The sequence below is a fragment of the Halomonas sp. IOP_6 genome (assembly GCF_021151565.1).
GTDB classification, from domain to species: Bacteria; Pseudomonadota; Gammaproteobacteria; order Pseudomonadales; family Halomonadaceae; genus Vreelandella; species Vreelandella alkaliphila.
Map to the genome: position 1 here is coordinate 114,250 of NZ_JAIRBO010000004.1, position 57,080 is coordinate 171,329.

55 protein-coding genes and 1 pseudogene (1 of these 56 running past the window's edge) are annotated in these 57,080 nt (G+C 52.8%); 29 read left to right on the forward strand and 27 right to left on the reverse strand.

Features of this window, described 5'->3' with window-relative positions:
• The 6 genes from K7H08_RS08910 to K7H08_RS08935 all read right to left on the reverse strand — a co-directional run.
• Positions 1-1,206, reverse strand: partial view of a restriction endonuclease subunit S gene (locus K7H08_RS08910; protein ID WP_231657727.1) — the 5' portion only. The gene continues 156 nt to the left of window position 1, outside the view; only the first 1,206 of its 1,362 coding nucleotides appear in the window; it begins with the start codon at positions 1,204-1,206; its stop codon lies off the left edge, out of view.
• A complete protein-coding gene (locus tag K7H08_RS08915) occupies positions 1,199-2,245 on the reverse strand; it encodes a PDDEXK nuclease domain-containing protein (protein ID WP_231657728.1) in 1,047 nt (348 codons plus the stop codon). The genes K7H08_RS08910 and K7H08_RS08915 overlap by 8 nt, the downstream gene beginning before the upstream one ends.
• Positions 2,242-4,656 carry a type I restriction-modification system subunit M gene (locus K7H08_RS08920; protein WP_231657729.1) on the reverse strand — a complete coding sequence of 805 codons (2,415 nt, stop codon included), beginning with the start codon at positions 4,654-4,656 and terminating at the stop codon, positions 2,242-2,244. Before K7H08_RS08920 ends, K7H08_RS08915 begins: the two co-directional genes overlap by 4 nt.
• 232 nt (positions 4,657-4,888) lie before the next feature.
• Positions 4,889-6,175 carry a type II toxin-antitoxin system HipA family toxin gene (locus K7H08_RS08925; RefSeq protein WP_231657730.1) on the reverse strand — a complete coding sequence of 429 codons (1,287 nt, stop codon included), beginning with the start codon at positions 6,173-6,175 and terminating at the stop codon, positions 4,889-4,891.
• Positions 6,165-6,458 (reverse strand): helix-turn-helix domain-containing protein, encoded by a 294-nt coding sequence (locus tag K7H08_RS08930; RefSeq protein ID WP_231657731.1) that lies wholly within the window; start codon positions 6,456-6,458, stop codon positions 6,165-6,167. The genes K7H08_RS08925 and K7H08_RS08930 overlap by 11 nt, the downstream gene beginning before the upstream one ends.
• 188 nt (positions 6,459-6,646) lie before the next feature.
• Positions 6,647-6,820, reverse strand: a complete 174-nt coding sequence (locus K7H08_RS08935; protein WP_217181843.1) for an AsnC family transcriptional regulator — start codon at positions 6,818-6,820, stop codon at positions 6,647-6,649.
• Positions 6,821-6,968: 148 nt separating this feature from the next.
• Here K7H08_RS08935 and K7H08_RS08940 point away from each other — a divergent pair.
• Positions 6,969-7,259, forward strand: a pseudogene (locus K7H08_RS08940) (alcohol dehydrogenase catalytic domain-containing protein); the annotation flags it as partial.
• Between the two features lie 468 nt (positions 7,260-7,727).
• The gene (aqpZ, locus tag K7H08_RS08945; protein WP_231657732.1) at positions 7,728-8,477 is read left to right on the forward strand and encodes an aquaporin Z; all 750 of its coding nucleotides are present in this window, start codon (positions 7,728-7,730) and stop codon (positions 8,475-8,477) included.
• On the opposite strand, the gene K7H08_RS08950 is transcribed toward aqpZ, so the two are convergent.
• The gene (locus K7H08_RS08950) at positions 8,474-9,085 is read right to left on the reverse strand and encodes a DNA-3-methyladenine glycosylase family protein (protein ID WP_120386021.1); all 612 of its coding nucleotides are present in this window, start codon (positions 9,083-9,085) and stop codon (positions 8,474-8,476) included. The two genes, aqpZ and K7H08_RS08950, sit on opposite strands and share 4 nt — an antisense overlap.
• A gap of 375 nt (positions 9,086-9,460) precedes the next feature.
• Between K7H08_RS08950 and K7H08_RS08955 the strand changes: the two genes are divergently transcribed.
• Entirely contained in the window at positions 9,461-10,660 is a 1,200-nt protein-coding gene (locus tag K7H08_RS08955; protein ID WP_231657733.1) for an MFS transporter, read from the forward strand.
• A gap of 7 nt (positions 10,661-10,667) precedes the next feature.
• On the opposite strand, the gene K7H08_RS08960 is transcribed toward K7H08_RS08955, so the two are convergent.
• Entirely contained in the window at positions 10,668-11,363 is a 696-nt protein-coding gene (locus K7H08_RS08960) for an extensin-like domain-containing protein (protein WP_198348755.1), read from the reverse strand.
• A gap of 188 nt (positions 11,364-11,551) precedes the next feature.
• On the opposite strand from K7H08_RS08960, the gene gmk reads away from it, so the two are divergent.
• From gmk to K7H08_RS08980, 4 genes are all read left to right on the forward strand, one after another.
• Positions 11,552-12,184, forward strand: a complete 633-nt coding sequence (gene gmk, locus K7H08_RS08965) for a guanylate kinase (RefSeq protein WP_095603387.1) — start codon at positions 11,552-11,554, stop codon at positions 12,182-12,184.
• Between the two features lie 89 nt (positions 12,185-12,273).
• On the forward strand, positions 12,274-12,534 hold the full coding sequence (rpoZ, locus tag K7H08_RS08970; RefSeq protein ID WP_038479742.1) for a DNA-directed RNA polymerase subunit omega: 261 nt from the start codon (positions 12,274-12,276) through the stop codon (positions 12,532-12,534).
• Between the two features lie 44 nt (positions 12,535-12,578).
• Positions 12,579-14,711: a RelA/SpoT family protein gene (locus tag K7H08_RS08975; RefSeq protein ID WP_095603388.1), complete on the forward strand. Its 2,133-nt coding sequence runs from the start codon at positions 12,579-12,581 to the stop codon at positions 14,709-14,711.
• Positions 14,712-14,848: 137 nt separating this feature from the next.
• Complete coding sequence (locus K7H08_RS08980; RefSeq protein ID WP_009723285.1) at positions 14,849-15,238, forward strand: RidA family protein; 390 nt, start codon at positions 14,849-14,851, stop codon at positions 15,236-15,238.
• 129 nt (positions 15,239-15,367) lie between these two features.
• On the opposite strand, the gene K7H08_RS08985 is transcribed toward K7H08_RS08980, so the two are convergent.
• A complete protein-coding gene (locus tag K7H08_RS08985) occupies positions 15,368-16,249 on the reverse strand; it encodes an SDR family oxidoreductase (protein ID WP_038479736.1) in 882 nt (293 codons plus the stop codon).
• A gap of 149 nt (positions 16,250-16,398) precedes the next feature.
• On the opposite strand from K7H08_RS08985, the gene K7H08_RS08990 reads away from it, so the two are divergent.
• Both K7H08_RS08990 and recG read left to right on the forward strand, forming a co-directional pair.
• Positions 16,399-17,334, forward strand: a complete 936-nt coding sequence (locus tag K7H08_RS08990) for a hydrogen peroxide-inducible genes activator (RefSeq protein WP_095603769.1) — start codon at positions 16,399-16,401, stop codon at positions 17,332-17,334.
• Positions 17,331-19,409, forward strand: coding sequence for an ATP-dependent DNA helicase RecG (gene recG, locus K7H08_RS08995; RefSeq protein WP_038479733.1), 2,079 nt, complete (start codon positions 17,331-17,333; stop codon positions 19,407-19,409). The genes K7H08_RS08990 and recG overlap by 4 nt, the downstream gene beginning before the upstream one ends.
• A gap of 15 nt (positions 19,410-19,424) precedes the next feature.
• Here the strand turns inward: recG and yccS are convergent, their stop codons facing one another.
• The 4 genes from yccS to K7H08_RS09015 form a co-directional block, all read right to left on the reverse strand.
• Positions 19,425-21,656, reverse strand: coding sequence for a YccS family putative transporter (gene yccS / locus K7H08_RS09000; protein WP_231657734.1), 2,232 nt, complete (start codon positions 21,654-21,656; stop codon positions 19,425-19,427).
• Positions 21,657-21,899: 243 nt separating this feature from the next.
• The gene (locus K7H08_RS09005; RefSeq protein WP_009723280.1) at positions 21,900-22,256 is read right to left on the reverse strand and encodes a hypothetical protein; all 357 of its coding nucleotides are present in this window, start codon (positions 22,254-22,256) and stop codon (positions 21,900-21,902) included.
• Positions 22,256-22,528: an HU family DNA-binding protein gene (locus tag K7H08_RS09010; protein WP_009723279.1), complete on the reverse strand. Its 273-nt coding sequence runs from the start codon at positions 22,526-22,528 to the stop codon at positions 22,256-22,258. Before K7H08_RS09010 ends, K7H08_RS09005 begins: the two co-directional genes overlap by 1 nt.
• Before the next feature lie 104 nt (positions 22,529-22,632).
• A complete protein-coding gene (locus K7H08_RS09015; protein WP_231657735.1) occupies positions 22,633-23,823 on the reverse strand; it encodes an NAD(P)/FAD-dependent oxidoreductase in 1,191 nt (396 codons plus the stop codon).
• 87 nt (positions 23,824-23,910) lie between these two features.
• On the opposite strand from K7H08_RS09015, the gene K7H08_RS09020 reads away from it, so the two are divergent.
• The 6 genes from K7H08_RS09020 to K7H08_RS09045 all read left to right on the forward strand — a co-directional run bounded on the left by K7H08_RS09020 (position 23,911) and on the right by K7H08_RS09045 (position 28,853).
• Positions 23,911-24,492 carry a chorismate--pyruvate lyase family protein gene (locus K7H08_RS09020; RefSeq protein ID WP_231657736.1) on the forward strand — a complete coding sequence of 194 codons (582 nt, stop codon included), beginning with the start codon at positions 23,911-23,913 and terminating at the stop codon, positions 24,490-24,492.
• Positions 24,493-24,526: 34 nt separating this feature from the next.
• Positions 24,527-25,417 (forward strand): 4-hydroxybenzoate octaprenyltransferase, encoded by an 891-nt coding sequence (gene ubiA, locus K7H08_RS09025; RefSeq protein ID WP_038479706.1) that lies wholly within the window; start codon positions 24,527-24,529, stop codon positions 25,415-25,417.
• 122 nt (positions 25,418-25,539) lie between these two features.
• Entirely contained in the window at positions 25,540-26,229 is a 690-nt protein-coding gene (phoB, locus tag K7H08_RS09030; protein WP_009723274.1) for a phosphate regulon transcriptional regulator PhoB, read from the forward strand.
• 2 nt (positions 26,230-26,231) lie between these two features.
• Entirely contained in the window at positions 26,232-27,548 is a 1,317-nt protein-coding gene (phoR, locus tag K7H08_RS09035; RefSeq protein ID WP_038479701.1) for a phosphate regulon sensor histidine kinase PhoR, read from the forward strand.
• A 281-nt stretch (positions 27,549-27,829) separates the two neighbouring features.
• On the forward strand, positions 27,830-28,132 hold the full coding sequence (locus tag K7H08_RS09040; RefSeq protein WP_038479698.1) for a hypothetical protein: 303 nt from the start codon (positions 27,830-27,832) through the stop codon (positions 28,130-28,132).
• Positions 28,133-28,526: 394 nt separating this feature from the next.
• Positions 28,527-28,853, forward strand: a complete 327-nt coding sequence (locus K7H08_RS09045) for a hypothetical protein (RefSeq protein WP_038479694.1) — start codon at positions 28,527-28,529, stop codon at positions 28,851-28,853.
• Between the two features lie 98 nt (positions 28,854-28,951).
• Here K7H08_RS09045 and K7H08_RS09050 read toward each other — a convergent pair whose 3' ends face one another.
• The 7 genes from K7H08_RS09050 to K7H08_RS09080 form a co-directional block, all read right to left on the reverse strand.
• Positions 28,952-29,431, reverse strand: coding sequence for a copper chaperone PCu(A)C (locus tag K7H08_RS09050; protein WP_095603395.1), 480 nt, complete (start codon positions 29,429-29,431; stop codon positions 28,952-28,954).
• Positions 29,432-29,556: 125 nt separating this feature from the next.
• Positions 29,557-30,291 carry a sulfate transporter CysZ gene (gene cysZ / locus K7H08_RS09055; protein ID WP_038479688.1) on the reverse strand — a complete coding sequence of 245 codons (735 nt, stop codon included), beginning with the start codon at positions 30,289-30,291 and terminating at the stop codon, positions 29,557-29,559.
• A 68-nt stretch (positions 30,292-30,359) separates the two neighbouring features.
• On the reverse strand, positions 30,360-31,085 hold the full coding sequence (gene phoU / locus K7H08_RS09060) for a phosphate signaling complex protein PhoU (RefSeq protein ID WP_231657737.1): 726 nt from the start codon (positions 31,083-31,085) through the stop codon (positions 30,360-30,362).
• A gap of 30 nt (positions 31,086-31,115) precedes the next feature.
• Positions 31,116-31,931 (reverse strand): phosphate ABC transporter ATP-binding protein PstB, encoded by an 816-nt coding sequence (pstB, locus tag K7H08_RS09065; RefSeq protein ID WP_038479682.1) that lies wholly within the window; start codon positions 31,929-31,931, stop codon positions 31,116-31,118.
• Positions 31,925-33,349, reverse strand: a complete 1,425-nt coding sequence (gene pstA, locus K7H08_RS09070) for a phosphate ABC transporter permease PstA (RefSeq protein WP_038479680.1) — start codon at positions 33,347-33,349, stop codon at positions 31,925-31,927. Before pstA ends, pstB begins: the two co-directional genes overlap by 7 nt.
• Entirely contained in the window at positions 33,349-34,467 is a 1,119-nt protein-coding gene (locus tag K7H08_RS09075; protein ID WP_198348759.1) for an ABC transporter permease subunit, read from the reverse strand. The genes pstA and K7H08_RS09075 overlap by 1 nt, the downstream gene beginning before the upstream one ends.
• Before the next feature lie 96 nt (positions 34,468-34,563).
• A complete protein-coding gene (locus K7H08_RS09080; RefSeq protein WP_038479676.1) occupies positions 34,564-35,517 on the reverse strand; it encodes a PstS family phosphate ABC transporter substrate-binding protein in 954 nt (317 codons plus the stop codon).
• An 84-nt stretch (positions 35,518-35,601) separates the two neighbouring features.
• Here K7H08_RS09080 and K7H08_RS09085 point away from each other — a divergent pair, with 84 nt between their 5' ends.
• On the forward strand, positions 35,602-36,015 hold the full coding sequence (locus tag K7H08_RS09085; RefSeq protein ID WP_038479674.1) for an acyl-CoA thioesterase: 414 nt from the start codon (positions 35,602-35,604) through the stop codon (positions 36,013-36,015).
• Positions 36,016-36,094: 79 nt separating this feature from the next.
• Here the strand turns inward: K7H08_RS09085 and K7H08_RS09090 are convergent, their stop codons facing one another.
• The 3 genes from K7H08_RS09090 to hexR all read right to left on the reverse strand — a co-directional run bounded on the left by K7H08_RS09090 (position 36,095) and on the right by hexR (position 40,454).
• Positions 36,095-37,183, reverse strand: a complete 1,089-nt coding sequence (locus K7H08_RS09090; protein ID WP_038479672.1) for a TRAP transporter substrate-binding protein — start codon at positions 37,181-37,183, stop codon at positions 36,095-36,097.
• Positions 37,184-37,319: 136 nt separating this feature from the next.
• Positions 37,320-39,518 carry a DNA helicase II gene (gene uvrD, locus K7H08_RS09095; RefSeq protein WP_095603398.1) on the reverse strand — a complete coding sequence of 733 codons (2,199 nt, stop codon included), beginning with the start codon at positions 39,516-39,518 and terminating at the stop codon, positions 37,320-37,322.
• A gap of 81 nt (positions 39,519-39,599) precedes the next feature.
• The gene (hexR, locus tag K7H08_RS09100; protein ID WP_038479662.1) at positions 39,600-40,454 is read right to left on the reverse strand and encodes a transcriptional regulator HexR; all 855 of its coding nucleotides are present in this window, start codon (positions 40,452-40,454) and stop codon (positions 39,600-39,602) included.
• A 280-nt stretch (positions 40,455-40,734) separates the two neighbouring features.
• On the opposite strand from hexR, the gene K7H08_RS09105 reads away from it, so the two are divergent.
• Entirely contained in the window at positions 40,735-40,947 is a 213-nt protein-coding gene (locus K7H08_RS09105; RefSeq protein WP_038479659.1) for a PA3496 family putative envelope integrity protein, read from the forward strand.
• Between the two features lie 100 nt (positions 40,948-41,047).
• On the opposite strand, the gene K7H08_RS09110 is transcribed toward K7H08_RS09105, so the two are convergent.
• The gene (locus K7H08_RS09110) at positions 41,048-42,391 is read right to left on the reverse strand and encodes a sodium-dependent transporter (RefSeq protein ID WP_095603399.1); all 1,344 of its coding nucleotides are present in this window, start codon (positions 42,389-42,391) and stop codon (positions 41,048-41,050) included.
• A gap of 153 nt (positions 42,392-42,544) precedes the next feature.
• A complete protein-coding gene (locus tag K7H08_RS09115) occupies positions 42,545-43,399 on the reverse strand; it encodes a DUF72 domain-containing protein (protein WP_231657738.1) in 855 nt (284 codons plus the stop codon).
• Positions 43,400-43,733: 334 nt separating this feature from the next.
• Between K7H08_RS09115 and antA the strand changes: the two genes are divergently transcribed.
• The 11 genes from antA (at position 43,734) to kynA (ending at position 53,171) form a co-directional block, all read left to right on the forward strand.
• Positions 43,734-45,122 (forward strand): anthranilate 1,2-dioxygenase large subunit, encoded by a 1,389-nt coding sequence (gene antA / locus K7H08_RS09120; protein ID WP_038479651.1) that lies wholly within the window; start codon positions 43,734-43,736, stop codon positions 45,120-45,122.
• A gap of 3 nt (positions 45,123-45,125) precedes the next feature.
• Positions 45,126-45,611: an anthranilate 1,2-dioxygenase small subunit gene (gene antB / locus K7H08_RS09125; RefSeq protein ID WP_095603402.1), complete on the forward strand. Its 486-nt coding sequence runs from the start codon at positions 45,126-45,128 to the stop codon at positions 45,609-45,611.
• Positions 45,612-45,630: 19 nt separating this feature from the next.
• Positions 45,631-46,647, forward strand: a complete 1,017-nt coding sequence (gene antC / locus K7H08_RS09130) for an anthranilate 1,2-dioxygenase electron transfer component AntC (protein WP_231657739.1) — start codon at positions 45,631-45,633, stop codon at positions 46,645-46,647.
• Positions 46,648-46,654: 7 nt separating this feature from the next.
• Positions 46,655-47,794 (forward strand): muconate/chloromuconate family cycloisomerase, encoded by a 1,140-nt coding sequence (locus tag K7H08_RS09135; protein WP_038479645.1) that lies wholly within the window; start codon positions 46,655-46,657, stop codon positions 47,792-47,794.
• Between the two features lie 28 nt (positions 47,795-47,822).
• The gene (gene catC / locus K7H08_RS09140; RefSeq protein ID WP_089040225.1) at positions 47,823-48,113 is read left to right on the forward strand and encodes a muconolactone Delta-isomerase; all 291 of its coding nucleotides are present in this window, start codon (positions 47,823-47,825) and stop codon (positions 48,111-48,113) included.
• 65 nt (positions 48,114-48,178) lie between these two features.
• Positions 48,179-49,153, forward strand: coding sequence for a catechol 1,2-dioxygenase (gene catA, locus K7H08_RS09145; RefSeq protein ID WP_038479640.1), 975 nt, complete (start codon positions 48,179-48,181; stop codon positions 49,151-49,153).
• 42 nt (positions 49,154-49,195) lie between these two features.
• Positions 49,196-50,179 carry a TRAP transporter substrate-binding protein gene (locus K7H08_RS09150; protein WP_051626399.1) on the forward strand — a complete coding sequence of 328 codons (984 nt, stop codon included), beginning with the start codon at positions 49,196-49,198 and terminating at the stop codon, positions 50,177-50,179.
• 10 nt (positions 50,180-50,189) lie between these two features.
• Complete coding sequence (locus K7H08_RS09155; protein WP_231657885.1) at positions 50,190-50,756, forward strand: TRAP transporter small permease; 567 nt, start codon at positions 50,190-50,192, stop codon at positions 50,754-50,756.
• Positions 50,753-52,012 (forward strand): TRAP transporter large permease, encoded by a 1,260-nt coding sequence (locus K7H08_RS09160; protein WP_038479634.1) that lies wholly within the window; start codon positions 50,753-50,755, stop codon positions 52,010-52,012. Before K7H08_RS09155 ends, K7H08_RS09160 begins: the two co-directional genes overlap by 4 nt.
• 39 nt (positions 52,013-52,051) lie before the next feature.
• Entirely contained in the window at positions 52,052-52,213 is a 162-nt protein-coding gene (locus K7H08_RS09165) for a hypothetical protein (RefSeq protein ID WP_231657740.1), read from the forward strand.
• A 97-nt stretch (positions 52,214-52,310) separates the two neighbouring features.
• Positions 52,311-53,171 (forward strand): tryptophan 2,3-dioxygenase, encoded by an 861-nt coding sequence (gene kynA / locus K7H08_RS09170; protein WP_038479631.1) that lies wholly within the window; start codon positions 52,311-52,313, stop codon positions 53,169-53,171.
• A 181-nt stretch (positions 53,172-53,352) separates the two neighbouring features.
• On the opposite strand, the gene K7H08_RS09175 is transcribed toward kynA, so the two are convergent.
• Together K7H08_RS09175 and K7H08_RS09180 are read right to left on the reverse strand one after the other, a co-directional pair.
• Entirely contained in the window at positions 53,353-54,336 is a 984-nt protein-coding gene (locus K7H08_RS09175; RefSeq protein WP_038479627.1) for an AraC family transcriptional regulator, read from the reverse strand.
• Between the two features lie 204 nt (positions 54,337-54,540).
• A complete protein-coding gene (locus K7H08_RS09180) occupies positions 54,541-55,560 on the reverse strand; it encodes an AraC family transcriptional regulator (RefSeq protein WP_231657741.1) in 1,020 nt (339 codons plus the stop codon).
• 173 nt (positions 55,561-55,733) lie between these two features.
• Between K7H08_RS09180 and K7H08_RS09185 the strand changes: the two genes are divergently transcribed.
• The gene (locus K7H08_RS09185; RefSeq protein WP_231657742.1) at positions 55,734-57,011 is read left to right on the forward strand and encodes a dienelactone hydrolase family protein; all 1,278 of its coding nucleotides are present in this window, start codon (positions 55,734-55,736) and stop codon (positions 57,009-57,011) included.
• Positions 57,012-57,080: the final 69 nt, after the last annotated feature.

Consider the following 57,080-nt stretch of genomic DNA (forward strand, 5'->3'; position numbering starts at 1 on the left):
ATTATCTGGTATTGCAACATAAGTTCCGTTTATCAGGTCGGTGTTGAGGTTCATCTGCGAGCCTGTTTGCCCTTGTTTTCCCCACTCATCTTCCAGCTCTTTAAGAATGTAATACATTAGATCTTGATTTACAGATAATCCGTTGAATACAACAAAACCATCATGAATACATAGATCTTTCTTCGTAATTATAGGCTTGCCGACAGTTGCACAAATACTCATTACTAAGTTGTTTTTAGATACAAATCTACTATTAGCAATGCCCAGTTCGGAGAGGCTTTGAGTTGTTTCAGTTAAATATTTATTGGTTTTTGAAACATCAGAGATGCGCAACCAACCTACGGACGAATTTCGGTTAAACCAAACTGGGCTATCAATGGGTCTCGGCGAAGCACCTCGTTGTATTCTAGCTAGTTCACTCATTTTTATAGCATCCCAGTCCTCTGGAATCTCCCCTAGCTCGCTTTGCTTATAGCCTTTTGGCGTACCATCTTCATGTAACGCAAATTGAGGCAAGCGAGAGCGGCCGGTGAGCAGTTGCTGCATGGTGGCGGTTTTGATGGCCTGTTTTTTGGCGACCAGCTTTTCCAGCTCGCTGGTGAGTGCATCGACATCAGAGAGAGCATTGGCGATGGCGGTTTGTTCTTGTTTAGGTGGAAATGGGAAAAGAAAATCTACAGCATCGATAATATTAAACTGTTTCTGTGCGGTTCCGTACTGTACCCCCTCGATTCTGGATTTACCAATACTGGAGTTCATAAGAAAGCATAGCCACTGCGAGTTAAATTTATCTCCTTGTCTAACAATCATCATTGAAGCACAGTTGGACTGATCCAGCTCAGGGGGTATTACCGACGTCACACCAGGATCGCCTACTCTCACAGTCACCAAGTCTCCTTGGTAGAGCCTGGAGGCTGGTAATTTTGCATTGCTCTCCGTTGTTATTCTATTTGCAGTAGTCCAATTAATCCTATTTTCATAAATATGAGATCCGACCAACATTGGTATAGTGCCACGATTTGAATAATAGGAAGATGGGTTAATAACCAACCCAACACTTTGAGAAGGTGATATCTCTTTAAGTTTTTTAACTTCCCATTCTTCTGGAATAACACCAACTTCTGTTTGCTTATACCCTATTGGTAAGGTGCTATCAGCCGCTTCAACCAGATACGTTGCACCCATTTCTGTTACCTGATCACTCATCGCCTAGCTCCTGCTGCTGGAGTTTTTCCATTGCTTGCGCGCGCTCGCGCTCCAGCTCGCGTTTGAGTTCATCCTCAGAGGGTAAATAGGGCAGGTACTTTGCCGCAAACAGCTGCTTCTGCTCGGCCAGCACCGAGTACTTCACCACGGCTTCGCTTTTTTCGCTGCACAGCACCAGGCCGATGGTGGGGTTGTCGTCGCTGCCTTTACGCTGCTCATCGTATAAACGCACGTAGGTATCCATCTGGCCGATATCCTGATGCTTAAGCTTGCCAAGTTTTAGATCCACCAGCAAAAAGCACTTCAGTTTGAAGTTGTAGAATACCAAGTCAATGTAGAAATCTTCGTCGTCAAAGCGGATGCGCTGCTGTCGCTCCACAAACGCAAAGCCTTTGCCCAGTTCCAACAGAAACTGCTGCAGGTTGCTGATAATGGCCTGTTCTAACTGGCTTTCCTGGTAGGTTTTATCCTGTAGGTTAAGGAAATCCAGAATGTAGGGGTCGCGCAGATAGTCCTTGGCGGTTTCCGCTAGTGGCTGGGTGTTGTCTTTCGCTTCCTGTTCTACCAAGGCTTTGTTCTGGCTGGCCAGCAGGCGCTCGTAATAGAGGGTGCTAATCTGGCGCTCTAGGGCGCGAACACTCCAGCTGTGCTGTTCCGCCTCTTGTTGATACCACGCCCGAGCACTCGGGTTGTCTACCTTGGACAGCAGATTGTAATGCGACCAGCTCAATTCGAGAGACACTGTCTCCCGAATTGGAAAGGCTTGATAAAAGCGGCGCATATTACGCAAGTTGGTGACATCAAAGCCTTTACCCAGCCGCTCGGTAAGCTGGTGCGAAAGCTGTTGGAGCTGCTGTTTACCGTATTCGGCCCGGCTGCTGCCTTGCTGCTCATGCTCGACAATCAGGCGACCTATTTCCCAGTAGCTTTGTACCATGGCCGTATTCACAGCTTGTCGTACCTGCCCGCGTGCTTGCTCTATCTGCTGGGCAATCGCGCTTACCAGGCTATGCAATGCTGTTGGGTTCTGCTCCGTCATAGGCTTAGTCCCATGGCGCGTAAATGCTGCGCTACTTTGTCACTTAACTGCTCTACCGACTGGGTGATGGCGGGGAGCGGCTCGGCGTAGCGCTCCTCTAGCTCTTTCACGCGGTTGGCAAGCTGCTGGGTCACGCGCTCAATCTCTGCTTCAATCTGGCGTTGCAGGGTAGTCAGCCATTTATCTTCGACGACAAGCGTTTTGATCTCGGCTTCGCTAAGCGTTGGGTAGTGCTTGAACACTGCAATATCCAGCGCTTCTTGGGCATCTTTGAGTGCTTTCTTAGCATTAGCTTCGGCATCAAAGTGCTTTTTAGCCTGCTTGAGCACTGCCTTTTCATCGGGGTCGGTGGCAAGCTTTAGGCGCGCTGTAACCGTGGCCTTAGTGACCTTGTCTTTCTCGTTCACCGCATCATTCAGCAGGCCATCTTCCCCGCTATTTTCCTCAATATAGCTTTCCAGCGCTTGTGTGGCGCTGTCTACCCCGGTTTGTAGTGCATCAATACGGGCCTGTTCGTCAGCAAAGTAACGCGCAACGATCAGCGCGGGTGGAATAAGCTCGGCCTTGTATTTGGTTTTATTGATGATGAGGTCGGGCGTTTCTTTTAGCTTTTCGCCTTTTTTTACTACCAGTTTGCGCATGACGCTACCGGCTGACCAGCCATCTTGTATCAGCACATAGACATCGTCCTGCATCTCTTCTGCCCAGTAGTCCATTAGAATCTGGTAGATGTCATATTTACTCAACAAAGGCTGGCCGGTGTAGCTTTCCAGCAGGTCTTCGCTAATGGTGTGAATCAGCTCTTTAGGTTTATCGCCAATGCTTATTTGCTTCAGGGCCGCACGTTCACGCCAGCGTGAAAAGGGCTGCAGGCTTTGGCGGGCAAACGCGGTAAATTCCGGGTGGTTGAGTATGCTGCTTTTTACCTCGGCAGCGGCCACCAGCGAACGGCAATAGCCGGGGCGTTCATCGGTAAACAGCGTGGCGCGCATGGCGGGAAATACCTGCCAGTAGTCGTTTAGTGCATCCACATCACGCGTGGGGATACCGCCCTGCAAGTGGGCGCTGAGATCGTGCAGGTCTTCCGGCTCACTTGAATCGATGTAACGCGGAATATTGAGGTTGTAGTCGTTAGCGGCGATTTCAGCTAAAGGCACCATGCGGCTGTAGCGCGGGAGTACCAGCTGTTTGTTGAAAACATCGACGACTTTGTGGATATCCTGGCTGCGCAGGCGGTTTTTGTTGCCCTCTTTCATAAAGCCTTTGCTGGCATCGATCATAAAGATACCGCTGCGCGCGTGGCTGTTCTCTTTATCAATCACAATAATGCAGGCGGGTATGCCGGTGCCATAAAACAGGTTGGCGGGCAGGCCAATAATGCCTTTGATGTAGCCCTGCTTGATGAGGTTTTCACGAATGCGGGCTTCGGCATTGCCCCTAAATAGCACGCCGTGGGGCAGAATGACCGCGCCTTTGCCGGTACTTTTCAGGCTTTTCAGTATGTGCAGTAGAAAGGTGTAGTCGCCGTTTTTTTCCGGCGGTATGCCCCAGGTAAAACGGCCAAATTCGTCTTCGTTGGGGTTGAGGCCGCTCGTCCAGTTTTTGTTGGAGAACGGTGGATTGGCCACGGCGAAATCGAAAGTTTTCAACTGGCCGTTGGCGTCCTTCCACTGAGGGGCGCTCAGCGTGTTGTCTTGCCAGATTTTGGCCGTGGCGGTGTTGTGCAGGATCATGTTCATACGCGCGAGGGCGCTTGTCGCGTTGTCCATTTCCTGGCCGAAAATCGACAGGCCACGCGGTGCCTCATCACTGACTTTAAGCAGTAGTGAGCCCGAACCGCATGTCGGATCGTACACCGTGGCGTCCTGCGGTGTGCTTGGGCTAATGCCGATCACTTTTGCCAGAATGCGCGAGACTTCCGACGGCGTATAGAACTGGCCTTTGGATTTGCCGGATTCGGTGGCGAAGTGGCGCATCAGGTATTCGTAGGCATCACCCAAAAGGTCATCGCCATCGGCGCGATTGGCGGAGAGGTTCAGCCCTTCAAAGATGCCGATCAGCTTGGTGAGGCGATCCACCATCTCTTTGCCTTTACCCAGCCGGTCTTCATCATTGAAGTCGGCCACATCAATCACGCCCTTCAGTTCGTTCTGCTCGGCCAGTGCGCTGATGATTTTGTTGATACGCTCGCCAATTTCCTTATCGCCTTTCAGCGCGACCATATCGTCAAAGCTGGCCCCTTGTGGCACCACAATCATGCCGTAGGGATCACCTTTATACTTATCTGAAACGTACTTCATAAACAACAGGGTCAGCACATAGTCTTTGTACTGGCTGGCATCCATACCGCCGCGCAGTTCATCACAGCTTGCCCAAAGGGATGAGTAGAGCTCGTTCTTCTTAATGGCCATTTGGGATCCTTACATTACGGTCGTGTCGGCGCCAAGCGAGCCGCCACACACTTAAAATGTCGTGTACTTTGCAATCAAACAGCACATAAAGCTATTGGGGTGCTTCAGTATCAGCTTGGTGCTTCGAAAATTGGTGCTGGTTATAACTTTTTGGGCGAGCGATAACGCTTGTATGCGGAGTGTATTCCTCGCCATTGATCTTCTTTAAGGAGCCATCTGCAAACAGTCATCGTTAACTGAGTAAAAGCCCCTTGTTCTCCTGCCACGCTTGATTCAATCGCTGGGTGATCAGCTCAATCGTGCTGGCTTTCACACCAAGGTCTTTGGCCACGGTTGGGAAAGTGCTCATAACGTCTATAATTTCCTGAACGTACGGCTGAGCCTGTTTCCAGTTGGCAAAGCCTGCATGTCTAGCTAGCTGCTGAATGGCTTTTAGAGGCGGCTGCTTACCGTAGCCTGTGTAAGCAGTCGCGTGTTCTGCATAGGGGTGAGGGCTAAACGTTACGTCATAGAAAGGCGCTGGTTTCCATTCGCCTCGGTCGTCCTGCAAAAACGCCCAGTTTTTACTGTGATCATCCTGATTGCAGGCAAACAGGTTAAACAGGGCGCGTCGGAATTGGAGTTGGCCGACGGCGGGGGATTTACACAGCTGGCGGCTGGCTTTGATAAGGTCGGCGTAATCAAGACTAGGAGTTCGAAAGTCGGCATCCAGCAGACCACAGGCACTATGCATATGCAGACGCCCCGCAGGGCTTTGATTAATCCAATCAAACCGTTTGATGGCAAGCCAAGCGCGTTCCCCCTGAGGCGTCGGTATGCGCAGCAACTGCCATTCCGGCGGCTCAAGGCCTGCCTTTTTAGCCAACTCCAGGTATATCGCTTCGCATAGGCCTTCTTCGTGACCCAAAGGCAAATGTTGGGAGGTAAACTTGACCAGCCACGCGTCATCCTCTGGCCGGGCCTTGGTTCGGCACTCGCTGAATTGGCCTGGAGCCATAAAAAGCTGTGCTTTTGGCCTTGCCCCACCGGAGCTACCCGCTGCGACTAGAGCACTTAGTACGTCTTCGGTTTGCCCATCAAAAACGGCTTGTGCTTGGAGTCCGAGTGTCGCTAGGTGCTCATTATCGCTTTGTGTCGGTGCAGCATCTGATGTTGGCTCAAAGGCCAGTGCGCCCATGCCGCGCTGGCCAACAAATGCCAGTCGATCCATCGCCGTAAGCTGCATAGGCGCTATACCATGCTGACGAAAGACGCGGTCTTGTAGCAGCAGTCCCCACCCATCGGGTAAACAGTCGCCAAATACGCCGTGCAGCCCTTGATGCGGTGTTTTAGGGGCGGGCTGAAGCGCTAGGCCTTGCTGTAACGTAAAAGGCGATAGGTTGCCATGTCGTTCCTCATAGCCTTTCGCGTACTGAAAAAATACCCCCTGGCGGTTTTGCGCTAATACGCCCGCAGCAACCTGTTCACCGGTTGATAGCGTGCGGGTCACATTCAGCCGTTGCGTGGGTTTAAAGGCCATCTTTGAGCACCTCATCGATAGAGGAAGGTGTCTTTGCGTTGAATGCGTCTTGTTGGGTCAGCGCATATAGCCGTGCCAAGTCGTCTAGGCTTTGCCATAGCAACAGCAGTTGGCGAAACGATATTTGCCCGGTGAGCTCAAATTTTTTGATGGTTGGGGCAGGCACACTGCTGCGCTGTGCCAGTGCCGCACGGGATAGCTTGGCCTGTTCGCGTAAGTGGCGCAGGTGAGCCGCAAAGGCTTGCTGGACATCGGTATCGTCTAACAGCAGAAAACGGCGCATAAGCTATGCATTCCTAAAAGGGATATTACTGTATCCATTTTAGCTTTTTTAGACCTATTTTGGATACTACTGTATCTGGTTTTCTGTTTATTACTTATCGTACCGCGGCCTGCTGCAGAAGTTATTCAAGTGCGTAAAGCCTGCTGGCAGCCTATTTCCTATTTTCACAACCTACCCGACTAATTTGTTTACAGGCCTAGCAACTCAGTACCTGAGAGCTGGCCTGGATAATGCGCTCGAACTCTGCCGTCGTGGCTTCGCTGTGCTGGGTGCAACTGCTCGGCCAGCCGTGCGTTGGAGACACGCCCGTCCGCCTGGAGCAACGTGGCTAACCGGGCATCCTTTTTATCCAGCGCGCTCATTCTGAACTCTTCTTTCGATTTACTGCTGCTATTAGAAAGAGTGCTTCAAAATGACGAAGAATGTCCATCAGAAGGAAACGTAATTTCGGGCAGGGCCCGTTATAGTGGGTGCATTCAACTTGCCGCTAACGCGTTCAGGAATCCCCCCATGAGAGACGTGGTTTTTGAGCAATTTTCCGCCCCACCACAGATCCAGCAACTGCCTGATCCCACCCCCGAGCCGCATGGCGTGGTTGTGAAGTTAATGGCGAATGGGGTGTACCGCAGTGACTGGCATGGCTGGGTAGGGCATGACACCGATATTCAACTTCCTCATGTGCCGGGGCATGAGCTTTCCGGTGTTGTCGAGGCCGTGGGTAAAGACGTAAACACATGGCGCATTGGCGACTGCGTCACGGTTCCCTTCGTTGGCGGGTGCGGCACTTGCCCTGAGTGCCACTGTGAATGCTGCCAAGTTTACTTCCGCTAACTCACTAGCGCACATTGTACGTGGCGTTCCCTGAATGGTTAATATTAGTCAATTAAAAATAAATTGTTAAAGAAACACTTTTTAGCGATTTAATTGATTAATGATTTTTTAGCGCATAATGACTAGTGCGCTAATTGTTTCTTATTGTTTATTTTAATGTCGCTGGTGATATTTGTTTGCCCATTTTTAGAGGCTGTTATATAAAAGATTGTCTTTTCTTTAGGTGCTTAGTTGAATGATTTTTTACACTAATTTGCTGTAAGAGAAATTAACAATGTGCCTAGTGTTTAAGAACTAGTTTATCTCTTTAAGTTAATTAAAAAAGTGGCGTGCACTGAGTGCGCGCATTACTGCGTACACATTAATAAGCGGCCTTATGGAGCTTAATTAGCTGGCGCGGTATTCCCAATGATGCTTGGTCATTAGAGGAGTAGGGATATGAAAAAGTACGCAGCGGAGTTAATCGGTACGTTTTGGTTAGTCTTGGGCGGTTGTGGCAGCGCGGTGTTAGCGGCGGCTTTTCCAGACGTAGGCATTGGCCTATTAGGGGTGTCGCTGGCTTTTGGTTTAACGGTTGTTACGATGGCGTATGCGATTGGACATATTTCGGGGTGCCATTTAAATCCTGCGGTATCGATAGGGCTTTGGGTGGGAGGGCGCTTTCCAGCTAAAGAGTTGCCTTACTATATTGGTGCGCAAGTACTGGGTGCCGTTGTTGCCGGTGGCGTGCTGTATCTGATTGCGAGTGGCCAAGCAGGGTTTGATGTGTCGGCCGGGTTTGCATCTAATGGCTATGGAGAGCATTCACCCGGCGGTTATAGCATGACGGCGGCGTTACTAACGGAAGTCGTAATGACCATGATGTTTATCTTCATCATTATGGGGGCAACCGATGGTCGCGCACCGGCAGGGTTTGCGCCGTTGGCGATTGGCTTGGGCTTAACGCTGATTCACCTGATCAGCATTCCGGTGACCAATACCTCGGTGAATCCAGCGCGTAGTACGGGCGTTGCTCTGTATGTAGGGGATTGGGCGACGGCTCAGCTGTGGCTGTTCTGGATAGCACCAATGATCGGCGCGGCGTTAGGGGCACTAGCGTATCGCTTTATTGCTCAGCCTGAGGCACTCATAGCGCCGCCATCGCCTTCTGATCATGACGATGATCTAACGGGTAAGATCGTTCCCTAAAGCGGCTCTCCACGATAGTAGTGCCATAAAAATAGCGAACCCACGCTACGCCAGGGGGCCCAGTGTTCAACTAACTGGCGAGCCTGTTTAGGCGTGGGTTTGTCTTCCAGCTTTTTTAGACGGCCAAGCGCTACACGTAAGGCAAGGTCGTCGGCGGGAAATATATCCGCGCGTTGGAGCGAAAACATCAGGTAAATTTCGGCGCTCCAACGTCCAAAACCACGCAGTTGAGTGATGGCAGCAATCGCCTCGTCATCGCTCAGCGTGGCCAACCCATCGGCGCTGAATGTGCCGGCAAGCTCTGCCTCCGCCAGCCCTTTGGCATACGCTACTTTGCGCCAGGAAAGCCCTGCATCACGCAGCGCTTGGTCTTCAACGTCGATAACTGCTTGCGCGTGCAATTCAGGTAGCAATGAAGTGACACGGCCCATAATAGCGCGCGCCGCTTCCGTCGAAATCTGCTGGCTAACAATCGTGCTAAAAAACGTTGCGAAGCCTTGGTCGCGTTGGCGTGGTGCGGGTGCGCCAACGAGTGGATAAGCACGGGCAATATCTGGGTCTGCTTTAGCCAGTGCCTCCATGGCGTACTCGATAGTCTCTAGTGTCATGCACATTTCACCTGCTTATAAGTTTAAAAACACACTAACAAAACTAGAAAACCTCTGATTAACTATTGCGCTTGTCCATACTGCGTTAAAAATCGCCTCGTGCGCGAGTCCGATCAAAATGCTCATTTACAACCCGTAAACTCGAACGCGAGCCCGGTCCTTTTTTCGTTGATTTTTGCCTTGTCTGGCCTGCGCTCATAACGTTAATCAGAGGCTCCCTGGGATATTACCGTTGTAATCCGTAGGAATTGCCTCGTTCGCCCGCTAACTTTTTTGGTGTTGCGTATTTCTACTTTTGTCTAATCCTGCGATCATTTGCAGCTATACAAGACCGTTTTGTTAAGCAGGTGTTGAATGCGCCTGGGGGAGAAAAGTATGCAGGCGTCGTCATCGGGATTGGCACGTAACCCGCGGTTGGCAGAAGTCGTGTTGGCGTTAGGCGGGTTTGGTATTGGCACCAGCGAATTCGTCATTATGGGGTTAATGAACCGTGTCGCGGAAGATCTCGTCGTTACGGTGCCACAGGTGGGCTATGCCATCAGTAGCTATGCCTTGGGTGTCGTCGTGGGCGCGCCACTGATCTCTGCCTTTGCAGCGCGGGTACCTAAGCGTGCGTTGCTCATTGTGCTGATGTTGGTCTTTGCTATCGGTAATATCGCCAGTGCCATGGCGCCCGGATTCTGGTCATTTGTAGGGCTACGCTTTATCGCCGGGTTACCGCATGGTGCTTATTTTGGCGTAGCCGCATTGGTGGCCGCGGGTGCAGTGCCAGTTGATCAGCGGGCACGCGCTATTTCACGGGTAATGATGGGCTTGACGTTGGCGATTCTGATTGGCGCGCCGTTAGGCACGTGGACAGGTAATCTGTTTGGTTGGCAAATTGCTTTTGCAGCCGTAGGTGTTATTGCACTGTTGACTGCGCTATTGATTCGTTTGTGGGTACCTGTACAGCCGTTCGATGCCTTAGCAAGCCCGCTACGTGAACTGTCGGCATTGATAAAGCAGCGTGTATTGGTGACGGTGGCCATTGCCTGTATTGGCTGTGGCGGTATGTTTGCTATTTTTAGTTATGTGATGCCTACGCTTACTCAGCAAGCGGGTATGAGTGAAGCGCTGGGGCCGCTAGTGCTGGTCATCTTTGGTCTTGGCTCTATCGCTGGGAATTTAATTGGCGGTCGTGCAGCGGACAAGAACCTGATGCGTGCAATTCCCGCTACCTTGGTGTGGTGCGCAGTAATTCAGGGATTGTTCTATTTTGCTGCTAATAATGTTTGGACGGGGCTGTTATTTGTAGGATTAGTCGGCTCTAGTATGGCGCTAGCGCCTGCGCTGCAGACCCGTTTAATGGATGTAGCAGAAGATGCCCAGACGATGGCGGCTTCGCTAAACCATGCGGCTTTTAATGGGGCCAATGCATTAGGAGCGTGGTTAGCGGGATTGGTCATTAGCGCGGGTTTTAGTTGGTCGAGCACAGGGTTAGTCGGTACCGGTTTAGCACTTTGCGGGCTGGTGATTTTTGCTTGGGGGCGCTGGCTTGAGAAACGCACTTTCACTACGGCTGAACGTTATCAATGAGTGTTTACTAACGACATAGCCTAAAGCCGCGCATGCCTAGGTGAAAGTGGTCAGCATGTGCGGCGTTGTAGTCTGGCCCCAACACGTTACCAAAGGTGTTGCAGGCGCCATCTCTCGCTGCTCTTAGAAATTCCCCGGTTTCGCCTTCGTCATCCCAGTGATTGATCAGCGTAATGTGCTGGCCATTTTCAAACTGAAACCCCACCACATCCAGTGCTTCAGCGGTGGCGTGTTCACTGCGCCTGCCTGTTTCGCGGCCATAGACGTTACGGCAGGCAAAGCTACCAACGTGATTGACTTGGGCCACACGGCTACCCATGATTTCCAGGGCGGCAGGTTGAAGGACATGGCGCTCGTACATTACCCAGGCCATCGCCATTGGGCAGGTGGCGACAAAGCGTTGGTTAAAACGAACGCTGCTAGACTGCATGCGCACGATATTCGTCAGTGGGCAGCTAGCGGTTGGGGAATAATCGGCTAAAGGTGTGTAACTAAGCTCGCTCTCTGGCACGGTGTCCAGTGCGGCTAAACAGGCCCCCCTGTCATCGTTTAGACGTTTGAGCTTTAGCTGGGTGATGGGCGTTATTGGGTCATCAATATAGAGTGGCGCCCAGGGTGCCCAATGGCGGGGAATCTCAATCAGCCCTTTTTGGAACGCTACGCCCAGGGCAATTAAGCATAAAATAACGATCGTACTGCGCATAACGACCTCCTTGTGACTGCGCCGAAACGCTACAGTCCATAGCATAGGTGTGCGATACTGCGCGCTGCTTTATACACAGTACAACGCATTGCCGTTGTCTTGCTTATCTTCATCAACGATCTTTCGCTGACTATCATTTCGCTATCTATCTTTTGCTAACTATCTTTCGCTAATTAGGGAAGCGCTTCATGTCCCAGGGTACGCTTTTTATTATTTCTGCCCCGTCGGGTGCTGGTAAAACCAGCTTGGTCCGCGAGCTGATCGAGAGCCTGGATGGTATTCAGGTCTCGGTATCACATACCACGCGAGCTAAGCGCGAGGGGGAAGTGGATGGTGTGAATTACCACTTTACTCACGTAGCCGACTTTGAAGCGATGATTGAGCGCGGTGAGTTCTTTGAGTATGCCAAGGTCTTTGATAATTACTACGGTACGTCTCGCTGTGCGGCGCAAACTGTTCTGGACGCAGGGCAAGACGTTATTTTAGAGATCGACTGGCAGGGCGCTCAGCAGGTACGTGAGCAAATACCTTCGGCAGTGTCGATTTTTATCTTGCCACCCTCGCGTAGTGAACTAGAGCGGCGTCTTTCTAGCCGCGGAACTGATGAGCACGCAGTGATTGCTCGGCGTATGCGTGATGCCGTTAGCGAAATGTCCCATTTTGATGAATATGACTACTTAGTCATCAACGATGATTTCACCACAGCACTGCAAGAGTTGCAGTCGCTGGTGATCAGTCGCCGCTTAACACGTGAGGCGATGCAGGTGCGTCATGCGCCACTACTCGATGCGCTCTTGTCACAAGCGCCTAGCGTCGAGTAATCTAGCAGGTTCCATTACCACTTTTTTTGCTGGGCCCGCGGCGTTTCACCACAACGCTGGCCCAGCGTTGTCATTACAGGAAGGCCCCCATGGCTCGCGTAACCGTTGAAGATTGTCTGGAAAATGTTGAGAACCGCTTCAAACTGGTGATGATTTCTACCCAGCGCGCGCGCCAGCTTGCCCGTGGCTCCCGTGAAGCGCAACTGCCCTGGGAGAACGATAAACCTACCGTTATGGCACTGCGTGAAATTGCCGCCGGCCTGGTAAATCACACCGTGCTAGATGAGCCGGTTGAAGCTGCGGTTCGTACGCGCCCAGCAATGACGCCTACGACACATATCGACGACTAAGGTTGACTAGAGACTGGACTTAGAAGCGACTAGGGGCGCGGTAAATGTTCACCATTGATGACCTGGCCGATCGACTTGGCGGCTATTTACCTCCAGACGAAATACAGCAGGTCAAACGCGCTTTCTATTATGCCGAGCAAGCCCACGACGGCCAGCGCCGTCGCTCTGGTGAGCCTTATGTGACCCACCCGTTAGCGGTCGCTAATATATTGGCTAATATGCACATGGACCATCAAAGTTTGATGGCTGCCATGCTGCACGATGTCATTGAAGATACGGGTGTCTCGAAAAAGGCGCTGTCTGCGCAGTTTGGTAAGCCTGTCGCCGAACTGGTGGATGGTGTTTCCAAGCTGACCCAGATCACCTTTGAAGACAAAGCCGTCGCCCAGGCGGAAAATTTCCAGAAGATGGTGTTAGCGATGTCGCGGGATATCCGCGTCATCATCGTAAAATTGGCTGACCGTCTGCATAACATGCGCACGCTGGGAGCATTGCGCCCAGATAAAAAGCGCCGTATTGCCCGAGAAACGCTGGAAATTTATGCCCGTATCGCGGGACGTTTAGGTATCAATACGATTCGTGTTGAACTTGAAGATCTCTCTTTCCAGGCTATTCACCCAATGCGTTCAGAACGCATCAAGCGCGCGGTCGCCAGCGCGCGGGGGAACCGCCGTAGTGCGATGCGAGAAATTCAGTCATCGCTACAGCAGAGTCTGGACGATGAAGGGCTTAAAGGTACCGTGATCGGCAGGCAGAAACATCTGCTGTCGATTTATAAAAAGATGCGCGACCAGCGTAAGCCGTTCGCAGAAATTATGGATGTCTTCGGCTTCCGCATCATTACCGAAGATGTCGCTAGCTGCTATCGCATCTTAGGCGTGGTGCATAATCTCTATAAGCCCGTACCAGGGCGATTTAAAGATTATATCGCTATCCCAAAAGCCAACGGCTACCAAAGCCTTCATACTACGCTGTTTGGTCAGGGCGGGATGCCAATTGAAGTGCAGATCCGCACCCGTGAAATGGAGGCGATGGCTAATAATGGCATCGCTGCCCACTGGCTCTATAAAGCAGGGCAAACAACCCACCCCATTGCCGAAGGCAGCCATGCCCGCGCCCGCGCTTGGGTAAAAGGGCTGCTCGAAATGCAGCGCCATGCGGGTGACTCGCTAGAGTTTATTGAGCACGTCAAAAACGACCTTTTCCCAGACGATATCTACGTATTTACCCCCAAAGGCGACATCATGGAGCTGCCTCAGGGCGCAACGGTGATCGACTTTGCTTATAGCGTACACACCGATATTGGCAATAACTGCATTGCTTGTCGTATTGATCGCCATTTAGCCCCGCTCTCGACGCGTCTTGAAAGTGGCCAAACGCTGGAAATTATTACTGCTCCTGGGGCACGGCCTAACTTGGCATGGCTCAACTTCGTCACGACAGCAAAAGCGCGTTCCGCGATACGCCATGCATTGAAGCACCAGCAGCAGGCAGAAGCGGTTATCTTAGGGCGACGGCTGTTGAATAAGGCGCTTGCGCCGTTTGAAACCAGCCTGGAAGAGATGGATGAAAGTGTTTTTACTAAAGCATTTAAAGAGCTGGATGTCGTTTCGTTAGATGCTTTGTTAGAGTCGCTTGGCTTGGGCAATCGAATGGCCCATGTGGTGGCGCGGCGCTTGGTTGATATCTCCAATGGCGGAAACTCTGACTACGTTCTCAGTGGGGATAGTGAAAAAGCCGTCGTTATCAGCGGTAGCGAAGGTATGGTGATTAATTTTGCCCGCTGCTGTCATCCATTGCCGGGCGACCCTGTTGTCGGCCACTTATCGGTTGGCAAGGGGCTGGTGGTGCATCGCAGTGAGTGCAAAAACCTAGGTGATCGTAAAAACGACCCAGAGAAGCTGTTTGCTCTTGAGTGGTCGGACAGTATAGATGAAGACTTCCCGGTCGCGCTGCGCATTGAAATTGAGAGCCGTCGTGGGCTGGTGGCCGAGCTGGCGGGCGTGGTGACCGATGCCGACGCCAATATCGAGCGTATCGGCATTGAAGAGCGTGATGCGCGGCTTTCAATTGTTAATTTAACCTTATCGGTAAAAGGCCGAGTGCATCTTGCGCGCATTATTAAGCGTATACGCAACCTTCCTAATGTCGGCAAAATAACCAGAATGACCAATTAATCACCCGTTAGTAGGCTGCTGGCGATGGGCTGGCAGCAACTGCTATGGCGGACCATTAGAATTAATGTTTAACGCTATCACCCTATCTATAACATACGTCTAAAAATATATTAAACACGACAGGAGAGTGCTATCTCATGAGCAACAAAGCGGTTATTAATACTGATAAAGCCCCCGCTGCAATCGGCCCTTATTCTCAAGCAATTAAGGCTGGCAACACAGTGTATCTTTCGGGTCAGATCCCACTGAACCCGGCGACGATGGAAATTGTTTCTGACGACTTTGAGGCGCAAGCACGTCAGGTATTTACCAATCTACAGGCGGTATGTGAAGAGGCTGCCGGTACGCTTGGCGATATCGTCAAACTCAACTTATATCTTGTTGATTTGGATAACTTTGCGATCGTAAACAAGGTGATGGAAGAGTTCTTCTCGTCGCCTTTCCCTGCCCGTGCAGCGGTCGGCGTCAAAGCGTTACCCAAAGGCAGCCAAGTAGAAGCAGAAGCTGTGATGGTCATTGGCGACTAAGCCTCTGAGCCGAATGTCTTCAGCAACTGTCTTCACCAAAAACGGGCGAGCACTCTATCATCAAGTGCTCGCTCTTTTTTTTGAGGGTAGTGCAAAGAGGTTAGTGCAAAGGAATTAGCACCACAACGATTAGGCTTTTTGTGGTGTTAAGAAGCCGCCCTCTTTTAGCACCTGTGCGTAGCCTTCTTTATAGGTCGGATAGCGAAATTCATAACCCGTTTCACGGATGCGGCTATTATCGCAGCGTTTGCTGGTGCGACGGCGCAGTGGTGACTGCATGGTCTCGGTAGATTCAACCTTGAGCTGTTTGGCTAACCACGCCATCACGTTATGCAGGGTGACGGGCTCGCAGTCGCTACCTAGATAAAGGTCGGCGAGTGGAGCGCCTTTTTCCTGACAACGAATTAAGTGCGCCAGAATACCGGTGCAGTCATCACGGTGAATACGGTTGGAGTAGCTGACCGGCGTGACAGCGGCAATGCGGCCTTCCGCGACCTGATGAATCAAACGATCACGCCCAGGGCCGTAAATACCCGAAAAGCGCACTACCGTGCCGGGAATCTGATGGTTAATCAGCGCTTGTTCAGCATCGCACATCAGCTTGCCAGAAAAGCTGGTTGATCCGGTTGGGCTGTCTTCGCTAACGACCTCGCCTTCCTGCTGGCCATAAACACTGGTCGACGACACAAAAAAGATGCGCTTTGGTGGCGTTTTATGCTGCTCAAGCACGCCAAGCACACGGTTGAGGCCATCCGGATAGGCGCTTTGGTAGGCACTTTCTTCGAAACGGTCAGCGCTGACAGTATAAATAACGTAGTCAGCACGAGGCAGGGCGTCAGCACCAGCGCCTTCAAGATCGTTAAGATCAAGCGCCAACGGCTCAATGCCCGTGTCTTTTAATGCCTCGACATGACGGCGCACGCCGATAACATGATGGCCTTCGCTGAGTAGCTCGCGCCCGAGCGTTATGCCGATATCTCCGCAGCCAATAATCAGTACCGTTAGCTTCACCTTGGTCACTCCTCTTGATTAATATTCCCTATCAGATACAAAGTCCCTATGAGATGTGCCATCTTCAATAGGGTTTGTTTGTCCTTTTCCATCTCGCTATCACGATGACCTGTAACGAGCTGCAACGAGAGGATGCCACTGGCACCACTATGACTTTAACAGAACTACGCTACATCGTAACCCTTGCCCAAGAACGTCACTTTGGTCGTGCCGCCGAACGCTGCCATGTTTCGCAGCCAACGCTCTCGGTGGCGGTGAAAAAGCTCGAAGACGAGCTTGATACACCGTTGTTTGAACGTTCCAAATCAACCGTGCAGGTCACCCCGTTGGGTGAGAAGATCGTTGCTCAAGCCCAGCGCGTACTGGAGCAGAGCCGACTTATCTACGAAATGGCGAATGCTGGCAAAGACCAGTTGGCTAACCCGCTGCGCATAGGCGCAATTTATACGATTGGCCCCTACTTATTTCCCCATCTAGTGCCAGCACTGGCTAGCGCCGCACCGCAAATGCCGTTGTATATTGAAGAAGGCATGACCGGCTCTCTGCGGGCAAAGTTACGCAGTGGCGAGCTGGATGTCATTATTGTGGCGCTGCCTTTCACAGAGACCGACGTAGTTACCAAGCCGATTTACGATGAGCATTTTGAGGTGTTGATGCCAGCCAGCCATCGCTGGGTAAGTCGTGACGCGATTCACAAAGAAGATTTGTTAGAAGAGCGCTTGCTGCTGCTGGGGGAAGGTCACTGCTTCCGTGATCAAATTTTAGAAGCCTGTCCGGCGATTACCCAAAAGCTTAACAGCCCCAATAATACGTTGATTGCTGAGGGTGGTTCATTGGAAACCATTCGCCATATGGTGGCATCTAAATTAGGCATTACGGTACTGCCACAGTCGGCGCTGGGCACAGATCAGTATGAAAATGCCATGCTAGTGAGCCGGCCCTTTGTTGAGCCCGCGCCTTCGCGCACCGTTGCCATTGCGTGGCGGGCAAGCTTTCCTCGCCCAAAAGCAATAGATGCGTTAGCTAAGGCGATTAGCCAATGTCAGCAACCTGTACACACTGCTAGTGCTAGTCCGTCCTCATGAGTGACCTTTCTGCACCGGTTTCGTCGCTGAAAGGGGTTGGTGAGGCGCTCGCGCTAAAGTTGGCGCGATTGGGAATAGACTGCGTAAGCGACCTGCTATTTCACCTGCCGTTGCGCTACCAGGACCGTACACGGCTAACGCCCATTGGCCTGCTGCGCGCAGGGAGTGAGGCGGTGATAGAAGGGGAAGTCACCGCGTGCGATGTTGTTAAGGGACGTCGGCGTAGTTTGTTAGTCAGAGTGCGCGATGGAAGCGGTATTTTAAGCCTGCGTTTTTTTCATTTTTCGCCTGCCCAGCAGCAACAGATGCGCCCCGGTGTTACGGTGCGTGCATTTGGGGAGGCGCGCGCGGGGGCAACAGGGCTGGAAATTTACCATCCTGAGTACCGGCTAAGCGGCGGTAACGATACACCGGTTGAGGAGTATTTCACGCCGATTTACCCGACCACTGAAGGGTTGCATCAGGCGCGTTTGCGCGCACTTACCCAGCAAGCGCTTGCGCTACTGCAGCGCTCCCCTGAGTTACTTCCGGACGTTATTCCAGATGCCCTGCGCCAGCGGTTCAACCTGCCTGGGTTACACGCTAGCCTGCAACTGCTACATCAACCGCCACCGGATGTGGACATTGAGCAGCTTGCCCACGGCCATCATCCCGCCACACGTAGGCTGGCACTGGAAGAGCTACTGGCTCACCAACTCAGCCTGCGTGAAGTGCGGTTACGTATTCAGGCGGATGGTGCGCCATCGCTGCCCTCGGGCCGCAGCCTGCAAACCCGCTTTTTAGCCCAGCTACCGTTTGCCCTTACCGGTGCGCAGCGCCGCGTGCTGGAAGAAATTACCCTAGACCTTGCGCGGCCCGCCCCGATGCTGCGGCTCGTGCAGGGCGACGTCGGCTCGGGGAAGACGGTCGTTGCAGCGATGGCGGCGCTTTCAGCGCTGGCAGGCAATTGCCAGGCGGCGATGATGGCCCCCACGGAAATTCTTGCTGAACAGCACTATCGAGCGTTTAAAGCCTGGTTTGAACCGCTGGGCATCGAAGTGGCTTGGTTGGCAGGTAAGCTCAAAGGTAAAGCGCGGTTAGATGCCAAAGCCGCTATTGCCGATGGTCGTGCCCGTATGGTGGTGGGCACCCACGCGCTGTTTCAGAGCGACGTACACTTTCAGTGTTTAGGGTTGGCAATTATTGATGAACAGCATCGCTTTGGCGTGCATCAACGCTTGGCACTGCGCGAGAAAGGCGAAGCGGGCGGGCTAACACCCCACCAACTAATCATGACCGCGACACCAATTCCCCGCACGCTGGCCATGAGTGCTTACGCGGATTTGGATGTATCGGTAATTGATGAGTTGCCGCCGGGGCGTACGCCGGTTAAAACCGTAGTGGTGTCTGATGAGCGGCGGCCTGAAGTGGTCGAACGCATTCGCAACGCCTGCAGTGATGGGCGTCAGGCCTATTGGGTGTGTACGCTGATTGAAGAGTCTGAGGTGCTGCAGTGTCAGGCCGCCGAAGTCACTCGCGATGAACTAACCCAGGCGCTGCCTGAACTCGCTATTGGTCTGATTCATGGGCGCATGAAGGCCAGTGAAAAAGTTGAGGTGATGGAGGCCTTCAAAACGGGCGAGCTCGACCTGCTGGTGGCCACCACCGTTATTGAAGTGGGCGTAGATGTCCCCAATGCCAGCCTGATGATTATCGAAAACCCGGAACGCCTGGGGCTTTCTCAACTGCACCAGCTGCGCGGTCGAGTAGGGCGCGGCAGCACGGAAAGCTTCTGTGTGCTGCTTTACCACCCGCCGCTTTCGAAAAGCTCTCGGGAGCGCCTGGGAGTAATGCGTGAAACGACCGACGGTTTCCGTATTGCCGAAAAGGACTTGGAAATTCGTGGTCCCGGGGAAGTGCTCGGCACTCGCCAAACCGGTCTTGCTCAGATGAAAATTGCTGATCTTGAGCGTGACGCCGACCAGCTAGAGCGCGTCACTGCCCTGGCCCAGGCGCTTCAAGGCAACACTGAGGTCACCGCCGTATTAGTGCGGCGCTGGCTAGGCGAAGCCGCCGGGCGCTACGGGCAGGTGTAGGGAGTGATACAACGCTTAAGCTGCGGTGCTCGCTTCTTGATGATTCTCTACTGGTGTCTCCGTTAAGCGGTTGGCGGCTTCACCAAGGGGCCCTAGCTGTGCGGCAATCAGGCGTAGCTGGCTTTGGATGGGACGGTAAAGGGCAATGGCGTTTTCGTCTCCCTCTGAGCCCTTCTTATCGAAGGAATCTGAGGCATTCTGCTCTAGCTGCGCGAGTAGGTCGTTGACTTGATCAGCCAAGGGCGTCACGGGCTGGCGCTTGTTGAGTTGTTCTGCCAGTTGCTCCAGCAGCTCGCTGATGCGCTTGGCAAGGGGCACTAAGGCGGCGTCGTCCTCATCTTCAGCCAACTGATGGCGGTGAGCGCCAAGGGCAGATAAGTGGCTTAGCAGCGTGTTAGACAGCACTAGAAAGCGTAGGCCGCTGTCGGCGTCCTGTTTGCGATAGTGCCCTGGCTCGTGGAGCATATTGGTTAGCAGTGTTGAGAGCGCTGCATCGGCATTGTGGGCATTGCGGCGGGCTAACCGGTAAGCCAAATCGTCCTGCTTTCCCTCTTCATACTGGTGAACGATTTCATCTAAATAACGGCGGTGGTTGGTGAGGACTTTTGCGGCCTCCCGGTACAGCCGACGCCCTTGCCAGTCAGGCAGAATAAAAAATACCGCTAGCCCGGCAATCAACGAACCCACCAAGGTATCCAATAGCCTAGGTAAGATCAGATTAAAACCGTCGCCGACCTGGTTAAAGCTGCACAGTACCAGCAGTGTGATTGAGGCGGTGGCGATAACGTAGTGACGCTCGCGGTTGGCAAAAAAACAAACGCCCGCAGCCACCGCAATCATGCTTTGTATGCTGGCTTGGGGGAACAAACTAATGGATGCCCAACCTGCAATGAGGCCAAGCACCGTGCCGAAGATGCGCTGTGAAAGAAAACGACGCGTGGTGGCAAAGTTCGGACGGCAGACGAACAGCGTGGTGAGTAAAATCCAAAACCCCTGTTCAGGGTCAAGCCACTGGAGCAGCCCATAGCCTACTAACAGCGCGGTGGATAAGCGCACCGCATGGCGAAACGTGGGCGAACCCAGCGTCAAATTTAGCTGAACGCGTCTCCACGCTTCTAGCACGCTAGAGGGGGAGCGGTCGTAAAGCGAACTATCACGACGATCATCGTCGGTATCTGGGTTGTTAGCACTGGCAATCTGAGCTTCCAGGATAGACAAGTTATCGGCAAGTGCATTGAGCGGGTGCATAAGCGGACGCCATTCCGGCTTACCGTGCTCGCTTAAGTTGTCGATAGAAGCGCGTAGATCGGCCAGCGCCTGCTCACTCTGTTCATGACCAAAGGGACGGTTAAGCAACAGCGATTTGGCTAGCTGGCGGCAGGCGCGGCCTTGCTGGTCTAAGAGTCGCTGGCAACGAAACAGAACGTCATGGTGAAAAAACGCTTCGGTGAGCGCGCTATAGGGGTAGTGGGTAGAGCTTGCCCGCTCGTGTATATCCTGGGCGATAAAGTAAATCTGTAGATAGCGATTTAGCTTACGGCTGCCACGTTGCCCTTCTAAGCGGCGGAAAATCATTTCTTTTGCTTGGTTGAGTGCATCGACTACCTTGCCGTTTTGCCTGGCTAGCGCCACGCGGCGCGCCTCTAGATCGACCCCACGAACAGGCTCAAACAGCGCAGACTTCAAGATTAAAAACTCACCTAGCGCTTTATATACCCGCGCCATACTTTGTTTAACTGGCTGGCGCGAAAAAAGGGCGCACCATAGGATTGAGATAACCCCATACCACGCGGCTCCTGCAAGCAGCAGCAACTGCCTGGAAGCCACGTCTTCATCCACGCCACCGTGCTGTTCAATGTTGATCATTGAGTAGATCGACAGGATTAACGTGCCTGACGCAATGGTCGCGTACCGCTGACCAATGGCACCCAGCATAATTAAGGTGAAGGTAGAAACCGCCAGCCCAACTGCAAACAGCCACGGCCAGGGGAAAAGCCACTGCACGACAAACGACGCCGATGCAAAGCAAGCAAGTGTCACCACCAGCGCCTGTAAGCGCCCCTGCCAGCTGTCATCAGTTTCAGAAAGAGCGCTCGCAATAATGCCTAAGAACAGCGGAATCACCAGCGCGATGTCTCCTGCCAAACCGCTAAACAGCAGCGCCCCGCTGAACGCGATAAACACGCGCAGGCTGTAGGCGAACTTGTCCAGGGTCCATAGACGCCGCAGGGGCAATGAAATAGGCATAGAGTCTCTAATGGGTCGCTTTTTTAGACTTTAGTTTAATGCTTAGTATAGAGGGAAGAGTGTGTGCTTGTCTTTACCCGCTGTTTTCAACGGCTGTGCTCAATGGCTATACAAAACGTAACCGAGCAAGCGTGATGCTTGGCAGCGAGGGGCTGGTCAGTGAGAGCCTAGTCTGAAAGATAGCAGGGGCAATAAGAGAAATCTTAGGAAGGAACCCGCCACCTTGAGGTGGCGGGTTAGTTATTACATATTTTTCAGTAGCTTTTGAAGCTTGTTCATATCGGCGGAGTCGCCCACTAGGCGGACTTCACCGGCTACCATGCCATCTAGAAATGCCTGTTGCGTCGGCTTTTTAAGGATTTTCAACGCGGCATCCTGATCGCGAAAACGAAGCTCAAGGTCTAGGTCAACGGGTAGTCCTTTGCCGGTATCAATGCCTTTCGAGGTCATTCGATAATACCGGGCAATACTAAGGTCTTCCGTGGCAACGCCCCAGTCCAGACCGCGCATTCGCTCAAGTTGCTCGCGAAAGCGCGGCTTGCGTCGCAGGGCTCTTTTAAGCAGTAAGCTCAGTAGCCACAGCGTCAGCTTGAGTTTCATTAGGAAACGGCGTCCTTAAGCGCTTTGCCCGGCTTGAACGCAACGTTTTTACTGGCGGGAATCTGTAAAGGCGCGCCAGTTTGCGGGTTTTTACCAGTACGTGCGGCACGCTGGCGCACGGTAAACGTTCCAAAGCCAATCAGAGCGACATCTTCGCCTTTGGCAACGCTGTTAGTGATTTCGTCCAAGATAACGTTCAGGACTTGGCCAGCTTTGTCTTTGGATAGATCAGCGCTTTCAGCAATTGCGGCGGCGAGTTCAGGTTTGCGCATAAAGGTATCTCCCTATGTGAAAATCAAGCGTAAGTTCATCTGTGTTGTTAGAAGCACTGCCCAGCTGGTTAACTTTTTTAGCCTAGTCGCTAAGGCGGCGAAAATCAGCCTAGCAGCGCAGGTGCTACTCTGGAAAGCTCCACTTTCCTTCTCACGCAGCTGCCTGTCAACGCAAATCCAATCAAACGACCGTCTTTATTTTCAGCAATCGCTGTCATTTCACCGCCTTCTCCCTCAATTCTCCACCGTGCTGGTGTGGTTACCGGTGGGTAGGCAACCACGGGTAGTAATGGCGTTTTCACAATGACGGGCCACGCCCCAAAGCTGACGCTGGTTGGTTTTCCGGCGAGGGTTGACGCCAGCGCTTTTACGCTCGCCTGCAGGGGCTGCACGTACATAGCGTTAACTCCCTCAACGCAAGCCACATCGCCCAACGCAAATATGTTCGGTCGAGAGGTGCGTAACTGGCGGTCAACCACAATACCGCGAGGGCTAACCGCCAGCCCGGCTGCTTCGGCAAGTTGAGTGCGCGGAACTAAGCCAGTGGCGAGTAACGCGATGTCGGCAGCATAAAGGTCGCCATTATCAAGACGAAGTGATAGCGCGTCATCTACGTTAAGTGCCAGTGTTGTCAGGTTATGTCCTAAGGAAAGTTGGATGCCTGCCTCTTGGAAAGCATCAGCCAGTGCCTGGCCGAGCGGTTCGGGGAGCAGACGTTGCAGCGGTGTACTTTCTGGCGCAATGAGAGTGACTTGGTGGCCGCCAGCATGGAGATCATTGGCGAACTCGCAGCCCACCAGCCCAGCACCGACAACTGCGACACGTTTAGTAGGCGTTGCTCCTAATGCGGCATAAAAGCGGCGATACTCGTCTAAGTCGTTAATGGTGAAGCATCGTTTGGCGACACTTTCGGGCACGCTGAACGGCCTATGGGGAGCCGCTCCAGTGGCTAACACCAGATCGTCGTAGTGGAGCTGTTGGCCATTACTGAGTTCTACGCGTTGGTTATCCACATGCAGATGTGCGACCTGGGTGTGGGTAATTAACTCAGCGTCCAGTTCTTCTGCGACGCTGCTGGCGTCACGTTGGGCGAGTTGGTCTGGCGTTAAGCGTTTCGCAAAGCCTGTAGAAAGCAGCGGTTTACTGTAATCATCGCCACTATCGGCACTAATAAGGGTAATGGCACGTGTATCACCCTGTCGGCGTAGGGCGCGCGCAAGGCCAATCCCCGCCATACCGGTGCCAATAATAATCAGTGTCGAATGGGAATATAGCGATATCTCGTGTGAGGGCATGCAGTCACCAAAAGTCGGCAGAACAAAAGCCTGTGAGGTCACCATGTTACACTAGCTTTCTGTGTATTGACCGCCTTGGAGACTTTGGTGATCGCCCCTACTGTTCGGCAAGCTTCCCTATTTCCTCATCGACTATTTCCTCACTGGCTCCCTGTTGCTGCGGCTCGCCCTGCAATGAGCGCTTCGTGGTGGCAGTGGGTGGCATCGACGGACTCCTTAACGACGCGGTTAACCATCGCAGGCGGCACAAACGCGTTTCGGGTGCAATTGTTACGTCAAACGATTGGCTTACCTCTGCGGGACGAAGCGCTAGCGCTGGGAATTGAACCGCGCCGCTATGCATGGCTGAGGGAAGTAGCGTTGTGTGTAGGTGATAAGCCCTGGGTAGTAGCACGCTCGGTAGCGCCACTTAGTCAATTACAAGGTAAGGGGTTAGAAGGGCTTGGCGAGCGTTCACTAGGCAGCTGGCTGTTTCAACAACCTGACTTGGTGCGCGGGCCACTCTACGCCACTCGCCATCAGCCACGCTTTGTCGCGGAACACTCTGCGTCGCTTTTAGATAGCGTATGGGGTCGGCGCTCAGTGTTTCAGCACAGTGGGCTGTCGCTGTTAGTGCAGGAATACTTTTTATCAACCATGGCAGATGATCTTGCCCTGTCTTCGCGCTAGGCTATCGCCAGCGTTTTCTTTTTGAGAGGTAAGCATGGACCGTTCTCTGTTGAGGCCAACGGGGTGGGCTCGAGTGGCTGATTTTTTACATTTAATGCGGTTGGATCGCCCGATTGGTACTTGGCTATTGATGTGGCCCACCTTGTGGGCTTTGTGGATAGCGGCAGAGGGCGTGCCTGGACGGAATGTTCTGCTGATCTTTATTGCTGGCGTTTATGTTATGCGCGCTGCGGGCTGCGTGGTTAATGATTATGCTGATCGTCATTTCGATGGCCATGTAAAGCGCACTAAACATCGTCCTCTAGCCACTGGTCGTATCAGTGAAGCCGAGGCGCAGTTGCTGTTTATAGCGCTGGTAGCCACTGCTTTCATTTTAGTGCTATTGACCAATTGGTTTACGGTGCTGTTGTCGATAGGTGGTGTTGTATTAGCGTTCATTTATCCGTTTATGAAGCGCTACACCCATTTACCTCAGGTGGTGCTGGGGGCTGCATTCTCTTGGGCGATCCCCATGGCATTCGGTGCGGTATTGGGTCATGTACCGTTTGAAGCATGGCTATTGTTTAGTGCTAATGTGCTGTGGACCGTTGCCTACGATACTCAATACGCCATGGTTGACCGCGACGATGACCTAAAAATTGGTATCAAATCTACCGCGGTGCTGTTTGGTAGCGCTGATCGTCTGATAATTGGTGTGCTGCAAGTGGCGGCACTTGGACTACTTGCCTGGGTAGGATGGCGTGTTGGTTTAGGTGGCTTTTTCTGGCTTGGGCTAGCCGCTATGGCTGCCACGTTTGTCCACCAACAACGATTAATTGCTGGCCGTGAGCGCGACCGCTGCTTCCAGGCATTTCTTAATAATCATTGGTCAGGCTTGTTAATTTTTGCAGGTATTGCACTAAGTTGGTGGCCAATAACTGGCTAAATATCCTCTATGTCATAGAATTGTCATCAAGTCATGGTGTTATCGTCACTGACATGTCTTTGAACTGTTTTTTTGAACTATTTTTTTAAATTAGTTTTCATTGAACACCGTGAGGCCCTGGAATGACCGCCAAGACCGTTTTGATTGTCGATGATGAGGCGCCTATTCGCGAGATGATCGCAGTGGCGCTGGAAATGGCTGACTATCGCGTGCTTGAAGCGGATAACGCCCAGGATGCCCACGCGATGATGGTTGACCACCAGCCAGATCTGCTTTTGCTGGATTGGATGATGCCGGGCACCAGTGGTATTGAGCTTGCAAGGCGCTTAAAGCGTGAAGAAGCCACTGCCGAAGTGCCTATCATTATGCTGACCGCTAAAGGCGAAGAAGATAACAAGATTCAAGGACTTGAGGCCGGGGCGGATGACTATATCACCAAGCCTTTCTCTCCCCGCGAACTGGTGGCTCGCTTAAAAGCAGTATTGCGACGTACTACCCCCCGTGGTGTCGAAGATCCTATTGAAATTAATGGCTTGCTATTAGACCCAGTGAGCCATCGTGTGAGTGCTTACGGTAAGGCGTTAGAAATGGGGCCGACGGAGTACCGCCTGCTGCAGTTTTTCATGACGCACCAAGAGCGCGCCTATACACGTAGCCAACTGCTCGATCAAGTGTGGGGTGGTAACGTATACGTTGAAGAGCGGACGGTAGATGTTCACATCCGACGTCTACGTAAGGCCTTAGGGGAAGCTCACCAGAGTCTCATTCAAACGGTGAGAGGCACTGGGTACCGTTTTTCCGCGCGGGTGTAACGGTGCGCCTGTGGAGCCGAGAACTATGGCGGATTGCATGGTTAGCTGCCCTGGGGGCTTGTCTCGGATGGTTGCTAGGTATGCCAGGGCTTGGGGTTGCTGCAGGCCTTGCCGTTTGCTTGGTTTATCAACTGCGCCAACTGCGTGCACTCTTTAAGTGGTTAACGCTCCACCCTCATGATGAACCCCCTGCTGCAAGCGGTATGTGGGGCGAACTTTTTGATCGCTTGTATCGCTACCAAAAGAGCCAACGGATTACCCAGAATCGCTTACGTGCCACCCTTGCACGTATCCAGGAATCATCCGAAGCGATGCGTGACAGTGTCGTTATGCTAGATCGACATGGTGACTTAGAATGGTGGAACAGTGCTGCGACCGAAATGCTGGGCTTACAAACGGCCCACGACCGTGGCCAGCATATTACCAACCTGCTTCGTGATCCTCGATTTATCAGCTACTTTAATGCGCGTAAATACGGTGAGCCGCTGACCTTAACGTCGCCCATCGATGAACGGCGTATCCTGCAATATCAAATTACACTCTATGGTGATGATGAACGCTTGGTAATGGCGCGAGACATTACCCGTTTGCATCGCCTAGAGCAGATGCGTCGTGATTTTGTCGCCAATGTTTCCCATGAGCTGCGCACGCCGCTAACAGTACTGACGGGTTATTTAGAAACTTACGGCGACTTGAAAGAGCAACTTCCACCACGTTTGGGCCGAGGTATTGCTCAAATGGAAGAGCAGACGAAGCGTATGCAAAACTTAGTAAATGATCTGCTACTGCTCTCTCGGTTAGAAATTGACCAAGGTGGCGAGGATCATCATGCGCTGGTGTTAGGGCCGATGCTCGACAGTATTCGCCGCGATGCGCTAGCGCTCTCTAATCAACAGCACAATGTCCAAGTCGTGCTTGAAAGTGATGCGCGGCTCATTGGCAGCGAGCAAGAACTGCATAGTGCGATTTCAAACCTAGTGTTTAACGCTGTGCGGTATACGCCAGAGGGTAGTCAGATAACACTTCGCTGGAAAACCATGCCGAATGGCAGTGCTTGTATTGAAGTCGACGACGACGGCGAAGGAATAGATCCTGTCCACATTCCGCGTTTAACCGAGCGTTTTTATCGTGTTGATAAAGGTCGCAGTACGGCTACCGGTGGAACGGGCCTTGGTCTAGCGATTGTGAAACATGTGCTGCTGAGACATGATGCACTGCTACAAATTGAATCCCACCCTGGCGAAGGGGCTCTCTTTCGCTGTGTTTTTCCGCCATCACGCGTTGTCGAAGACGAGTCCATACCGCGCAATGCTGTCTAGATGTTGTATAAGTGTGTCACGGTGTCATGTAAGTATGGTCAAATAATGCTCATGTGCCATTTGTAGCCACTTTTCCTGCCTAAGTTGAAAGATTCTAAACGTCTTATTTATTTCTTAAAATATATAAATTAATGTTTATTAACGTTTTTTTATTATTTTTTGCTTTTTGGCATGGCATCTGCAGTGTCTTAAATAAGAGAGAAAACCACAGGAACTGGTAAGCCGAAAGGCAGTCTTTCTTACCATTTAGCAGTATTGAACAGCGATCGAGGAGATGGAATATGATGTCCAAGGAATTACTCAAGAAAGCTGGTATTTTAAGTGTAGCGTTTGGTCTGGTTGCTAGCCCTGCGGTATTTGCTCAAGAGCCAGCGGATCCAGCAAACAATATTTCCCCAGATGAACAGCCTGTCGATTCTCAGCCTGGAAGCACAACAGATTCAAGTGATTATGACAGCCAAGATTTGACCCATGACGAAGGTGATAACGCCAGCGACATGAATCCTAGTTCAACGAGCCAGGACGATTCAGAGTCCGGCTATGACAGCACAGATGAGTTGCCTGAAGAAAATAGCGGCATGTAACATTAACTTTGGTTACATATCTTTTCAAAAGGTATTATAACTCTTACGCTTATGGATGAGCTATTCAGAGGCAAGGATGTCAAATCGCATGGATGCTCCTAGATTCAAGGATTGAATCTTTCGACGGTCAACACGCTAGTTAGGGTTAATTCCAAGGTTGGAGCCCCTCAAACGGATAGGAAGCTAGCGTTACGTATCGCGATACTAAGAGTGCTCAAGACCCCACTTCGGTGGGGTCTAATTTTTTGTGTATAGTATAATCATTGTTACATTGCCCACTGTTTCTTGGTATTAGAAATGCAATTATTCAGATGACACGTTCAGCGACTGGCAAAAAAGGGTACCTTGTATCATTACATTGTCGGTTGCTCCATGTAGTAAGGAGCTTTTATTTATGTTGTTGAAATCATTTGTTAAAAATACTTCAGTTTTGGGCCTCTCGCTGGGCCTTATCGCAAGCCCAATGGCATTTGCGCAATCTTCCATTGAGTTGAACCAAGAGCGTGCTGATAACCAAGAAATTATTCAGCCTCAATCTCGTAACACATCGGGCCCTGCGACCTATTCAGCTAAGGATCTGATTAACGACAATGACAATACTCTGATATACACTCCCTCAAGCCGTTCCAGCACAACCGATGATGACTCTAAAGCTAAAGATAGAGCAGGATATCACGCTGAAGAACTCAACCGTGAAGAGGGTAGCAGTACACGCTGGTAAAGAAGGCTGTGGTTAAAAGTGAGTGACAAATAAGTTTTTTAGTAAAAACCCCGCTTTGACGGGGTTTTTATGGTTAAGACGATTATCGATTGATCCCGTTAATGCTGATGATGGCGATCAGCCGCGTTGCTTCCTTCTTGGGCGCTTTGAACCCAAACTTCTATTTCAATATCGTCTTGCTGGGCAAATTCGAGTGTGATTGGAAACCGGTCACCTTCTTCCAGTGGCTGGTGTAATCCCATTAGCATTAAGTGATAACCGCCACCCGGGCGCATTGTCAGCGTTTCGTCTTTAGCGATTTCGATAGCACTGACGTGGCGCATTTTCATCATATCGCCTTCCATCTGCATATCATGTAGCTCAACACTTTCGCTCACAGGTGTCTGCGCGCTGACCAGTGTGACGGACTCTGTATGAGCCGTAATATCCAGATAAGCGGCACCATTTGCCACACCTGGGGGGGTTGGCGTGGCAAAAGGATGAGCGATCCTTAACTGGTCGGTTTGAACGTCGTGAGCCGACGCGAGAGAGATTGAGCCAGTGAGGAGAGCCGTCAACCAGAGTGCGCGGGTCAGCATGGTCGTATTCCTTTTAGGGGCCTTATCTTCTTAACAAGGCTTATGCTTAATCTTGAGAATAATAGTGCAGCCAAACAACCTTAAGGTAACAAATAGGTTGTGTCAGCGTTATAGCGATTAAGCCATCAGCGATGAGGCGTAATGTCGCGCGTGCCGCGGTAGTGGTCGTCCCACATTAATACGGCGCCTGCCACTGCACCGGGAATTAAGAACAGGTTGGCGAGAGGGATCCAGGTCACTAGCATAATCAACCCGCCGTAGGTGAGACTTGGCCACCACCGTTGCGATAGTCGTGTCCGCATATCGCGAAACGTTATCTTATTGTTATCCATAGGATAATCTAAATAAGTGATTGCCATGATCCACGCGGAAAAAAGGATCCACAAAACAGGGGCTATCAGGTTTAGGCCGGGTATCCAGCTAATAATAAACAGTATGACCATGCGTGGCAGGATATAGCCGAGTTTGACTAGCTCGCGACCCAAGGCATCGACAGCGGTTTTAGCGAGCCCACGGTCATCCAGGGGTTCACGCCCTGTCGCTTGACGTTCTACCTTCGCTGCTAAAAAACCATAGAAAGGTGCGGCGATTAAGTGGGTGACCAGGGTGAAGGTAAAAAAGATCACCAGCAGCAGGCTGATAAAAAACAGTGGCCAGATTAGCCATGAGAGCCACTCAAGCCAGCTTGGTACCATTGTCATAGCACTGTCTAGCCAACCAGAAAAGCGGTTGACCACGAAACTGAGCATGCTGGCATAAACGATTATATTGACCACGATGGGTAGGAAAATATAGCGCCGCAGACCTTTCTGGTATACCAAGCGAGTGCCTCGGCTCAGCGCTGTCATCGCATCCAACATGTTTGCTCCTTAGAAAAAACGCCCAGAGGGGATATCTGGGCGTATTGCAGGAGGAATCGCGTGCTAGGTCAAGATTTTTTAAGTACCTGCGGGTCGATCGCGTCGGGATCGCTATGGCGAATATCTAACCCTTTGACCAAGTAGACAACGTACTCCGCCAGGTTGTTGGCATGATCACCCACGCGTTCTAAGGCACGTAGCACCCACATAATGCTAAGTACGGAGCTAATCGAACGTGAATCTTCCATCATAAAGGTCATCAGCGAGCGCATGGCGCTACCATACTCGTCGTCAACGAACTCATCTTCGCGCACAACTTGCATTGCAAGATCGGTATCAAAACGAGCAAAAGCGGTAAGTGCATCGCGAAGCATTTTACGTACATGCTCGCTGATATGGCGTACTTCCACTAAACCGCGAATGTTGCCACTATTTTCGCTTAACAGCAGCGCATTTCGAGCAATTTTGCTGGCTTCATCGCCAATACGCTCAAGGTCAGACGTTGCGCGAATAACCGCCAGCACTAAGCGCAAATCGGAAGCCGCTGGCTGACGACGCGCTAATACCCGCGTACATTCATCGTCAATTTGCAGTTGCAGGTCGTTCACTTGGCGGTCATTGTCGCGCACTTTCTCAGCAAGACGGCTGTCACCTTCCAGTAGCGCAAAAACAGCATCTTGCACTTGTTTTTCCACCAGACCGCCCATGGCCATCAGGTGGGTTTTTAGCTCCTCCAGCTCTTGGTTGAACTGGCGAGAGATATGTTGGCTGTGGCTATCGTTCGTAATATCCATTGAGCACTCCTGACGTGATGTCTTTGGGGCCTAGGTGATGCGGCCGGTGATGTAGTTTTCGGTGCGTTGTAAACGCGGGTTGGTGAACACTTGATCCGTTGGCCCGTACTCAACGAGTTCACCGTGCTGCAAAAAAGCCGTGTAGTCAGAAACCCGCGCGGCTTGCTGCATATTGTGGGTAACCAGCACAAGCGTTAGCTGTGATTTAAGGTTACGAATCAGCTCTTCAATTTTCAGCGTCGAGATCGGGTCTAAGGCTGACGCTGGTTCATCGAGTAGCAGTACATCCGGCTGTACGGCAAGCGTACGAGCAATGACCAAGCGCTGCTGCTGGCCGCCAGATAGCTGCCAAGCCGAGCGGTGCAGACGATCTTTAACCTCATCCCACAGTGCTGCCGATGTAAGTGCCCATTCGATAATGTCGTCCCGCTTCCGCTTGGGTAAGCGTTGCTGTAAACGCAGGCCAAAGGCCACGTTTTCATAAATTGACATAGGGAAAGGGTTGGGTGTTTGAAACACCATCCCAACGCGCCGTCGCAACTCGGTAACATTCATGTCCGGGGCATGAATATCCTGACCTTCAAGCTGAATATGGCCACTGTGTGTTACCGATTCATTAAGGTCGTGCAGTCGATTAATCGCGCGTAGCAGCGTTGACTTTCCACAGCCTGAAGGGCCAATAAAGGCCGTTACACGGTGGCGTGGTAGGTCTAATGTTAGATCGCGCAACGCCATTTTCCCCGCATAAGCGAGGTGAAATTTTGCAATGCTCAAGCAGCGCTGTTCGGCAGGAAAATGCGTCACGGGCGCGAGAGCCGCTTTGTTGGACGATAAAGACGCTAACATTCGTTTCCTCGCTGACGCCTCAGATAATGACGCAGAAATATGGCAGTTAGATTAAGCACGAGTACGATTAACACCAGCAGCAGTGCGGTGGCGAAAACCAGCGGAATTGCGGCCTGCACATCTTCACCATGAAAGGCGGTATCAAATAAATGATAGCCGAGGTGCATAAACTTGCGCTCTAGATGAAGGTAGGGAAACTCACCATCTACAGGCATTTGCGGCGCTAGCTTGGCGACGCCCACTAGCATTAGCGGCGCCACTTCGCCCGCGGCTCTGGCGACGGCTAAAATCATCCCCGTTAGCATGGCGGGCGTTGCCATGGGCAACACCACCCGCGTCAACATTTCCAAGCGTGTCGCACCCAGCGCAACGGCACCTTCCCGCTGGGCATCGGGTATGCGTGCTAGCCCTTCTTCGGTAGCGACAATCACTACAGGTAACGTGAGCAAGGCAAGTGTTAGCGAGGCCCAAAGAAGGCCGCCGGTTCCAAATGTGGGTGAGGGCAGTTCATCGCTAAAAAACCAGCTGTCGATAGAACCGCCTACTCCGTATACAAATACGCCAAGGCCAAACACGCCATAAACGATTGAGGGCACGCCTGCCAGGTTGCGTACGCCAATGCGAACTAAGCGTGTTAGGCGGTTTTGGTGAGCGATTTCGTTTAAGTAAATGGCAGCGAGAACCCCAAACGGAGTAACGATCACTGACATCAGAATGACCATTAAGACGGTGCCAAAAATGGCTGGCCAGACGCCTCCGCCAGTATTTGCGGCGCGTGGCCCTTCACTTAGAAATTGCCAGATGCGCTGCCCCCAGGCGATGGTTTTTTGTCCCCAGGACATGGCATTTGGTGATTGAAAGTAGGTAACACTTGCCAGCGGCTGTCGAAGTATTTGACCATCGGCAGTGGCTAGCACTAACGTTCCAGGGGGCCGCTGCTTGACGGGTAAGGCAAGCGCATCATGGATGAAAGTCCAGGCAGCTTGTTCTGTTAACCGTTGATCGCCACTCTCCACCGTCATTAAACGGCCTATAAAATCACCCCATGGGGTGCGCGTTAAGCGGATAAGGTCGGCTGGCTCGGCCTGTTGGCTAATATCATCAATGGTAATCCACTGCCAGTTGCTTCCTGTAATATCCTGATTACCAGTGAAATAGAGCCGTTCTGACCCTGCTCCCTTGGGCAGCGTCGTTTCACGAACTGGCTGCCCAATGACGATATCGCCTGACTTGAGGGTAACTTCCTCTAATGGCGCTGGCCAAAAATGGCCTAACCCCCGAATCGTCAGCAGCGTTAATAATGCTGCCAACATTAATAACGAAAGCGCCACGCAGGCAGCACAAAGCCAAGGCCAGAGCCCGCTGCCGCTCATTTTTAAAAAACCAACGTTTGAAAAAACAGCCCGCTGCCAACGCATCAGAGTGAGCTCCCTAAGCGTTGATAGCGTCGGCGCAATCTCTGTCTGACAATTTCAGCTAACGTGTTCACCACAAAGGTAAAAATGAACAAGGCCAGTGCCGCCAGTATCAGTAAGTGATAGGTCAGCCCGCCTGGTGAAGCCTCGGGAAGCTCAATGGCGATAGAGGCTGATAGCGAACGTAACCCTTCAAACGGACTGGCACTAAAGAGCGCGGTGTTACCGCTGGCCATTAACACAATCATGGTTTCGCCCACGGCGCGGCCAGCGCCAATCATCACCGCTGAAAAGACTCCAGGAGCTGCCGTGGGTAGGGCAACTTTCCACAGTGCTTGCCAGCGGCTAGCGCCTAGCGCTTGAGCACCTTCCATTAAGGTAGGGGGAACATCGGCAAGTGCATCTTCCGCGAGCGAATAAATACTGGGAATCACCGCAAATCCCATCGCAATACCCACAATCAGTGCATTTCGGGTGGCGTAATCAAGGCCGTAACGTTGATCAAGCAAGCGTCGCAGGTCGCCGCCAAGCCAGTGTTGTTCAATGATGGGAGCAATCCATATTGCCAGTACAGCCATGCCAGCCAACCAGGGAATAAGCCATAAGCCTGCCCACGAAAGCGGTAGTCGTTGGCGAACGTGGACGGCCGTCCGATACCATAGATATCCCGCTAAGGCTGCACTAAGAGGTAGCCAAATAATGATCATCAAGGCACTGGCCAGGTTTCGTTCCACCCAGGGGGCGAGTAATAAACCGGCAATAAATCCGATGACAACGCCAGGCACTGCTTCCATCAACTCAAGCGTTGGCTTCAAACGGCTACGGAGCCGTGCTGACATAAATAGCGCAGAGTACATTGCCGCGCCTAGGGCAATGGGCGTTGCGAATAGCATGGCCGCCAGCGCGGCTTTTAACGTGCCCCAGGCAAGAGGAGAGAGTTTAGCGAGGCTGAACGTGTCGCCCAAGGCGAGCAGCGGTAGCGTTTCCCATACAAGGAAGACGCCAATGGCTAAAATTGCCAACAAAACACCAATACCACCGGCGGTGATAAGCCCGGTAGCAAGTCGGTCTTGTATATGGCGCAGCGGCTGACGCGAAAAGGGTAGCCGGGGAAGAGTCATGTCGACATCATAGAAAAGCGAAAGCCATCACGAAAATAAGCATGCATGGTCGAGTCTCCTTACCCTATCGTTTATTTATGACAATTAAATGACAGTTCACGGGTGTTGGCGCTGAGCATCACGCAGCTGATTGGGTAGCGGCACAAAGCCAGCTGCTTTGACAATCTGCTGACCCTCTTCCGAAAAGATAAGTGTCAGAAAGGCTTGCTCCACGGGCGGCAATGACTCGCTGGGTGGCAGGTTCACGTAAAGATAGAGATCGCGTGATAATGGGTACTTTCCTTGCTGAATAGAGCGTTCGTTGGGCGCAACGGCAGCTCCGGATTCATCTACTAGGCGTAGTGCGCGCACCATTGGATTTAAATGGTTGTAGCCTGCATAGCCCATAGCATTGAAGGACTCTCCTACCGCAGCAATGACCGCCGATGAACCTGGGTGTTCACTGATATCTAGGCGAAACTCGCCATCGCACAGGGCTCTTTCCTGAAAGAGGCCATGGGTACCCGACGCTAGGTTACGACCATGCAGGGCTATTTGGCCATAAGGCCAATCCGTCGCCGGTACCAGCGTACTCCAGCGCCGGATGGGGTGGGGAGCACCGCAAGCGAGGCTAGTTGAAAAAATCGCATCGACTTGTTGGAGTGTCAGGGTATCCAATGGGTTATGGCGATGTACCACCACCACTAATGCGTCCCGAGCAACACGAAGCTCAAGCGGTGGATAACCGTAGCGGTCAATAAACTGCTGGCGTTCTGCATGGGTCATGGGGCGTGACATCGGCCCTAGGCGGGTGGTGCCAGCCACTAAGGCAGTCGGCGCGCTGGCTGAGCCGCCGGCCTGAAATTGCAGGTTGATATCCGGGTGGCGGGCGCTTAAGGCTTCGCCCCAGCGCAGCACTAAGCCTGCCATAGTGTCAGAACCGACGGCACCTAACGTGCCGCTCACCGAGGTTGGCTGCCCCCAGGCAAGATTGCCCGCCATTAGAAGCCAGCCAGTCAGAAGCAGTAGCAGTTGATGTTTTCTCACACGTCGTAAATTGTAACGCTTCAAACGACACCCCTCTTGTGATTAACTATTACCAGCCTATTGCGATGCAGCAACATCACAACAATAACCTTTTGAAGCGACCACCTTATGACACCGCTGGACACCGATTTGGACGATGTACCTGCTCCGCAGGGGCAGCTCACCTTAAAGTTACTGGCTTCTCGGCAAGATACCAATCTCTATGGTGATATTCCGGGCGGTTGGTTAGTTAACCAGATGGATCAAGCCGCCGAGCTAGCTGCGGGCCGAGAGGCAGGCGGTCGCACAGCGACCGTGGCTATCGAAGCGATGGATTTTTTAAGCCCGGTGCGCGTGGGGTCTATGGTGAGTGTCTATACCTGCGTGCAGGAAATAGGCCATAGCTCGATTAAGATTGATGTTGAGGTATGGGTGCGCCCACCTCAAGGCCGTCACTTGGAAGAGCGACAAAAAGTGACCGAAGCGCGCTTTGTTATGGTGGCGTTGGATGATAATGGGCGTATCCGTGCGGTGCATAGCTGAGAGATTGGTTGACCATTAACATCGCAAAAGGGCGCCTCGGCGCCCTTCTTTGTGTCGCTACTAAAAGATGGCGGAATTTCTAGGCGCCGACATTATCGCGGTTTTTCAGGTAAGCGTATTCGCCTACATCACTGAACGGACGCACCAATTTCTGGAAGGCTGAGTAAGAGTCATAAACGCGGCGAGACTCTTCGTCATTGTCTACTTGGCGTTGGATCGCCTCTTTTGAAGATTCATACAGCGCTGCCATCACGTCTTCTGGGAAGGTGCGCAGTTGAACACCGTGTTCATCGACTAGTGTTTCAAGCGCCTGAGCATTACGGTAGGCAAATTCACTGATCATGGCGAGATTAGAGGCCCGTGCGGCTTCACGGATAACGTCTTGCAGATCTTCTGGCAGGGAATTCCAAGCGTCTAAATTGACAGTGCCTTCCAGCACGGCTGTCGGCTCGTTCCATGCGGAGGTGTAGTAGTAATCCGCCACTTGGTGAAGGCCAAACGCCATATCATTGTAAGGCCCGACCCAGTCCGCTGCATCAAGTGCGCCGGTTTGCAGCGAGGTGAAAATTTCTGAGCCTGCCATAGTGACGGTACTGACGCCAATGCCGTTCATCGCTTCGCCAGCAAGGCCTGGCAAGCGAAGTTTTAGGCCCTGCATATCGTCTAGGGAGTTAATCTCTTTTTTGAACCAGCCGCCCATTTGCGTGCCGGTATTACCGACAGCGAAAGGCTTAAGGTTGTGGTTGGCGTAGATTTCATCCCACAGTTCCTGACCGCCTCCGTGATACAGCCACGCATTCATTTCGGTGGTGTTCATACCAAACGGCACAGCGGTGAAAAACTGTGAGGCCGCGACCTTGCCGCGCCAGTAGTAGGATGCGGAATGCCCCATCTCTGCAGTACCCGCAGCGACCGCATCAAACACTTCAAGTGCAGGCACAAGTTCACCAGCACCGTGTACACGTATGCGCATGCGGCCATTGGAGAGCTGCTCGACCCGGCGCGCGAAGTCATTGGCACCTGTGCCAAGCGCTGGGAAGTTTTTCGGCCAGGAGGTCACCATATCCCAGGTATAGGTTTCGTTGGCGCTAGCAGTGGAAACAAAAGGTGCAGCAGCGACACCGGCGGCACCGAAGCCGGCGGTTTTTAGAAATTGGCGGCGTTGCATGGCGGGCATAACTCCGAAATTATCTGATGTTTTTTTATTAACGCGCAGTGAGCGCAGTGTCCATCAGCCAGTATGCGCTAAGCAGGTTTTAATGGGCAAGTGCTCGCCTACAGCTTTACGCTTACGTTAACGCCACTCAAAGAGGGGCGAGTTTGGCAAACCCTAGCACGAGCCATTTCACCCCTTCACCTTCAAAGCTGACCTGTACGCGGGCGCGGGCCCCTTCGCCCTCCGCATTAAGAATGATGCCTTCGCCAAACACCGGATGCATTACCCGCTGGCCAACATGCAGGGCAGGCAGGTCGCCGTCGCTTTCAACACGCTGCTGCGCAAAACTTGAGCGTGAAGCGGTAACGGGACGGGAAATATGACCACGTAGGCGGACTTCTTCCAACAGATGAGGCGGCAGTTCGCGTAGAAAGCGCGATGGCCTGGGGAACACTTCTTTGCCGTGCAGGCGGCGAGTTTCAGCATGGGTCAGGTAGAGTTTCTGCATCGCACGGGTAACGCCGACATAGCAAAGTCGTCTTTCCTCTTCGAGCCGCCCTGGCTCTTCGATCGACATTTTATGAGGAAATAGGCCCTCTTCAACACCGGCAATAAAGACTATGGGAAACTCCAAGCCCTTAGCAGAGTGCAGGGTCATCAGCTGCACGCTATCTTCAAACTCATCGGCTTCATGGTCGCCTGCATTAAGCGCCGCTTCGGATAGAAACGCTTCCAGCGCTGCCATGCCTTCGCCTGCCTCCGGGGTTTCGAAAGCATCGCCATGGGTAAAGGCGCGCGCAGCAGTCACCAGTTCTTCCAGGTTTTCCACGCGCGCCTGGCCTTTTTCGCCGCGCTCGCTTTTGTGATGCTCGATCAGGCCAGTATGAGTGGTGATGTGGTCGATAATTTCATGCAGCGGCAGGCCAGATGCATCGTTGTCTAATTGCTCAATGAGGTTGGCAAATGTCTGCACCGCGTTGGCTGCACGGCCTTTTAGCGTGCCGTCTTGAATGGCATCGTGCAGCGCCTGCCACAGTGAAATGCTTTGCTCTCGGGCGCGATGGCGCACAATCTCTACCGTGCGGGTGCCAATCCCGCGGGTGGGCACGTTAATCACACGTTCCAGAGAGGCATCGTCATCACGATTAAGCAGTAGTCGCAGGTACGCTAGGGCATTTTTGATCTCTAAGCGCTCATAGAAGCGATGCCCTCCGTAAATACGGTAGGGCATACCTTGGCGGATCAGCGTCTCTTCCAGTAAGCGCGATTGAGCATTGGAGCGGTAAAGAATGGCAACGTCGCGGCGATTAAACCCTTCATCGACCTTTTCTTTGATGGTATCGACGATATAGCGGGCTTCTTCTAAGTCGTTAAACCCGGCGTAAACAGAAATAGGGTCGCCTTCGACACCATCAGTCCATAGGTTTTTACCCAGCCGCTCGCTGTTATGACTGATCAGCGTGTTAGCGGCCTCCAGAATCGCGCTTGTGGAGCGGTAGTTCTGCTCTAGGCGTACGGTGTGAGTGTTAGGAAACTCCTCCTCAAAGCGGCGAATATTTTCCACTTTGGCGCCACGCCAACCGTAAATTGACTGATCATCGTCACCGACGGCGGTCATGGGTGTTTGCAGCCCAGTGAGTAGTTTTAACCACGCGTATTGCAGCGTATTGGTGTCCTGAAACTCATCGACTAATACATGACCAAAGCGCTCGCGGTAATGATTTAGCAACGGCGGGTTGTCACGCAACAGTTCTAGGCTGCGCAGTAGCAGTTCACCGAAGTCCACTAGGCCGCCGCGTTCGCAGATAAATTGGTAGCGCTCATAAAGCTCTACCATCTGGCCAAGATAACCATCGCCGTCCACGTTTACTTGGTGGGGGCGAAGTCCTTCCTCTTTGCAGCCAGAGATAAAGCCTTGCACTTGGCGGGGCGGGAAGCGCTCATCATCGATGGAATAATCTTTGAGCATCCGTTTTACCAGCCGTAACTGGTCATCGGAGTCGATGATTTGGAAGTGCTGTGGTAGCCGAGCATCCTGCCAGTGAGTGCGCAGTAGGCGGTGAGCGATAGAGTGAAACGTGCCGACCCAGACATGGCGCATGGAGATGCTCAGCAGCGCTTCCAGACGGGTGCGCATTTCCCGCGCGGCCTTGTTGGTAAACGTGACCGCCAGCAGGGCATAGGGCGAAAGCCCTTCGGCCTGCATTAGCCAAGCAATGCGATGAACCAGCACGCGGGTTTTACCGGACCCGGCACCCGCCAGTACCAGTAAGTTACCCTGAGGCGCGCTTACCGCTTCGCGCTGGGCAGGGTTAAGCTGATCAAGTATCGCCGTGACGTCGTCCATATAAGCCGCTGCCGGTTCGAAAAATGGGCGGCCAGTTTAGCACAGCCAGCGAACTGGCTGTGCATACAGTCGAATGGGCAACTACGGCTCTTCAGGAAAACGCAGCGTATTCAGGCTCTTCTTGACGGCTTTCAACTGCTCAGCCAACTTCGGACCGCGCGTTTTGGCAACGCCGACGGCGAGGACGTCGATAAGCACCAAATGGGCGATTCGTGAGCTAAGCGGCGTGTAGATTTCGGTATCTTCATGCACATCGATATACAGCGGCAGACTCACTTCGCCGGCCAGCGGTGAGTCACTCGGGCACAGGCCAATAACGGTAGCGCCTGCTTCGCGCGCCAAGCGAACGCTAGCGACCAGTGCTTTGGTACGGCCTGTTTGTGAGATGGCGACCACGACATCACCCTCTTTTAGCGTGACCGCCGACATATTTTGCATATGCGGGTCAGCATAAGCGGAGGTCGATATCTGCAGGCGGAAGAACTTGTGCTGGGCATCGAAAGCCACGGCACCGGAGGCCCCAAAGCCATAGAACTCAACGCGGTTTGCCATGGCGAGAGCGTTGACCGCACGCCCGAGGGCATCATTATCAAGCCGGTCGCGCACCGATAAAAGTGTGCCCACGGTGGAGTCGAAAATGCTGTGGGAAAACTCGGCAACCGAGTCGCTATCGTTCATAGAGAACTGGGCAAACTGACTACCACTGGCCAGCATCTGGGCAAGTTGGAGTTTAAAGTCCTGGAACCCGTTACAGCCGAGTGCGCGACAAAAGCGTACAACGGTGGGCTCGCTAACTTTAGCCTCTGTTGCGAGGTCGACAATCCGCATATGGATGACCTCGTCTGGGTTGCGCAGTACGAACCGCGCAACCTTTTGCTCGGAGCGACGAAAGTGCTCCATGCGGCGTCTCATTTCATCGAACAGGGCGCGGCTCACATTAAGCTCCTTAAATTCTCTTTAGTACTTATGCAGATATGCTCACGACAGTATGCCTGAGTGCTTGTTGCAACGTATGTTGCAGCAAGCACGATGCAGAAACAGTATAAATGCGATTTACTCATGCGTTTAAATGCCGTTAGGGCATTTCAACTGGATTCGTCATCATTTTGTCAAGTAGGTTATAGTAAGAAGTGAAGTGCCGCACTGCATCATTTAAATAAACAGTCGTCACGGATGCAGGTGGACGTAGGCATATTCACCTGGAGGAACGTCGATTATGAGAAACGTCGAACGAATCACCTCGGTAAAAAGCGAACTACTCGACATCTTTATGAGTATGGAAGTGGATGAGCATGTTGAGCGTCGGCGTAGTGCCGCCCAGCGCAGCCTGAGGGCGCGTAGGGGCATAGAGCTGCATCGGGAATTTCAGAAGTTATCGCGGGATATCGCCCCCTTGGCAGATGATGAGCAAGAGAGCGAATTGCACTAAGGTAAGGGCGGGTAAGTAAAGCGCTAACTAGCTGACGATAACCCTGGGCAAGCCAGGGCTATCTCTTGCTGGTTAAACATTACTGCCTAGAACTTGATGCTTAGAAGAAGCCTGCTAGGAAAACCACGGCTACCCCGATGGGGGCGACGTATTTAGCCAGCAGATTCCAGAGGCTATAGTCATAAACATCCATGCGTAGCTCTTTGCGTGACTCTTCTTTATCCAAGCAGGTCGCGAAGAACACAATCGCGCCAAGCCCTGTCAGCGGCAGCAAAATCTTACTGGTGAAGGTATCCAGTAGATCAAAGATGTTAAGCCCGAAGAACAGCACCTCAGACCACACGTTGAACGACAGCAGTGCGGCAACCCCTAACGCCCACACGGCAATGCCGCTAACGAATGTTGCCGCTAGGCGCGACAACGACGTGCGCTCTTCTAACGTTTCTACGACGGGCTCTAGCAACGAAATCGCCGATGTTAACGCCGCGAAGGTAAGCAGCAGGAAGAACATCAGACCCAGCACCGTGCCGCCTGCCATATTGCCGAAGGCCAACGGCAGCGTAACGAAAATCAAGCCTGGGCCTTCTCCCGCGCTGAGCCCATTAGCAAATACGATCGGAAAGATTGCTAAGCCCGCCAGCAGCGCGATCGCTGTATCCAGAATAATAACGGTGCGTGCGGTACTGATCAGGTTAACATCTTCGCCTAGGTAGGAACCGTAGGCCATCATAATGCCCATGCCCAGCGATAGGGTGAAGAACGCTTGTCCCATCGCGGCAAGTACAACACCGCCGTCAAGTGCATCCCAGTCCGGGCTGAACATAAAGGCTAGCGCTTCGCCAAAATGGCCGCTGGTCATACCATAGCCCACTAACACTAGCATCAGTACCACTAGTGCGGGCATCATGATGCGTGCTGCGCTTTCCAGGCCTTTGGTCACGCCGCGAGCGACGATACCAATGACGAGGATTATAAAGGCCGTATGCCAAAGCAGCAGCGTCGTTGGGCTAGCCAGCATGCCGCCAAAAAGGCCACTAATTGTGTCAGCATCTTGGCCGTTAAACGTTCCAATGACGGAACTAAGGGTGTAGTTCAGCGACCAGCCCCCAATAACACTGTAAAAAGACAGAATCAGGAACGCCGCTAATACGCCACTCACACCGATCAACGCCCACGCCTTGGATTTACCATGATTGGCTGCAAGGTCAGCCATGGTGTTAATTGGATTTTTCTGGCCACGGCGGCCAATCATCCATTCAGCCACCAATATGGGCAGGCCCACCAACGCCACGCAAGCAAGGTAGACAAGCACGAAAGCTGCCCCACCACTGTCGCCCACCATGTAAGAAAAGCGCCAAATGTTACCAAGGCCAACGGCTGAACCAGCGGCCGCCAGCACAAATCCCATGCGCGATGACCACTGTGCATGTGCAAGTTTTGCCATGAAATCACCTGTTTAGTTAATTGTAATAAGGCGTTATAAGCCTAATGTGCTGATTTTCGGAAAAGAGAAATGTTCTAACGTTATTTTCCGAAAGTACGCGCAATTTATCCGATCGTGGTGGGGGTTGCCAGTCAGTTAGCCTAAAAAGATCGGTCAAAACAGTTGGCTCTGCTTCTCGTCAGCGAATGACGCAAGAGCTGGCAAAGTGATGCGTTGTTGAACTTCATGGTACAAACAGCGCGCCAGTTCTGGTGACGCTCGGTTATCAGCAGTATGCACAAATAAGAAAGGGTTTTTCCCCTGACTTATCCACAGGATGAGCCTGTCTATCCACGGCGTGAAATAGTCCCTATTAATTGTTTTGTCAATATGGCCAATAAAGCGAATGACTGGATAATTTGCTGTGGAAAGCACGTGTAGCGGGAGTTTCGGCTTTTCTTGCTGTGCATGCGCTAAACCAGGATGGTCATTGGCGGGTGTTGAAAACAGCGGACGAACATCAAGCATTACGCGATTGGCTGAATAAGTTATTAACAAGCGGTTAAGGGCTTTTTCTGCCTCTCCTTTGAGGAAAAAAGCGGGGTGGCGTACCTCCACTGCGCACGGTAAGTAGGCCGGCCATTGAGCAAGAAGCGCTTCTAGCTGGGGGAGCTCCGAAGGGCCAAAATCACGTGGTAGCTGAACCATGGTAGGACCAAGGCGATCATGGAGGGGCGTGAGTGCCTTGAGAAACGCCCAGGCATTTTCTGGCTGGGTTAAACGCTGGTCATGGGTGACTGTGGCAGGAAGTTTAAAGCAGAAACGAAAATGAGGTGGTGTTTGCCGCGCCCACGCGGCCACCGTTTCTGCCTTTGGTGCGCCGCTATAAAACGTTGTGTTGCCCTCAACGCTTGAAAAGACCGCCGCATAATCGCTTAACAGGTCAGTTTTGGCATGCCTTGGATAGAGAGTGCCAAGCCAATCCTGATTGGCCCACATGGGTAGGCCAAGGTAAAGCGGTAGCGTCATGTTAAGGCCTTTCGTGGTTATCTTTATACTAGTGTAACTGTTTCATAGAAGCGTTTAGGCGCTTTTCTAGGGCATTGTTTCTAGGGCATTGTTTCTAGAACATTGTTTCTAGAACATTGTTTCTAGAACATTATTTCTAGGGCACAGTTTCTAGGACATTGTTGCGACGATTAAATAGACTAGAACTACTTGGGTGAGCATTGGCGCCGATCCGGACTGCTCTCGGAGGATGAGCAAAAAAGTGCATAGTGTTCCTCCAAGAACTGCATAGTGAAGGCTGGGGGAAGCCTCTAGGGTTAGACGTACCTCATAAGTAATAAAAAGGTAACGACCCATGACTGCATATCGCTCCCCCTCCGACTGGCAGGCTTTCGTCGAGAGTTGTATCGACTTCCGTCCTGATGAAGGCGTTTTTAGGGTTTCTCGTGACATGTTCACCGATCGGGCGCTGTTCGATCTCGAAATGGAACTCATCTTCGAAAAGCAGTGGATCTTCGCCTGCCACGAAAGCCAAATTCCCAATAAGAACGACTTTATTACCATGCAGGCTGGCCGTCAGCCGATGATCATCACTCGCGATGGCAAGGGAGAACTGCGGGCGCTGGCCAACACCTGCCAGCACCGTGGGGCCACCCTGACCCGGGTTGGCAAGGGCAACCAGTCCACCTTCACCTGCCCGTTCCACGCCTGGTGCTACAAGTCCGATGGCCGCCTGGTCAAGGTCAAAGCGCCGAGCGAATATCCCGAAGACTTCGATAAGGCCAGCCGTGGCCTGAGCCAGGCGCGCATCGAAAGCTACCGTGGCTTTGTCTTTATTAGTCTGGACACAGAATCCACCGTCAGTCTCAAGGAGTTCCTCGGTGACACCACGCTGTTCTTCGACATGATGGTCGAGCAAGCGAAGGATGGTGAGCTGGAGGTGCTACCCGGTGAGTCCCGTTACACCTTCAACGCCAATTGGAAGCTGCAGAACGAGAACGGTCTGGATGGCTATCACGTCAGCACTGTGCACTATAACTACGTTTCTACCGTACAGCACCGCCGTGAGCTGGAAGCCCAGAAGCACGGCAGCAGCGGCGATACCCTCGACTACAGCAAGCTAGGTGCCGGCGACAAAGATACCGACGATGGTTGGTTCTCCTTCAATAACGGCCACAGCCTGTTGTTCAGCGACATGCCTAACCCCCAGGTACGCCCTGGTTACGCTGCGGTGATGCCTCGCCTACTAGAGCAGCTCCCCCAGGAGCGTGCTGAGTGGACCATGCATCGCCTGCGTAACCTGAATATCTACCCCAGCCTGTTCTTCATGGATCAGATCAGTTCCCAGCTGCGCATCGTGCGCCCGGTGGCTTGGAACAAGACGGAAGTGATCAGCCTCTGTTTGGGCGTGAAAGGCGAGTCCGATGCTGATCGCGAGAATCGTATCCGCCAGTTTGAGGACTTCTTCAATGTCTCTGGCATGGGGACCCCCGATGATCTGGTGGAGTTTCGTGAGCAACAGCGTGGCTTCGAAGCGCGGGCCACTGAGTGGAATGACATTTCCCGGGGCTACCAGTGCTGGGAGTACGGCGAGACCCACAACAGCCAGGTGCTCGGGATTAAACCGGTGATCACCGGAACCGAGTTCACTCATGAGGGGCTCTACGTCAACCAGCACGGCAGCTGGCAGCAAATGCTGCTCGCAGGTCTCGAGAAGAAAGCACTCAAGCTCCAGGAGGTATAAGTCATGAGCCAGCAGCAATCCATCGAACAGTTTCTCTATCGGGTCGCCGAACTCTGTGACAGCCAGGATTGGGATGCTTATTTAGACCAGTTCGCCCCAGAGTGTGAGTTTCATATCCCTCAGTGGAAGGGCGACCACGAGATCACCCAGGACCCGAAGCGTGAGATGTCGCTGATGTACTACGCGGACCGCACGGGCATTGAGGATCGCATCTTCCGCCTGCGTACTGGTAAGTCCGCTGCTTCCACGCCGATGCCCCGCACGCTGCATCTGATTAATAACGTGCGCTGGGCGCCACGTGATGATGGCCAGGTGCAGGCTAAGGTGAACTGGGTCACCCACTTCCACCGCTTCGGTGAGAGCGGCTACTTCTTCGGCACGGCCAGCTACACGCTGCGTGGTGATGGCGACGACTGGAAGATTACCCGTAAGCACACGGTACTGCTCAACGACAAGATCGATTCCGTCTTGGATTTCTACCACGTCTGATGTTGCTGGAGGGCGAGTCATGCATAACACAGCCGCCATTGTCTTTCGGGACGGCACCACCCGCTTCGTCAAGGTCGATAAGAATGAGCTTCTGATGGATGCCGCTCAGCGTCACGGAGTCAATCTGCCGGTGGATTGCCGAGAAGGGGTTTGTGGTACCTGCCGCTGCCTGCGCGAGTCCGGTGATGTCGATGTCGAGTATATCGATGAGGAGGCCTTGACCGAGGAGGAGATCGCCGAAGGGCATGTATTGGCTTGCCAGACTCGCCTGCGCTCCAGTGAGGCTTCCTTCTATTTCGATATCGATTCCAACGTCTGCAGTGTGGCTACCGAGGTGCATAACGGCACTGTCAGCGCCGTGGAGCAGGTCTCCGATGGTGCTGCCATCCTCGAGATCACCCTCGACGATCCCACTCAGGCATTGCCGTACCTGCCTGGTCAGTATGCTCGCATTGAGGTGCCGGGTAGCGATCAGTGGCGGGCTTACTCCTTTGCCACCTCGGCGGTACAGGAGGGAAAGTTACGCTTTTTGATCCGCCTGTTGCCGAGCGGTGTGATGAGCGACTACCTGCGCGACTGTGCCAAGGTGGGCGATGCCATCTCTCTGGAGGCGCCCTTGGGAGCCTTCTATCTCCGTGAGGTACAGCGCCCGTTACTGATGGTGGCCGGTGGAACGGGCCTTTCTGCCTTCCTCGGTATGCTTGAGGAGCTGGCTGAAAAGGGCGAGTGCCAGCAGCCGATCCGTCTCGTCTATGGAGTAACCCAGGAGCAGGATCTCAGTGAGCTCGAGCGTCTAGAAGCTTTCACCGAGACGCTGCCCGACTTCGCCTTTGGCACCGTTGTAATGACGCCTTCCGAAGCGTGGCAAGGCAACAAAGGCGTGGTCTGTGACCTTTTTGATCTCGACTTCCTCTCCCAGCCCTTCGATGCCTACCTGTGTGGGCCGCCGCCGATGATTGAGGCTAGCAAGACTTGGTTTGAGGAAAATCCGGTGGGCGAATGCCGAGTGTTTTTTGAGAAATTTATCTCTAGTTGAGGTTTCTATGCGCGGCGTCTCTATTGAAGACATTCAAACAGTGCTGGTCGATTTACCGACCATCCGTCCACACAAGCTTTCCATGACCACTATGGCCTGCCAAACCATGGTCATTGTGCGCATGCGCCACTCGGATGGGGTTGAAGGGCTAGGCGAAGGCACCACCATTGGTGGTCTTGCCTACGGCCCAGAAAGTCCAGAGAGCATCAAGCGCAATATTGATACCTACCTAGCGCCGCTGCTGATCGGTCAACCGTCAGGCAATATTCATCAGCTACGCGCCCGTCTTAACCGCCACATCCGCGGCAATATGATCGCCAAATCGGCGCTGGAAACCGCGCTGCTCGATGCTCAGGGAAAACGTTTGGGGCTAAGCGTGGCCGAGCTGCTCGGCGGCGCCCGCCAAACACATTTGCCGGTGCTCTGGACGCTGGCCAGTGGCGATACTGCCAAGGATATCGACGAAGCGCAGTTGCGCTTAGAGCAGCGCCGGCATTGTGACTTTAAGTTGAAGATCGGCGCACATCCGGTGGATCACGATGTACGTCACGTGGCGGCCATCAAAGAGGCCTTGGGGGATCGCGCCAGCGTGCGTGTTGACGTTAACCAGGCATGGGATGAATCCACCGCAGTTCGCGGTATTCAGGCGCTGCAGGAGGCCGGTATTGAGCTGATTGAGCAGCCCATTCCTGCCCGTGAGCACGCCGGACTGATCCGACTGGCTAACCGTTTCAATGTACCAATGCTCGCTGACGAGGCAGTACAAGACGCTCGCGACGGACTTGACCTTGTCTGCGGCGGTTTCAGTGGTGCCTTCGCGCTGAAGATTGCCAAAGCCGGTGGCACGTACGGCGTGCTGGAACTGGCCCATGTTGCCCAAGCTGCGGGGGTTGGCTTGTACGGTGGCACCTTGCTGGAGGGCACCATTGGCACTGCCGCGTCACTTCACGCCTGGGCAACGCTACCAGAAATGGCCTGGGGTACGGAGATGTTCGGCCCGCTGCTGCTCAAAGACGATATCGTCGTTAAACCGCTTAATTACCATGACTTTGGCGTCGACTTACCGACAGAGCCAGGGCTGGGTATCACGCTAGATGAAGACAAGGTTACGCACTACTCACGTAAAGACTGCTCACGTAAAGACTAGTCGCGTACGAGCCGAGGAGGAGAGCGCCATGCTGTATCAGGTAGAAATGACCGTTAAATTGCCGACGGATATGCCCGCCGAGCAAGCGGCAGACATCAAGGCTGCTGAAAAGAGCTATTCCCAAGACCTGCAGCGCCAGGGCAAATGGCGCCACTTATGGCGGGTGGCAGGCAGCTACTCGAACGTCAGCATCTTTGACGTTGAAGATAACGCTGAGCTGCAGGCATTGGTTAGCAACTTGCCACTGTTTCCCTATATGGAAATCAGCGTCAAACCGCTGTGTCGTCACCCCTCTTCAGTGCGTGACGACGATAGCTAATATACCCAGGTGCAACGTTAGTTCTTATTAATAACAACAGCTTATAACAAACAGAGGGTTTCACCATGACCGTGAAGATTTTTGACACTCCCGACGTGCAAGACTTCATCAAAACCGTTGCTGGCTTTGGCCAAACCGGTGGCAATGATCGCGCCAAACAAATTGTGCATCGCTTGGTATCTGATCTGTTCAAGCTAATCGATGACTTCGATGTGACCGAGGAAGAGTACTGGGCGGCTGTCAATCTGCTCAATTCGCTGGGTAGCCAAACTCAGTTTGGTTTGCTGTCTCCTGGACTTGGTTTTGATCACTACCTTGATATGCGCCAAGACGCTATCGACGCCGAAGCCAAACGCACCGGCGGCACACCGCGTACTATTGAAGGCCCGCTGTATGTCGCTGGTGCCCCGGAAGCCGAAGGTTTTGCCCGCATGGACGATAGTCAGGATAACGACGGTGAGACCATGTGGCTGACCGGTCAGGTGCGTGACGTGAACGGCACGCCGATTGCTGGCGCGAAGGTCGAGATTTGGCACGCCAACTCCCATGGAGGTTACTCCTTCTTTGATCCTTCGCAATCTGAGTACAACCTGCGTCGTACGATTTATACCGACAGCGAAGGTCACTACACCGCGCGTAGCATTATCCCCTCTGGTTACGGCGTACCCGAAGGTGCGCCCACGGATGTAGTGCTGAAATCCCTGGGACGTCACGGGCAGCGTCCAGCGCATATTCATTACTTCGTCTCCGCTCCGGGCCACCAGCACTTGACCACTCAGATTAATCTGGCGGGTGATCCCTACACCTATGACGACTTTGCCTTTGCCACCCGTGAAGAGCTGGTCGTCACTGCCGAACGTATTGAAGACCCCGCCGAGATTGCCAAGCGTGAACTAGACGGCCCGTTTTCTCATGTGGTGTTCAATGTGGCACTGGCCAACGTTGAGGCGCCCGAGCTACAGGTGCGCCATGCCCGGCCGCGGGCTAAAGAAGATGAGCAGGATCTCGCCAGTCAACTGGCCGGTACAGCGAAGGTTTGAGTCTGTTTTAAAACCACATAAAAACTATATAAGAGACCCATTATGACTCCTACAAAAGCCTTTCTGAGCACTGCCGTGGCGGCCTCTCTACTCTTTGGTGCTGTTTCTGCCCAGGCTCGCGATTTCCGCCTGGGGGTGATTACACCTCCCCAGCACCTCTGGTCCACCGAAGCTGTGGCCTTTGCCGATACCCTTCATGAGCGTTCTGATGGCGAGCATAGCGTCAGCGTTTTCCCGGCCCAGCAGCTTGGTAACGAAGCACAGATGGTTCAGCAATTGCAGACTGGCGCGCTGGACATGGCCTTTCTGACCATCGCTGAAATTTCCAACCGGATTCCTGACTTCGGTGCCCTTTATGCACCCTATCTGGTTGATGATGTAGATCATGCCGCTCGCTTACTGCGTTCCGACACTGCCGGTGAACTGCTCGATCTGATGCCCCAGGGCGTGGGTATGGTCGGCGTTGGCTATGGCATGGTGGGCATGCGGCAGGTGCTCTCTCGGGCACCTATCGAGAACCAGGCCGATATGAGCGGGAAGCGCTTGCGTATCACCCCCTTTGAGCCAATCCGTGACTTCTATACTGCCACTGGCGCGGCTCCAGCCCCGCTGCCATTGCTCGAAGTCTATGACGCTCTGGCTAATGGCCAGGTAGATGCCATCGACATGGACTTTGATTCTATCTTGATCCTCAAGTTTTACGAGCAGGCGCCTAACTTACTGATCTCCAACCATATGATGTTCCCTATGGTGGGTGTGGTCTCCGGTCGGGTTTGGCGCGAACTCTCAGTAGAGGATCGTGAGTTGATCGAGACCGCCATGGCTGAGCACCTGGAGAATGTCCTGTCCGGCTTTCAGGCTAAGGATGCGGCCCAAGAAGCTGAGATCCGTGAGCTTGGTCTGAATATTGTCGAGGCCGATGCTGAGTTCTTCGGCGACGCCATTGCCGAGTGGGAAGCAATCTGGGGTGAGAAGGCTCCGAGACTGGAGATGCTTCGCCAGGAAGCCGACCGTCTACGTGAATGAGGGTGACGTGATGTTGTCACGACTTTCTGACCGACTTGCCAAAGGAGAGGAGATCACTGCCGCTGTCCTAGCGGCGGCAGTGACCCTGCTGATCCTTATCAATGTGGCCTTTCGTGCCGCCGGCAATCCGATCTACTGGATCAGCGAGCTGGCTATCTACGCCATGATCTGGATGACTCTGCTGATCTCCAGTGCGGTTTTCAAACGGCGCCAAGGGATTGCTGTGACGCTGTTCACTGATCTCTTGCCGACCTCTTGTCAGCGCCTGGTAGGTTTGTTCGTGGACCTAATGGTGGCGCTCTTCGCGCTGATTCTGCTGTGGCTTTGTTGGCGCTGGTATCAGCCACTACTGCTGTGGCAGACCGGCTTCGATATTCAGGCTTTTCAAGGCGAGACCTTCAATTTCATCTATGCCGAGAATACCTCAACGCTGGGTATCAAGAAGTTCTGGGTATGGCTGATTCTTCCTTGGTTCGCCGCTTCCTTGTTGTTCCACAGTCTGATCAATTTATGCCAATCGCTGTGCAATCTTGGTCGTCCGGCATCCCACACCACTCAAGAGGAGGTGGCCCGATGACTGTCGCTGTCTTTGCTTTGCTACTGCTGGGGGCGGTGCCCATTGCCCTGGTGCTGGCACTTACTGCCCTGTTCTATATCTTGGTATCGGGTAATACCGTGCTCTTTGAGTCCTATCCTCAGCAGTTGTTCGGGGCTATCGAGAGCTATGGGCTGCTAGCCATTCCACTCTTTATGCTAGCCGGAGAGCTGATGAACGAAGGTGGGGTAACTCGCCGGTTGATCGACCTGGCACGACTGCTGGTGGGTGGTTTTCGCGGTGGCTTGGCCTACATCAATCTGGTTGCCAACATGATGATGGCGGCGATTATCGGTTCTGCCGCCTCGCAGATCGCTATCATGTCCCGGGCGATGGTGCCAGCCATGGAGCGGGAGGGCTATGACAAACCCTATAGTGCGGCCATTACTGCTGCTGGCGGCTTGCTGTCACCCATTATCCCGCCCTCGATGCTGTTCGTGCTGTTCGGTGTGATGGCCCAGGTGCCCATTGCGGATATGTTTATCGCCGGTATCTTGCCTGGCCTACTGCTAGGGGGAACCTTCTTTCTGACTATCGCCATCATGGGATTGGTACAGCAATACCCCAAGGGAGAGTGGCTGAGTCGACAAGAAGCAGTGCAAGCGCTGAAGATGGGCCTGCCGGCCATGTCGATACCGCTGATTATCATCGGCGGTATTCTGCTGGGCTTGGCGACTCCCACCGAATCGGCGGCGCTCGCCTCGCTAGCGGCGTTGCTATTAGGGCGCTATCTCTATCGTGATTTGAAAGTCGCCATGCTGCCCGAGATACTCAAACGCACCGCTATCAATGCCGGCCTGGTGATCATGTTGATTGCTGCCGCTGGAGTCTTTGGCTGGGTGGTCGTCTACGAGCAACTGCCGCAAATGGCTGCCGCCTGGATCGCTGCTTTGACCACCGACCCCTTTATTTTTCTGCTGTTGCTGGTGGGGGTGTTGCTACTGGTGGGAATGATCATCGATGGTATCGCTGCGCTCATCCTGGTAGTACCTATCCTGCTGCCGATTGCTACCCAGCAGTTTGATATTACTCCCTACCAGTTTGGTGTGGTGGTCTGTCTGACGTTAGTGCTGGGGCTTCTGACGCCGCCAGTGGGTGCAGGACTGTTTATTGCCTCTTCCATGACCGGGGTGCCGCCTATGCGTATCTTCCTGGCATTGTTGCCATTCCTGCTAGCTAGTCTTATTACGTTGGTGTTGTTAGCTTGGCAGCCCTGGCTGACGCTGGCACTCCTCTAGAAAACGGATGTACAACCTTTAAGTAGCAGAGCCCCCTCAATGTGTGACCTTAAGGGGGCCGCCCACCTTCAAACTATTCATGGCTACTTGGCTGGCAATATCACGGATGCCTTCCATTGGGCTGACCGTGGTCGAGAGGGAGAGGGAGAGGGAGAGGGAGAGGGAGAGGGGGCGATTACTTCGAAATTATCGAGTATTTAAATGCCAATTTCTTCTTAAACAATTAATAGTATGAGATTGTTTAAAACAGCCCCGTGGAGGGTGAATAAAAGCTATAAATATCTTAAATGGAGTGACTATGAGCGATCATGATAAAAAAAACGCTAGCCAAAGCGCATTAAGCTTGAAAGGCGAAAGAAATGTTCACTGGAATCAGGATATCAGTTATGGGCAATATCTGGACTTAGAGCCCCTGCTGTCTTGCCAGCGCCCACGCTCTGACGTACACGATGAGATGCTGTTTGTTATTATTCACCAAGTCTCTGAATTATGGCTCAAACAGTGTCTTCATGAAGCCCATGCGGCCGCTAATAATATTATGGTCGACGAGCTGCGGCCAGCTCTAAAGATGTTGACTCGGGTAGCACGCATCCAAGAGCAAATGATTCAGGCTTGGGAGGTATTAGTTACCATGACGCCAGCAGATTATATTTCCTTCCGTGATAGTCTTGGACAGAGTTCAGGCTTCCAATCCTATCAATACCGTGAGCTGGAATTTCTTTTGGGTAATAAGCATCCAGGGTTAGTTGAAGTGCATCGCTCGCACCCTAAAAACTATCAGCATCTGACGAATGTTTTAAACGCCCCCAGCCTTTATGATTGTTGTCTTAAGTTATTGAGTCGACGCGGCTTCTCTCTTCCCGAAAAAGTGATTAACCGAGATTGGTCTGAGCCGTATGTGGCTTCACCCGAAGTAGAGGCCGTTTGGGCCGATATTTATCGTGATACTAACCAGTATTGGGATCTTTATGAGCTAGCCGAGAAGTTGATTGATACCGAATACAATTTCCACAAGTGGCGCTTTAGTCATATGAAAACGGTAGAAAGAATTATTGGCTATAAAGCGGGGACGGGAGGAACAACAGGTGTGTCTTATCTTAAAAAGGCATTGGATTTGAAATTTTTTCCTGAGCTTTGGTCAGTTAGAACCACTATGTAGCCAACGATTGGTGGGTTCTATTTTGATAATAAAAATGATGTCTCATGGTTATTGAAACCGCTGTGACTCTTTACCATGCTATGTGCTAAAAGATGATTTATATGCAAAATAAACCATCTTTTTTGGCGGTTTCATTATCGTAGATAAGTATCTGTGCTTGGCACTGGTAAGGCAGGAGCTTTTATTGCAACAGTACAGTGGCCGAGCGCTTTAGGGTTTCCGAGGGCAATTCGCTGAAACGCACCTTGTACTCCTGTGAGAAGCGCCCCAACTGCTGGAAGCCGCAATCCATGGCGATGCTTGAGACACTTTCGTTGGGGGTGGCTCGTTCCAGGCGCTGGCGCACATAGTCGAAACGCAGCTGGCGGAAGTAGGCTATGGGAGAGACCCCGTAGTGGGTATGGAAGTCTCGATAGAGCCGTTCTCGGGAGACGCCAGCCGCTTGTTCTAGTTCGGCTAGGCCGAGGGAGCGATCCAAGGACTCATGGAGTAGCGCTTCTAAGTCACTCAGGTAGGCAGGGCGCCCCTGTTGGCGACCGAGTAGCTCGCTTGTGTAGTTGTGAGGTTGGGTATAGAGCAGGCTGGTAATTAGCGAGTTCTCGAAGTTGCCCCACACCTCGGGAATATCGCAGAGCGAGCCTTCGGCATGCAGCATTTCCTGCAGGTTAGCTACCATCTGCCACCACTCCTTCACCGTTCCGCTTAGAAGCATGCGTGGTTCAAAGATGACTGGCTGTGATAAATGGCGGTGCAACAGCTGCGATAGTTTGTGTTCAAGGGCTTGGCGGGAGAGGCGTACAAGGCGTTTCTGGCATTGCTCGTCCATGCTCAGGCGCAACGTTTGGCTAGGCGAGATGATCGCTCCCACGGCGGCATCAGAGTCGAAGACTTTATCTTGATACTCCATGCTCTGGGTGCCCTGAAGGGGCAAACTAATACTGTAGCTGTGGGTCAGATCGGCAATGTCGACGGTTACCCGAGTGGCGTATTCGATGGTACCAATCGAAACACTGCCTAGGCAGGTGCCTTGATGACGAAAGCTGAGCTGACGCGGTTGAGGTACTTCCAGGCGATGGGGGCCGTTGACTTGGCTCATCCAGCGGCAGGCCGAGTCAGGATGACGAAACTCGGCGGTGATCTGTTGTCGGGTCATAGGTACGGTCATGTTTCCTCCTAGCCTCGCCGCAGTAATCATTATTATGTGGCCTTGAAGCCATAGAGCGGTCGAGGGTTTGTTCGCATGTCGTCTTTAAGTGCGCATTACGAACTTGTATTGTTATTTTGCCACTTTGGTGAAGCAATGGCCATTCGTCTAAAAGTATTGCTTTTAGCCGCCTGAATAAAGACAAAACCGCAGACTTTCTGCTCGCTACCGGCCGACGAGACACCGGCTTCGTAGTGTCTCGCTGGGCGATTCGCCAAATACCTGACGATAACTGAGGCTGAAGCGCCCCATATGAGTAAAGCCCCAGCCCATGGCAATTTCGGTGATTGTCGCCGTGTCGGTGTCGGTTAGCAGCGCCTGGCGGACTCTTTCTAAACGTACCTGACGTAAGGTTTCCATGGGGCTCTGATGGCGAAAATCTCGGAAGCCAGCATAGAGGGTTCTCAGGCTAACACCAGCCACCGACGCCAACTGAGCCGGCGTCAGCGGCTCTTGGGCATGGGCCTCGATATACTCCTCCACCCGTTTGACGTGGCGTGGGGCGAGGCGTTTATCCCCTTGGCGCAGCGCATCGCTGTAGTTATGGGGCTGGGTCGTTAACAGGGTATGGATGATCAATTGCTCAAGCTGGGGGGCAATCAGCGGATCTTGGTGTGCCTCCGGTGACTCCTTGAGCAGCCGAGTGATATAGCCGATTAGGTTGAACCAGCTGGGCGTGTCGCGCCAGTACATTACGGGGTGAAAACTTAAAGGGGCGCGTAGAGGGCGTCCTAAAAAGCGGCTACAGGCATGCTCTAGTGCTTCACGCTCGATACGTAACATCAGCTGATCACAATCTTCACTATAGTGCATCCTGAGTCGTGCCGTGGGGTTGAGCACTGAGGCCAGCAGCTGTCCCGAGTCGATCTGCTTGCCGTCGTTGTCAATCCGGGCTTGTCCCTGTAGGGGCATCTGAATCAGGTAGAAGTGCTCGAGCCGCTCAGGGTCGATGCGCACAGCTCCGCCATAGGCGAGGCGGTTATAGGAGACGCAGCCCAGCGCTACTGAGTGCAGGCGGGCAGACAGTTTGCCACCGTGACTCAACGGTTCCAGATGATGTGACTTAAAGATATTGGCGACGTTTGTGCGTGTTTCCTCTGCGGCAGTCGAGCTGAATACCAAGTTCCGATGATCCTCCATCAGGGCTTGCTTCATCCAACGGGGTAGTGATTGTTGCGTTGTCATAAGGATCTCAATTGTTGTTATGTGCCCGCATCAATGGGGAGTGTCGAAAGTCCTTTCAGTATAAATAGCGATTTTCTTGATTCATTTCTTAGCAAATTACTTTCTGCACTCAGCGGATAGAGATGGCAGTTAGCGGATCGTGAAGTGCTTACTTTCTTGTCTAAGGTGATGGCGTGGACTTTAGCAATGACCCGCCAACAACAACGAAAGGTATCTACATGGGCACTTCTATCGAGATCAAGGCGGCGGATGGCCGCGGAAATTTCACTGGTTATCTGGCCGTTCCCGCCTCCGGCAGTGGCCCCGGGATTGTGCTGCTGCAGGAAATATTCGGTGTTAATGCCACCATCCGTGAAATCGCCGACTACTACGCTGAAGAGGGTTATGTGGTGCTGGCACCGGATCTGTTCTGGCGTCAGGCGCCTAGCATTGAATTAGACTATACCCCGGAGTATTGGCAACGTGCCTTTGGTTTATTTCAAGGCTTCGATCAGGAGCTCGGTATTGAAGATATCGCCGCTGCTATCGAGACTCTACGGTCGCGTCCAGAGTGCAGTGGTGCCGTAGGTGCCCTGGGCTTCTGTCTCGGTGCCCGCCTGGCCTATTTGACGGCTTGTCGTTGTGATGTAGATGCCGCGGTGGGTTACTACGGCATGGGAATCGAGAACCATCTGGACGAGGCAAAAAACATCCGTGGGGCTCTAGTGCTGCACTTCGCCGAGCAGGATGAATATTGTCCCACCGTCGCCCGCGAGGCGATTGAAGCTTCCCTGGGCGAGCAGGATAATATCGAGCTGTATCTATACCAGGGTGTAGATCATGCCTTTGCCCGCCCTCATTCAGAGCACTACCACAAGCCTTCAGCGCTCATGGCTCACCAGCGCTCGGTGACGGCTTTTCGCAATGCGATGGGACCTCATTACGACCTCTCGGCGCTGTGGGATAAGCATTGCGAGTATGAGTTTTCTACCCGCAACGTGGACGACACCATGGCCACCATGGTGGAACAGCCCTATGTTAACCATATCCCGACGCTCACGGGCGGAGTGGGGTATCGGCAGCTCTATCGCTTCTACAAGCACCACTTCGTCGATAGCAACCCCGACGACACCACCCTGATTCCCCTATCACGCACTATCGGGGCGACTCAGATCGTTGATGAAACATTGTTCTGTTTTACCCACGATCGCGAGATCGACTGGTTGCTACCAGGGGTTGCGCCCACCGGTAAGTATGTGGAGATCCCGCTCGTCGCCATCGTCAAGTTCCGTGGTGACAAGCTCTATCATGAACATATTTACTGGGATCAGGCTTCGCTACTGGTGCAAGTAGGGGTGCTCGACCCCGCTGGGTTGCCGGTGGCAGGTCATGAGACAGCCGTTAAATTGCTAGACGAAACCTGGCCTTCCAACGAACTGATGCATACCTGGGGCAACAGCGCCAATCGCTGATCTATTTGTGCCTGCCTACTCGTAGCAATCATCTCAAAACCACTTGATGTTAAGAGAGCGTTTCCTGCT

Coding starts and splice junctions, on each gene's coding strand:
- K7H08_RS09090 (WP_038479672.1), bottom strand. CDS start 37,183: ATGCAACGCCGCCAATTTCTAAAAACCGCCGGCTTCGGTGCCGCCGGT.
- phoU (WP_231657737.1), bottom strand. CDS start 31,085: ATGGATATTACGAACGATAGCCACAGCCAACATATCTCTCGCCAGTTC.
- K7H08_RS09045 (WP_038479694.1), top strand. CDS start 28,527: ATGTTGTTGAAATCATTTGTTAAAAATACTTCAGTTTTGGGCCTCTCG.
- pstA (WP_038479680.1), bottom strand. CDS start 33,349: ATGCGTTGGCAGCGGGCTGTTTTTTCAAACGTTGGTTTTTTAAAAATG.
- phoB (WP_009723274.1), top strand. CDS start 25,540: ATGACCGCCAAGACCGTTTTGATTGTCGATGATGAGGCGCCTATTCGC.
- recG (WP_038479733.1), top strand. CDS start 17,331: ATGAGTGACCTTTCTGCACCGGTTTCGTCGCTGAAAGGGGTTGGTGAG.
- catC (WP_089040225.1), top strand. CDS start 47,823: ATGCTGTATCAGGTAGAAATGACCGTTAAATTGCCGACGGATATGCCC.
- antC (WP_231657739.1), top strand. CDS start 45,631: ATGCATAACACAGCCGCCATTGTCTTTCGGGACGGCACCACCCGCTTC.
- K7H08_RS08960 (WP_198348755.1), bottom strand. CDS start 11,363: ATGCGCAGTACGATCGTTATTTTATGCTTAATTGCCCTGGGCGTAGCG.
- rpoZ (WP_038479742.1), top strand. CDS start 12,274: ATGGCTCGCGTAACCGTTGAAGATTGTCTGGAAAATGTTGAGAACCGC.
- K7H08_RS08955 (WP_231657733.1), top strand. CDS start 9,461: ATGCAGGCGTCGTCATCGGGATTGGCACGTAACCCGCGGTTGGCAGAA.
- K7H08_RS09115 (WP_231657738.1), bottom strand. CDS start 43,399: ATGACGCTACCGCTTTACCTTGGCCTACCCATGTGGGCCAATCAGGAT.
- K7H08_RS09050 (WP_095603395.1), bottom strand. CDS start 29,431: ATGCTGACCCGCGCACTCTGGTTGACGGCTCTCCTCACTGGCTCAATC.
- K7H08_RS08930 (WP_231657731.1), bottom strand. CDS start 6,458: ATGCGCCGTTTTCTGCTGTTAGACGATACCGATGTCCAGCAAGCCTTT.
- K7H08_RS09150 (WP_051626399.1), top strand. CDS start 49,196: ATGACTCCTACAAAAGCCTTTCTGAGCACTGCCGTGGCGGCCTCTCTA.
- K7H08_RS08915 (WP_231657728.1), bottom strand. CDS start 2,245: ATGACGGAGCAGAACCCAACAGCATTGCATAGCCTGGTAAGCGCGATT.
- K7H08_RS09155 (WP_231657885.1), top strand. CDS start 50,190: ATGTTGTCACGACTTTCTGACCGACTTGCCAAAGGAGAGGAGATCACT.
- antB (WP_095603402.1), top strand. CDS start 45,126: ATGAGCCAGCAGCAATCCATCGAACAGTTTCTCTATCGGGTCGCCGAA.
- K7H08_RS09005 (WP_009723280.1), bottom strand. CDS start 22,256: ATGAAACTCAAGCTGACGCTGTGGCTACTGAGCTTACTGCTTAAAAGA.
- K7H08_RS09180 (WP_231657741.1), bottom strand. CDS start 55,560: ATGACAACGCAACAATCACTACCCCGTTGGATGAAGCAAGCCCTGATG.
- K7H08_RS09165 (WP_231657740.1), top strand. CDS start 52,052: ATGTGTGACCTTAAGGGGGCCGCCCACCTTCAAACTATTCATGGCTAC.
- K7H08_RS08925 (WP_231657730.1), bottom strand. CDS start 6,175: ATGGCCTTTAAACCCACGCAACGGCTGAATGTGACCCGCACGCTATCA.
- K7H08_RS09175 (WP_038479627.1), bottom strand. CDS start 54,336: ATGACCGTACCTATGACCCGACAACAGATCACCGCCGAGTTTCGTCAT.
- K7H08_RS09160 (WP_038479634.1), top strand. CDS start 50,753: ATGACTGTCGCTGTCTTTGCTTTGCTACTGCTGGGGGCGGTGCCCATT.
- K7H08_RS08980 (WP_009723285.1), top strand. CDS start 14,849: ATGAGCAACAAAGCGGTTATTAATACTGATAAAGCCCCCGCTGCAATC.
- K7H08_RS09010 (WP_009723279.1), bottom strand. CDS start 22,528: ATGCGCAAACCTGAACTCGCCGCCGCAATTGCTGAAAGCGCTGATCTA.
- K7H08_RS09015 (WP_231657735.1), bottom strand. CDS start 23,823: ATGCCCTCACACGAGATATCGCTATATTCCCATTCGACACTGATTATT.
- K7H08_RS08990 (WP_095603769.1), top strand. CDS start 16,399: ATGACTTTAACAGAACTACGCTACATCGTAACCCTTGCCCAAGAACGT.
- yccS (WP_231657734.1), bottom strand. CDS start 21,656: ATGCCTATTTCATTGCCCCTGCGGCGTCTATGGACCCTGGACAAGTTC.
- K7H08_RS09040 (WP_038479698.1), top strand. CDS start 27,830: ATGATGTCCAAGGAATTACTCAAGAAAGCTGGTATTTTAAGTGTAGCG.
- ubiA (WP_038479706.1), top strand. CDS start 24,527: ATGGACCGTTCTCTGTTGAGGCCAACGGGGTGGGCTCGAGTGGCTGAT.
- K7H08_RS09135 (WP_038479645.1), top strand. CDS start 46,655: ATGCGCGGCGTCTCTATTGAAGACATTCAAACAGTGCTGGTCGATTTA.
- K7H08_RS09105 (WP_038479659.1), top strand. CDS start 40,735: ATGAGAAACGTCGAACGAATCACCTCGGTAAAAAGCGAACTACTCGAC.
- pstB (WP_038479682.1), bottom strand. CDS start 31,931: ATGTTAGCGTCTTTATCGTCCAACAAAGCGGCTCTCGCGCCCGTGACG.
- K7H08_RS08950 (WP_120386021.1), bottom strand. CDS start 9,085: ATGACACTAGAGACTATCGAGTACGCCATGGAGGCACTGGCTAAAGCA.
- K7H08_RS08920 (WP_231657729.1), bottom strand. CDS start 4,656: ATGGCCATTAAGAAGAACGAGCTCTACTCATCCCTTTGGGCAAGCTGT.
- K7H08_RS09085 (WP_038479674.1), top strand. CDS start 35,602: ATGACACCGCTGGACACCGATTTGGACGATGTACCTGCTCCGCAGGGG.
- gmk (WP_095603387.1), top strand. CDS start 11,552: ATGTCCCAGGGTACGCTTTTTATTATTTCTGCCCCGTCGGGTGCTGGT.
- uvrD (WP_095603398.1), bottom strand. CDS start 39,518: ATGGACGACGTCACGGCGATACTTGATCAGCTTAACCCTGCCCAGCGC.
- K7H08_RS08935 (WP_217181843.1), bottom strand. CDS start 6,820: ATGAGCGCGCTGGATAAAAAGGATGCCCGGTTAGCCACGTTGCTCCAG.
- K7H08_RS08975 (WP_095603388.1), top strand. CDS start 12,579: ATGTTCACCATTGATGACCTGGCCGATCGACTTGGCGGCTATTTACCT.
- antA (WP_038479651.1), top strand. CDS start 43,734: ATGACTGCATATCGCTCCCCCTCCGACTGGCAGGCTTTCGTCGAGAGT.
- aqpZ (WP_231657732.1), top strand. CDS start 7,728: ATGAAAAAGTACGCAGCGGAGTTAATCGGTACGTTTTGGTTAGTCTTG.
- catA (WP_038479640.1), top strand. CDS start 48,179: ATGACCGTGAAGATTTTTGACACTCCCGACGTGCAAGACTTCATCAAA.
- K7H08_RS09110 (WP_095603399.1), bottom strand. CDS start 42,391: ATGGCAAAACTTGCACATGCACAGTGGTCATCGCGCATGGGATTTGTG.
- K7H08_RS09075 (WP_198348759.1), bottom strand. CDS start 34,467: ATGACTCTTCCCCGGCTACCCTTTTCGCGTCAGCCGCTGCGCCATATA.
- cysZ (WP_038479688.1), bottom strand. CDS start 30,291: ATGTTGGATGCGATGACAGCGCTGAGCCGAGGCACTCGCTTGGTATAC.
- kynA (WP_038479631.1), top strand. CDS start 52,311: ATGAGCGATCATGATAAAAAAAACGCTAGCCAAAGCGCATTAAGCTTG.